Origin of the sequence: Peribacillus saganii, from assembly GCF_003429095.1 — a bacterium.
Taxonomy (GTDB): Bacteria; Bacillota; Bacilli; order Bacillales; family DSM-1321; genus Peribacillus; species Peribacillus saganii.
Genome location: NZ_QVTE01000035.1, coordinates 1 through 57,671, shown reverse-complemented (window position 1 = coordinate 57,671; position 57,671 = coordinate 1). Strand labels below are relative to the sequence as shown.

Sequence of the window (57,671 nt, the reverse complement as noted above, 5' to 3'; positions counted from 1 at the left end):
AATAATCACACCCCGTTCTCCCGCTTCATTCAGGCTGTTTTGAGCCATTTTGACCGCTGCAAGGCGAATAACATTAAAGGTGCCTATTAAATTAACTGAAATTACCCTTGAAAACAGCCCTAGGTTATGAACCCCTTTTTTTCCAAGAAGCTTTGAGGCCGGAGCAATTCCCGCACAATTTACCAAAGCATTGATCATGCCAAAGGCCTCTGCCGCCCTGTCCAATGCTTTTTGCACATCCTCTTCATTCGTTACATCAGTTTTTAAGAATAAGGCCCTTTCGCCAAGCTCATCTGCCAGGCACCGCCCCTTTTTCTCATCCATATCAAAAATTGCAGCATTCCCCCCCTTGTTAATTATATTTCTAACCGTAGCCTCACCAAGGCCTGAAGCACCGCCGGTAATAACCGCCCTACACTCTGAGATTCGCATATATTTCCTCCCTAAAACTATTTCAGCTAATAATTATTTTAATTTTTAGAACTTACAATTAATTATATCATGCAAGATTTCTTTCTTGCGTGTCTAAAGAATTAAATTACATTAAACATTAGAAAGCCAAGACCGGTTGTCTGCCTAAAAGCATACTCCTTTTTTAAGACGAAAAAACCCTCCAACCGCAAATTTCCGGATGGAGGGTTTTGTAAATTTATTTTTTAAACATTTCTGCCAGACTGTTGCTAAATGGAGGATACGCGATTCCTTTTTCAGTAACAATTCCCGTAATTAATTCATGGTCGGTCACATCAAATGCCGGATTGTAGGTTTTAACATCCTTCGGTGCCATCGGTTTTTCATACCAAGCGGAAGTAATTTCGGAAGATGGGCGCAGTTCAATGTGAATGTCATCCCCTGTTTTACACTCCAGATCCACCGTGGACAGCGGAGCGCATACATAGAACGGTATATTATAATGCTTCGCAAGAATTGCAACACCAGAAGTCCCTATTTTATTTGCGGAATCTCCGTTGGAGGCAACACGATCACAGCCGACCAATACAGCCTGGACTTTTCCCTCTTTCATAATAATAGAAGCCATGTTATCACAGATAAGAGTAACATCTACTCCTGCTTCCTGAAGCTCCCATGCTGTTAAGCGGGCACCCTGCAATAATGGCCGAGTTTCATCTGCAAATACTTTGAAGTTATATCCCTTTTCCTGCCCCAAATAAATTGGTGCAAGGGCCGTTCCATATTTAGCTGTTGCAATGGTACCTGCATTGCAATGCGTAAGGATACCCCAGCCAGGCTCCAGTAACGATAAAGCGTATTCCCCGATAGACTTACAAACCTGCTCATCTTCATCCCTGATCAGCTCTGACTCCTCTTTAAGCGCAGCCTTCACTTCTTCAGGGCTTTTGCCTGCCTCTAGTTTAAAGCGTGCTTCCATTCGTGCAAGGGCCCAGAATAAATTTACCGCAGTAGGCCTTGAAGTTGCTAGATAATCTTTCACCTTTGTGAAATCGGCAAATAAATCATCATAGTTGTCTGCTTCCGATTGTTTTGTGCCGAGGTAAACACCATATGCAGCCGTGATCCCAATTGCCGGAGCACCGCGAACCTTCAAAAAATAAATTGCGTCCCATATATCCTTGATTTCCTTAAGCTCCAGGAAACGCTTTTCATTTGGCAATAATGTCTGATCCAATAAGATAAGCATATCGTTCTCATCATCAAGTCTTACTGACTGTATTACATCAACTGGTGATCCCATCATGGTGCCCCCTAAACATTCGTTTATAAAAAAAATTGCATATTCTAATTTAAAATCTTTCTTTTTGACATCTTATTTAAATCTTTTAACGCCAAACAAGACAGTGTAAGTATCTCTATTATAAAACTATATTAAAAGTTTATTTGATTCAAAAGTCTATTCTGAAAAAGGAAATAAGTTCTAACAAAATTTCAACTTATTATATCACAAAAAACGCAGAAGATAATTTTCAGAATATCTCCAGGCTCAGTCCCGATAATAAAAGCAGCTTTTACTTCTGAAGCTAAATGTCACTATTTATTCGTGTGCCCTTTTGACATTCTGCTAAATTAATTGACCATTTGGCTAAATAAATCTGAGTTTGGATAGATTAATTTTATAATTGAATAAATTATTTAAGAACGAAATTTTCCAGCTCTCTCATTCAGGAGAGACATTGCCCTAGGATAGAGATTTCTTATTTATTTTATTCCTGGATTTTATTAGAAATCCCAAAAAAAACCTTAGTTCCTTTTAATGTTTTTTCAGGCTTGCAACTTCTGTATCTGATAGAACCCTTTATTGATAGCTGTCCAGATAAAGGAAAGATTCTCAAATTCCATTCTAAGGTCCAGTGTTTAAGTACGGCCCACAATAGATGGTATAAACAAAATGATACCCTCAATCTTTGTTTTGGAAATAAAAAATAATATTTCACCTTTAACTCTTTAGAAGTGTCAAGAAAATTGTACGAAAAAAAGTAAAAAAGTTTTGACAAATTTGTGAACTAGAGGAATAATATATATAAGGAGGAGGATTTAAATGGGATCTAAAGTGAACATGTTAAATGCTACTAAGTATGTCGGTGGTGCCGTGTTTTTATTGGGAATTGCCATTTTTTTATACGGTTTCTTTGTAAGCGATTACAGCGCAGTGACAGGAATTGGTATTGGCACAATAATGGGTTCTGTTTTTATTTTTCTAATGGGAATGTTCTTCATTGCAACGGAAGAGATGCTTGAAAAAAGATATAAAGGAATTAAACTCAGTCCAATAAATAATAGAAAACTCACGGAGTAATGAGTTTTCTAAATAGAAAAAGGAGTGCCGCTTCGGCACTCCTTTTCTTTGTTTGGTTAAATATAACCCCAGATCATACATAGCAGTGTACCCAATATGGTAATTAACGCCATGGCAACTCCGTAGTATATGTTCGTATAGATTGCCCCTTTATCTTCCGTTTCACCGGCATGCATAAACACAACCAGCTGAAGGCCTGCCTGAATAAATGCTGTTACAAGCAGGATGGTCATGCCAGCAGCAAATGACATGTCCATGAAATAAACGATGAGAGCAACGGCCGTAAGGATTAGGGAGAATACAAATCCCATTACTTGTTTAGCTGGAAATAATTCTTTCATTTTTTACATCATTCCTTTCAGGTAGACGAAGCTGAAGATAAAGATCCAAACTACGTCTAGGAAATGCCAGTAAAGTGAGAAAATGAATGATTTATTAGCTGTTTCAGGAGTCAAGCCGCGTTTCTTAATCTGCAGCATGATGAACAATCCCCAGAATAAACCTAATGTAACGTGCGCTCCGTGTGTTCCTAATGTTGTTAATAGGATAGAGGTAAATGCGCTCGTTTGAAGGCCTGCTCCAATATGGACATAGTGAATGAACTCGTAAATTTCAACGCTCAAGAACCCTAAGCCAAGAAGGAGTGTGATGCCAAAGAATATCATCATTGCTTTTTGTTTGCCCAGGCGCATGGCATGGATGCCAAGGCCTATGGTAAAACTGCTTGTTAGAAGTACGATGGTTTCAATCAGTACTGGAGTAATCTCAAAGATTTCTGCTCCCGTAGGCCCGCCAGCCGTACGGTCAACCAAGGTGAAATATGATGCAAAAAGCGTTCCGAAAAGCATAATTTCGGCACCAAGGAAAATCCAGAAACCCAAGATTTTTAAGCGATTTTCTTCAGTACTATATTCAAGTGGAAGCGAGTTATCTATTTTCATTATTTAGCACCTCGCAATTTTGTTTCAGTCTCTTCTATTTTTTCAACGGAAATGTAGTGCCCGTGGTCTTTTTCAAATGAACGAAGGGCCATAGTAACAAAAATACCTATAGTAGTGATAATCAAAGGAACCCAAAGTCCAAATACAAATGAGAAGCCCCAGGCAAAGAAAATGCAGCCAATAATAAACGGCATTCCGCTGTTATTTGGCATGTGAATCTTTTCAAATTTGTCTTTGAAAAGTACGTGGCCTTTCTTTTTAGCATCCCATAAAGGTTCAATAGAATCTGCTTGCGGTACAGCGGCAAAGTTATATTCCGGTACCGGAGTGTGAGTTGCCCACTCAAGGGTGCGTGCGTCCCAAGGATCTGCACTGATATCTCTTGAAGCGTAACGGGTGCTATAATAAATGTTATAAACGATCAATATAAATCCGATTCCCATAATAGCTGCTCCGATAAATGAAACCATATTCAAGGGACCGAATCCAGTTGATTCAGAATAGGTGTACATCCTTCGTGCCTGGCCATCAAGCCCAGTAATATACATTGGCATAAATGCCAGGATAAAGCCGATTGAAAGCAGCCAAGCTGTCCATTTGCCGATTTTCTCATTTAGCATGAAACCAAACATTTTTGGCCAATAATAAGTGAGACCTGCAAGCATTGCAAATACTACACCCGGAATGATTACGTTATGGAAGTGAGCGACTAAGAACATTGTATTATGATACTGATAGTCGGCCGCTGACATCGCAAGCATAACCCCGGTAACTCCGCCCAGTGTGAAAAGCGGAATGAATAGTATTGCATAAAGCATTGGAGTAGTAAATTCAATTTTTCCTTTATAAAGCGTGAACAGCCAGTTAAAGATCTTAACCCCTGTCGGTACGGCAATTGCCATTGTCGTAATAGAGAAAATGCTATTGGTTAATGCTCCCTGGCCCATAGTAAAGAAATGGTGAGCCCATACTAAGAAGGAGTATGCTGCAATAACAACCATTGAATACACCATGGACTTATAGCCATACAGGTTACGGCGAGCAAAGGTTGAGATAATTTCACTGTAAATACCAAATGCAGGCAGGATTAAGATATAAACCTCAGGATGGCCCCAAACCCAGAACAGGTTGGCCCAAAGCATATCCATACCGCCATTATCTGTTGTAAAGAAGTTTGTTCCAAAGAGCCGGTCCATTGTTCCCATCGCAAGTGCCACTGTTAATACAGGGAATGCAAAAACGATGATAAGGTTTGCAACAAGTGAAGACCAAGTGAACATAGGCATCTTCATCATTGTCATGCCAGGTGCTCTCATTTTAAGAATGGTAGTCATAAAGTTGATACCGGTCATCAATGTACCAATACCCGCTATCTGAATAGCAATCATATAATAATTTGTTCCAACTGATGTACTAAAGTCATTTCCTGCAAGCGGGAAGTAAGAAGTCCATCCTGCATCAGGAGATCCCCCGACTACGAAAGAGATATTGAATAGCATCGCTCCCATAAAGAACAGCCAGAAGCTTAATGCGTTTAAGCGCGGGAATGCTACATCACGTGCCCCGATTTGCAATGGAACAACAAAGTTCATCAAGGCCATGATAAATGGCATTGCCATAAAGAGGATCATAACGACCCCGTGAGTTGTGAAAATTTCATTATAGTGCTGTGCATCCAGCAGCTTAGCATCAGGAGTAGCAAGCTGGGCGCGCAGCATAATAGCGTCGACCCCACCGCGGAATAACATTAGCAAAGCAGATATTAAATACATAATACCGATACGTTTGTGGTCAACAGTTGTCAGCCATTCACGCCATAAATATCCCCATTTTTTAAAATGGGTTAACCCTGCAATTACAGCTAAAGCAGTAAGACTGATAGCAACCATTGATGCGTAAATCGCAGGGCTGGGATGCGGAACCGCAAATCGATCAAAGAATTCCATGCATTTGTGACTCCTTTCAGGAATTATATTATTTCGTTCAAAGATAAAACTAGTTGGTTAGCAATCTCGTAAAGTATTAATGGTTATCGTGTTCAGAATGCTTCTCAGATGATTTATCATGGTCAGCATGCTCTTCATCTTCAGCTTGAGACTTGTTTGATCCATGGTCATGTCCGCCATTTTCCGATGATGGTGGCGGGCTGAATTCTAGATGAGTTCCAGTGTAAGTCGATCTTCCAAGATGGCCTGGTTCCAATAACTCTTCAAATTTATCTTCAGTCAATGGTTTGGCAGTGGCTTTAACTTCATCCACCCATTCTTCAAATTCAGCTGGAGGCATTGCTTTAACGTCAAATACGTTTTCCGCGGTGCCTTTACCGCTGAAGTTAGCATTTCGGCCCATGTATTCCCCTGGAACGTCAGCTGCTAAGTGTAATGTAGTAACCATGTCACTCATTGCATATTTTTGTCCGCCAAGCTGCGGAATCCAGAAGCTTGTGATTGGCCCATATGAATAAAGCTTAAATTCAAGCGCGCGGTCTGTTGGAATGTACAAGTAGTTAACAGTTTCAATATTTTCTTCCGGATAACTAAAATGCCATTTCCAATCAGATGAAGAAGCATAAACAACTAATGGCTCTTTATCTTCATATCCCTTAGGTGTTGCTTCAACTTCATAGTTGGATTTGACAGACATAATAGAAAGAAAAACAACAATAATAACCGGAATCCCTATACAGAGAGCTTCAACAATAAAACTTCCTTCGATATGAGGAGGTTCATAGTCTTTATCTTGTTTTGATGCACGGTATTTAATTAACATAAAAGCAAGCATGGCAAAAACCACAATAACAATAAATAACATAATCCAAATAGATAACATAATATCATCAGCTTGGATCTGGGCTTGAGGTCCTTTTGGATCTAAAACCAGCAAAGGTTCGCAACCTGTTAGTACTGTGGCAATAGTTAAAATTATTGAAAGAAAAACCCATTTAATTTTCATAAAGTACCCCTTTCTAAAAAAGTAAAAGATAATGTTAAATACTTCACAAACTCTGTGTTAACTGGAAATGTTAAACACTTCACAAGACCCTTCTTATATATCATATGAAGTTCAGGAATAAGAATCAATCGTTAAAACTAGATTTCACAAAAAGTTCAATTATCCCCTAGTAAAATGGTGGAAACCAGGATAAATCGCTGGACTATCTGCATTTCTTTGAATATATAGCATCTCCTTGTTATGGTACTTTAATAAAAAAATGGAGGGTGGGAATTCATTTGATTTAGCGAATCCCCTGAAATAAGACGGGTAAACAAAGGAACACACCCTCTGAATTAATCCTCGTCCTTTACATCTATATCTTCAGGCAGCGGTTCATTTCTCCACTCTTCAAATAATTTCTTATACTTCTCCATTTGTTCTTTATGATTATTAAATTGTTCTTTATTGATGAGGTATTGTTCACCATCGTGTACAGCGCGAATTCGTTGTTGCTGGATAAGGCTTAATATGCTGGATTCCGGGAGTGATAAGAACTCGGCTGTTTCTTTTATTGATAGGTACATCGTTTCACCACTTTTTTCATTAGGAGTTCCTATCATAATATCATTTTGCGTAAACACCTGGCTATTTCTGCGTTAATAACTAATATTCCATTTTCCGGGTTTTTATCTGCACTTTCAGGCATCACTTGTATATTGTACGATAATCTCTTACTCGGTTAAAAACAGTCTTCTATCACTTTATTCCTCGAACGCGTTCCCTCTAAACTTTTGTTATGGTGTGCAGTCAATAATTTATTTACATTTTTTCTAAGGTTTTGATCGTTCCGAGGACAAAGTGTAAGCGCCCTGCAAGAGGAAGAACGGCTAAAATCGCCACATCCTGTGGCAACCTCGTTCTGACCCACATCGTGACGAAGGAACGTCGACTAACTTTCTGATACGTCCTGTGCGTCGGGACTGGGCGCTGGAGCTAGAGATAGACAAACTTACTTTCGTTATCCACAACTTTTACCACTTTACAATTTCCCATCAAAAATAAAAAGAGCTCGCTGTTGGCTTCAGCAAGCTCCCAATTTTAGTTTCCAAGACGTTCGATCTGGTTAATTAAAGTATTCAGTTCATTAATGGTCGTCAGAATTTGAGAATCCTGCAGGAAGGCAGGGTCAATTTTCCCGTTTTCAACATTATTTAAATACGAATCGATCCCTGCCTCCAGCTTCTTGTTTGCACCTATGATTTGGTTATGAATATCCTCTGCAATAGCAGGAGCATCAGTTTTATTAAAGGCTTCTATTTCTTGTTTCATTGCCAGCAATTCATTTTCTAAATTCTGGGCTGCTTCTGTGCTTGTTACTGCTTTTTCTGCCAGCTGTGGAATTTCCTCGGCAAAACTCTGGGCTGTGGCTATATAACCTGTTGCATTGTTTGCATATTCGAGGGTATTGTTAACTTCACCCAAAATGGAACAGCCGCTCAAAAAGACCATAATGACCGTACTCAAAAAGATAATAATTTTTTTCATTTTATTTTTCCTCCATTCTGACTTCAACCTGTGTGAAGAATGTTAACACGGCACATTTTCAGCGTCCCCAATTAATGAGCTTTTCCTTTATGCGCATGCCGGGAATAAGATTTTTTTTATAAAGGGCTGCAATGGTATTGAGCAACATTTCAGGAATCCGTTTTGGAAAGTACGGTTTCATATAATACTTATAAAACGCCATTTTCAGGTCATTCCACTGGCTGCAGGTCTTCGTTTGCCTAAAACGGGCCACATCAATAAGCTTGACTTGGCCTTCTGCGGTAATGAAAATATTCCGCAAATGTATATCTGACGGATTCAGCCCTTTTTTTCTTGCTGAATTTAAGGCTTTATCTATTTCACGTATTTTTTCTGGGGTTACAGGGATTCCCCTCGCAATGCATTGAAACAATGTGAGTCCCCGAATATAGTCTATGACTAAATAATTTGTCCCTGAATCATATAAAACTGGATAGTAAGGATCTCCCTGAAGTGCTTTATAAATCTCAGATTCCTCTTGTGCAATATGTGTGAATGCAGGAAAGAATACCTTTATTGCCTTGTCTGTCCCCTTAATTCTAAAAACAAAAGCACTTCTTCCTTCTCCGGCTAATTCCAATAAATCATCATAATCCATTAATATGTTTTTCCGGCTGTCAATGATTACACTGTTGGCAAGTTCCCGATAACTCTTCAACTAAATGAACCCCCTCCTGATTCTACTCATTTCCTTTCAGTCTTCATAATTGTAAAAAGGCGTTATAACCGAATACTTGGTTATAACGCCTTCATCAGAAAAGACCTCACCAAATAATCGGTAAGGTCTCGCAAGCAACCAAAGTTGCCCAACAAAGCCGAGGACCAGATCCCGTGCTGACGACTTTGCTGTATAGCTACTCCCCTTATAGGAAGATGGATATTAAGTATGTATCTTTATTATATGTGTTAGGAGAAAAATGGTCAAATATTGAATTTAAATTTTAAATGGCCTTCCCTTTCTGCTTATGGATTTCCATCATAGAGACCCTATTCGAAAAATCCTTAAAAAAGAACATAACTTACCCTGTTAGACTTACCTGTTGATTTCCGCTCTAGTGGCGGTTCGGGAGCCTCCTCGGCGTTTGCGCCTGTTTTTAACCAAGCAGGCTTAAGATCCTTTGACACTTAACAGCTTTTGCCGCAAATCGTTTTCCATGGCAGCCAGTTCATTCTCAGCCTGGCGCCTTTTGTGGCGTCCTTCCTCTTGAATCCTTAGCGTTTCTTCAAGAGTTGAAATTAAGCTCTCCTGAGTTTTCTTCAATGTTTCAATGTCAACAATGCCGCGTTCGTTTTCTCTCGCGGTTTCAATCGTACTGGTTTTAAGCATTTCTGCATTTTTCAACAGCAAATCATTCGTGGTCTTTGACACCTGCTTTTGAGCCTCTACAGCATGGCGCTGCCTAATAAGAGTTAGAGCAATGGCCACCTGGTTTTTCCAAAGAGGGATGGCCGTTGAAATGGATGATTGAATTTTCTCCACCAGCGCCTGGTTAGTGTTTTGAATAAGGCGAATCTGCGGGGCACTTTGAATCGTAATTTCCCGGCTTAATTTTAAATCGTGCAGGCGTTTATCCAATCGATCCGCAAATTGAGTCATGTCATTTACTTCCTGAAATTTCATCTGGTCATTGGTTTCTTCTGCAGCCTTCTTCAGCTCAGGGATTGTCTTATGGTACAATTCCTCGAGTTTTATTTCACCCGCTGCAATGTACACATTCAGTGCGTGGAAATATTCTTTATTATTTTCATAGAGCTTTTCAAGCATATCGATATCTGATAACAGTACATTCTTTCCACGTTCAAGCTTTACACTGATCCGCTCGATTTGGGCTCCTGTTTTTTGGTATTTGGATAACACCTCTTGTACAGATCCCGATAACTTGCCAAACACCCTTGAAAAAAGAGATGGCCGGTCAGGCTTCAGGTCATCGGGGTTCACTTCATTTAACCTCTTCATTAAGTCGCTAATGATTTCCCCCACTTCGCCAATATCCTTTTTTTGAACATGCTCAAGCATCGTATTGGAAAAGGCCAAAAGCTTAGACTGGGCAGGTGTGCCATATGTGATCATTGCCTGGTGATTTCTCGGATCAATTTGTTCGGCAAGCTGATAGGCCTTTGCCCTGTTTTCTTCGGGTATGACATCAATGAGTTTAGTCGGTTTATCTTCCTTCACGGCCAGGTTAGGCATTGGCCGGCTTTCCCCGAAAGGGTTGGCAAGCAAGTCATCCATTAAATTGGCTGTACCCGTGTCTTTGATTAAAGACGTTTTATCTTCGCTCATTTATATTTCCCGCTTTCATCAATTAATTGTGATTCCTCAATCATTTTAAATGAATGCTTGGCTACATCGATTTCAAAATTAAGATGGTCGATATCATCCGACAAAACCTGGTACAGATCCTTTTCAACCGTATTCGTAAGCTCTTCCAATGTCCTGCGAGTCTCGCTCAGTGATTGCTCAAGTTCATATGTCTTTTTGGGCTGTGCTGATAAAAAAACATATTTCTCAGTCAGCTCGACAGCCGAATCTAAATGGGAAAAGAAAAATCGTTCTGCTTTATAGAACCGTTTCGGTTCTTTTTTAGCCAAACTGTGAATCCTTCTTGAAACCCTTAACAATTCAATTCCCTTTTTCAATGACGGTATTTGCCGGATTGAAAAAAGCGCTTTTTGTAATCGGGAAATTTTTTGCTTCGCTTCATTCAAGTTTTTCTTTATATACTGATATTCTTTTCTGCTAAGTCCATGCTTTTTTAAAAAGCGGAAACTAAGAAAAGCAGAAACTGCCCAATAAATAAAGATTCCCCCACCAACAGAGTAGGCTGTCGATAAAAGAAAGTTCTGATTAAAGGCAAACATACTTACAAGCCAGATCACTGCAGCAGTTGGGATGGCAAAAAACATACGGGTAACAAATACTAAAAACGGGTTCATCGTATTCGACTCCTCCTGACATTAATTGCATGTTTCTCCTACATACGAATTTCACTTAATAAGGTTTCATTTGTTTAAACCATTTTCTTAATGATACAAGATTGTTGAAATTTCTTCCATAGTCCGCAAAATGTAAAAAATGCTAAGCCTTGAGGCGTATTTTAATTTTAATCTATGGTAGCTAAGCAGCTAATTTGTAAAATTCAATGTTTATATTATCGTTTTTTTCCAATTTTATTATTAACAGGTAGCTGCAACACATTTAGAATACTGAATAATTTTTGCATTATTATAACTTTGATTCGCATTTTCTTGTTTAGCGTGATTAAGTGATTAATAGATAGTAAAAAGGCATGAAGATCACTTTCGATCCTCATGCCTTTTTACTCAAGCGGACTGAATCCCTCCTTTGAAACGAAAAGCTCTGAATGATTCAGTTCATCCTGCAGCATTTTGAGGACAACCTTATACGCTGTTGGATTGTACCACTTTTCCAGCCCTAATTGTTTGTAAACCTCATATATACCTAATTTATCTGTTCTCTTTCCACCACTGCCATCACCCATCCAGAAATCATCCAGAGTTACTCGATTGGAAATTTCCTTTAACTTTTTCGGAAATTCCCGTGAGCAAGGCAGCAGCGGTGCAATAGTAGCCTGCGTCGGTATTCCAGCTTCTTTTATCTCCTTCAGCGCTTCCATTCTTGCCGGAATGGGAGGCGCTGATGGTGAAAATGCCTTTCGAACTTCTTCTTTGTCTGTCTCTATCGTCATTGAGATCCTAATCTTATTCCCGAATTGTTTAAACAAATCAATATCTCTTTTTGCGAATGGTGAACGTGTTTGTACATGCAGAAAATCCGGCTGCTCCTCGGCCATTACTTTTAACAAGCTGCGAGTCAGCTTTGTTTTATACTCAATTGGCTGATAGGGATCAGTAGAAGATGACATAAACAAGGTAACGGGGCCTTTCTTTTTTGCTTTGATCAATTCCTTTTTCAATAAATCGGCTGCATTCGTTTTAATATCAATCCATGTTCCCCACTCTTCGTCCCGATAAAGTGATGGCGGAAGCTGCCTGACATAACAATACTTGCACCCGAAAGCACAGCCGGCATACGGATTTAAAGAGTGGGAAAAATCATCTAATTGACCTTTTCCAGGAGTCAAGATGCTTTTAGAAACTATATCCTTTATTTTCATTTTCAACCTGTGTCACCTTCTTTTTGTTTATGTTTCCTGGGAAGCTAAGATCCCAGGGAATTAAAAAATGAATCCTTGAAAAATTCAGGTGAAAAAAGTCGAAATTACTAAGAATTGGGCCTATCGCAAATATACCTTGCGACTATAAATACCATGGCCGAATCTTGGGTTATATTATATTAGAATAATATATTAAAAGCGTTTTATCCAACTTAAGCACTATCATTTACAAATTATAAACAGGCACTATCCGAATTGGACAGTACCTGGAATCTAATCTATCCCGCATACCTCTGCTAATATCTCAACAATATGCATGCTCTTCATTTCTCCGGAACAGCCTTTCCTTTGAATTCCAAGACTCATTTGCATTTGGCATCCCGGATTGGCGGTGATAATGGCGGCTGCATTTGTTTGGTCAGCCTTTTCCATTTTTTCGTCAAGAATTTTCATTGATTCGTCAAAATGAAGAAGATTGTAGATTCCACCTGAGGCACAGCAGGTGTCCGCCCCTTCCATTTCGATAAAAGACGCACCTGGGATGGAGTTGAGCAGTATTCGCGGTTCATTTTGCACTTTTTGGACATTTCTCAGGTGGCAGGAATCTTGGTATGTGATGATACCGTTCCATTCCTTCTTAAAGGGAAGAGGTCCAAATTGCACTAGGATTTGACTAACATCTTTTGATCTTTGTACAAATTCTTTTGCAGAATCTGCCCAATCCGTTTCATTTCTTAGTAAATGGTCATACTCAGCCAATGCCGCCCCACAACCGCCGGCATTGTTTATATAATAGTCAGCACCTGATTCCAAGAATGCAGAAATGTTAGCTATCGCCAGCTCTTTTGCCTTTTCTGTATCTCCCTGATGGGCATGCAGAGCCCCGCAGCAATTCTGCCTTTTTGGAATCACCACTTCACAGCCGACTGATGTTAGAAGTTCAATCGTTAGACGATTAATTCTCCCCATGACGGCATCCATTATGCATCCGCTAAAGAAAGCGACCCGAGTTTTTGTTTCTCCTTTTGCTGGATAGACTGTCCCTTCCTTTATCCTTTCGGACGGGGATTCAACGGCAGGAACGATTTTTTCCAATTGGGCAAGCGGTTCAGAAATTTTTTGAATGATATTTGTTTTTTGCGCTACCTTGTTCATTCCTGTTTTTTGATACATCCAAACGAAACTTCCGATCGTTTTCATTCGTTTTGGATAAGGGAAGAGATGGCGTAACGCAAGGTTTTTGACCATAGCAGCCGGTTGTTTTTTATTCCGCTGGGTGTCTGCAATCACTTCTTTTGCCGCTTCTAATATATGCCCGTAAGGAACATCAACCGGACAGGCGACTTCGCAGGCGCGGCATCCTAAGCATAAGTCAATTGGCTCCGCAAGATCTTTTGCAATATCGATCTTTCCTTCAGCTGCCATTTTCACAAGGTTAATCCGGCCCCTTGGCGATGCGGTTTCTTTTCCCATTGAGGCATATGTAGGGCAGGACGGCAAGCAATAGCCGCATTGCACACATTGATTGGTCCAGTCGTACGTTGTGTTAAACAGCTTCTCCTGATACTCTTTTTCTTGAGTAAGAGTTCCCATTTACGTAAGCACCACCTTTTTTTGGCCGGCCTTTGGAAAAATCTTGCCTGGATTCAAAATGCCATTTGGATCCCATGCCTCTTTGATTTTTTTCATCATGGAAAGTCCATCCACCCCGAGCTCCATTTCCATGTACGGAGCTTTCAGCATGCCAATTCCATGTTCACCTGAAAGGGTACCGCCTAGCTGAACCGCTGCTTCAAAGATTTCACTTACCGCATCTTCCACTCGCTTCATTTCTTCTTTATTTCGTTTATCCGTGATGATATTAGGATGGAGATTTCCGTCACCCGCATGGCCAAAAACAACAAGGTTGAGCCGGTATTTGTCCCTGATTTCATTGAGCCGCTCCATCATCTTCGGTATCTCGCTGCGCGGAACAGTTGCATCCTCAGAAATTTTGGTCGGTCCCATTTGGGTAATAGCAGGTGAAACCATCTTACGGGCCTTCCAAATGCTTAACCGTTCATCTTCATTTTGGGCAACTCGGACAGAAGCGGCCCCAGCCTTCATACATAATTCCTCACATTTTAAAATTTCTTCTGCGATAGCGGCAGGATGGCCATCCACCTCTACGATGATAATAGCTTCCGCATTCAACGGTAATCCGGATGGGCTAAAATTCTCCACAGCCCGAATACAGGCATTGTCCATCAGCTCCATGGCGCTCGGCAGGATTCCCGCCGATAAAATCCCAGTAATAGCATGACCGGATTGAACCAGGGAATCAAAACTTGCCAGCAATGTCTTCCGCTCCTGTGGCTTCGGAATGAGGCGCAATACCGCTTCTGTAATAATGCCTAGTGTGCCTTCAGAACCGACAATCAGCCTGGTCAGGTCATACCCGGTAACATTTTTCACAGTTTTTCCGCCAGTCCTTATGATTTCCCCTGTAGGGGTAACTACTTCCAGGCCAATAACATATTCCTTCGTTGTTCCATATTTTAAGCCTTTTGGACCACTTGAGTTTTCCAAAAGGTTTCCTCCGATCGTTGAAACATGAGAACTGCTCGGATCGGGCGGATAAAACAAGCCGACCGCCTCTGCTTGTTTATGGATATCTCCCGTGATCACTCCCGGGGACACAATGGCCAATAAATTTTCTCGGTCAATGATCAGCTTGTCCTTTAGCCTTGACATATCCAAAACCATACCCCCATTGACAGGAAGCGGCCCTCCGCTCAATGAAGTTGAGGCTCCTCTTGGGTAGACAGGAATGGAGTGGATATTTGCCAGTTTCACCAGTTCACTGATTTCTTCTGTATTTTTTGGCTGAATAACGATATCAGGCAAATATTCACCAAATGAAGCATCGAAACTGTAAGAATAACGGTCTGACAAATTCAGAAAAATTCGTTCTTCAGGTATGATGCTTTTAATGGCTGCAAGCACCGATTGTTCCATGCTAACACATCCTTTTATGTCTTAATTATTAAAAAAGGCAGCAATTTAACTTTCCCAATGTGTAAAATGACCTCCCATTAAAAGGAGGTCAACAATATTAACTAACACTCGAATAAGAATTGAGCGATCCAACGACTTGTTTTCCTATTTCGATTGAAGCGGTTGCAGCCGGAGAAGGTGCATTGCAAACATGGATTGAACGCTTTCCATTAACGATGTAAAAATCATCGACCAACGACCCATCCGAACGCAGAGCCTGAGCCCGAACTCCTGCCGGCCCTGGTGCCAAATCCTGTTCCGTTATGCCCGGCATAAGTTTTTGTACACCCTCGACAAATTTCTTTTTGGAGAAGGAACGGTACATTTCATCCATGCCTTCTTTCATATATTGAGAGGCGAGCTTCCAAAATCCCGGGTATGTCAATACTTCCTGGGCATCTTTCAGGTTAAATGAAGTCTTTTTGTAGCCCTCCCGTTTAAAGCTGAGTACGGCATTCGGGCCAACATCTACAGTGCCGTCTATCATTCTTGTAAAATGAACGCCCAAAAACGGAAAATCAGGGTTAGGAACGGGATAGATCAGGTTTTTTACAAGATCCCTTTTTTCAGGAACCAATTGATAGTACTCCCCGCGAAAAGGCACGATTTTCATATCAACATGGTAGCCTGTTAAGTTTGCAACACGGTCGCTGTGAAGCCCGGCACAATTGATTAACATTTTACCGTGAAGTGTTTGAAGACTGGTCTCAACAACCACTTCCTGAGAGGTTTCTTTAATCTGTTTCGCTTCGGTATTCAGAAAAATATCTCCGCCTCTTTCCTTTATAAGCGTCCCTATTTTTTCACAGACTTGTTTATAATCCACGATACCTGCCATAGGGACATGGATTGCTTCCAGTCCGTTCACATGCGGCTCCAGGTCCAGCAGCTTTTCCTGATTAATTTTTGTAATTGCCAATCCATTTTGAATTCCCCGCTGGTACAGGTTTTCAAGAAGCGGGAGTTCCTTTTGGTCAGCGGCCACAATTACTTTACCGCATTGGTCATATTTCACTTCATGCTGTTCGCAAAAAGCAACCATTGTTTCGTTTCCTTTTTTTGCGAGCTTGGCCTTTAAACTGCCTGGTTTATAATAGATTCCAGAATGAATGACACCGCTGTTATGGCCAGTTTGGTGGGCGGCCAGCTGCTTTTCCTTTTCTATAACAGCAACTTTAATTGCTGGATATTTTTCATATAATGCATATGCTACAGAGAGTCCAACAATTCCCCCGCCAACGATGATATAATCATACATTTTGTTTACCTTCTTCCTGATGATTAACATTATTGTTACCCAATTTAAGACGAACGTTTTTGATATGATTCTCCATATGGGATGCGGCTGCGTTTCCGTCGCATCTTTCAATAGCTTCATATATAAGGAGGTGTTCATTATATACTTGCTCACGTTTCCTCGGAGCACCCACATTTTTCATCAGGGAAAAAAGCAGCGCTTGTCTGTATAGTTCCTCCAGGTTTTCCATCGACTGAAGAAGGAATGGGTTAGCAGCAGCTTTGACAATTTCCCTGTGATATGCAAAATCCAATTCGTGGCCGATAATATTCTGGTCGCTTATAGTTGTTTTAAACGCTTGCAATGCTTGATAAATAGATTCCAGATCTTCTTCTGTACGCCGTATGGCTGCTAAGGCAGCGGCCTCTTTCTCAATAATTGAACGCATCTCAAGCAGCTGGTGAACTTGCACGATATCCACTAGTTCAAAGGACATCGAATCAAGTTTATTCACAAGTCTTATTTCCTTCACGATACTTCCGCCACCCTGCCTTGATTCAATAAGTCCCCCGGCTTCCAGCACGCGCAGTGCTTCACGCACCGGGACCCGGCTCACTTTAAACATCTTGGCCAATTCATTTTCTGAAGGAAGCTTGGAATGCGGCGGAAAAACGTTCTGTTTTATCATATCTTTCAGCTGCTCGAATACTTGATCTGAAATCTTTTTTCTAGCAATCGGTTCTACCATAGGAACCTCCTAAACTACGACATATTTGCCTCCATGCTCACCGCACTTTTTCTATATCTTGTAATGTGAAGCCCAAGGAATAGCACTACGATGGATATTCCTATTATATCTGTGAGCAAGCCTGGTTTTATTAAGCACATGGCCCCAATGAAGAATGCCGCCCTTTCCAGTATTGTTAATTTTTGAGAGTAGAAGTTGCTAAGGGCAATTGCCAGGGCAAAGATACCAATAAAAGTAGAGACAAGTAATGTGATAATAGATACTGCTGAAATCGCTTCACCGGCTCCTTCAGGCTGCAATAAAATTAAGGGATTATAAGCAATCATAAACGGAATAATGAATCCTGGCAATGAGATTCGAAGTGCTTCCCATGATGTTTTCATTGCATCCGAGCCCGCCAATCCTGCCGCTGTATAAGAGGCTAGAGCAACCGGTGGAGTAATGTTTGATAACACTCCAAACCAGAAAACAAAGAAGTGTGCCGCAAGCGGATTCACTCCCGCTTCAATTAACGCTGGAGCTGCTGTAACCGCAACCACGATGTAAAGCGCTGTTGATGGAAGCCCCATGCTGAGCACGATGCAAGTCAGCATTACAACAATCAGAATTAGCCATAAAGCCCCGCCCGTCATGGATACGATGTTAAACGCGAGTGTTGAGCCAATACCTGTCATCGTTACAACTGCGATAATAATCCCTATGGAAGCACAGGCAATCCCGACTTGAATTGTTCCTTTTGCAGCATCAGCTAATGCAAAGAATGCTTTTTTAGGTGTCACTCTATTTTCTTTATCCTTTGTAAGCCAGCTTGTTACAATGACAGCTCCAATTCCAAAGAATCCCGCGAATAGTGGTGTTTTGCCCATTAAGAGGGTAGAAATAACGACTACAATCGGCAAAAGCAGAATCCCGCGTTCTTTTAGAACCGTTAACGCATGAGGGATATTTTCCTTGCTAATCCCTTTTAACCCATGTTTTTTTGCTTCAAGGTCAATTGCAATGATCAATGCACCATAGTACATCAGACTCGGAATGATAGCTGCTAATACGATTGTGGTGTAGGATACACCCAAAAATCCTGCCATGATAAATGCTGCAGCTCCCATTATAGGAGGCATGATCATTCCGCCTGTTGATGCAGCTGCCTCAACAGCACCTGCAAATTGCGGCTTAAGGCCGATTGACTTCATTAATGGAATCGTAAAAGTTCCTGTTGTGGCAACATTCGCAACGGCACTTCCGCTTAACGAACCTGTTAAGGCACTGGAGATGACTGCTACTTGCGCAGGCCCTCCTCTTTTGCGTCCAGCCAAAGCTAATGCTAAATCATTAAACAGCTGGGAGGCCCCGCTCACATTCAGGAACGCTCCAAATAAAATAAAAATAACGATAAATGTGGAAGCCGTCGAAAGCGTAATCCCCAAGATTCCCTCAGTTGTCATATAGAGGCGATACAGCAATCGTTCTAACGAGAAACCGGCATGGCCGAAAACTCCGAGAAAGAATGGGCCAAATAAGGCATAGACTATCGCACCGATCGACAGTAAGGGAATGAAAGCTCCAATACATCTTCTGGCCGCTTCCAATAAAACAACAATGGTAATTCCCGCAAAAATATAATCGGTTGTGATTGGCTGGGATCCTCTGACAACATGAATATTTGTATAGTTGAAGAATAAATACCCTAGCCCTGCAAGCGTCAGAATTGCAAATAAAATGTCCACAACTGTAAATCTTTGATTATTGCTTTTGGCTGTGGATGGATATAAGAAAAAAGTCAAAATAAGGATGAACGCTAAAAAGATTAAATTCCGATAAATTTCCTGTGTTGTGGAAAGAGCATTCGTATAGATTGCAAACAGAGAGAAGGCAACAGAAAGAACAGCTGCGATTGTTTTATAGTGTCCTTGTAGAGCGCGTATTCCCCCGCCAGCTTCTTTATCTAGAGATACAGGGGTTTCTTGTGTCGGTTTCAATCAAATTCCTCCTTTTTTCCTGTCATTATTTTGCTTCCGGAGGGATTAGTTCCTCAGGGACATCCACTCCAGCCTCCGTGAAGTATTTATAAGCGCCAATATGTAATGGAACAGATATCCCATCCAAAGCCGTTTCCAACGTCATATTTTTTGCGGAACTATGCACCGCGTACATTTCATCTAAGTTTTCATAAAGTGTTTTTGTTAAAAGATAGACAGTTTTTTCATCTAATTGCTTTGATACGGCCAGAAGATTTGGCTGTGCAATCGTCTGAATGTCTTTGTCCACTTTCGGATATGTCCCGGCTGGAATCGTAAAGCGGTACCAAGAATTAGATTCTTGATTAATTGTGTTCAATTGTTCATCTGTCACTTCCAGCACTGAAGCCTTTACACCGCTGGCATACATATCCGTAATAGCTGAAGTAGGAATTCCCGCAGGCAGTGAGCCGCCATCCAGGCGACCATCGCGCATGGCCGAAATCGTATCATCATATCCTAAATACTCAGGCCGGATATCTTTTTTGGTTAAGTCGAGTCCCTGCATCATAACGACCGTCGATTGTTCCGTGCCGCTGGCCTGTGGTCCTACTGAAAATCGATTTCCTTCAATATCTTCGATGGTGCCTGTATTAATCTTGTTATTCATAAGCACAAAATGTTCTACATTGGGCCATAGCATAGAAATTGTACGCAAATCCTTATACCGATTTTCCTCAAAGTTTCTTACTCCTGTATAAGCATCAGTGGCAATCAGACCTTGAAGGATCGCCAACTGGGCCTCACCTTTACGTAAAAGGTCAATATTTTCAATCGAGCCAGCCGAGGATTGTCCGCTTGCCCGAATGCCTTCTTCCTTTAGATGGGTGCTCCAGATGTTGGCCATGCCGACACCGATCGGATAGTAAGTCCCTCCGGTAGATGCAGTTGCAACTGAAACAAACTGCTTGTCCTTATTGATGGCAGCCGCCCGGAAACCAACAACCATTGTGAGCAATAAACCAATAACAGTAAAGATGACTTTCGTTTTCTTGGTGATCATTTTTCCACTTCCTTCCTCCTAAGTGATGTAAGCGCTGTCTTTAAGTTGTATTACAAGTATACAATAATACAATTTAAAATCAAATGAATTTTCTAAAAAAATAAAAAATGTAACTTCTTGTAACTTTTTGTCAGAAGAAGAACGGATTAGTTCATCCTCACAATGACTGCTTTGTTTCCTGCGGTGAATCTGCGAAACACTCTTGTCCTGCAGCAGTACAGTTCTGATCCGTTTCTGATATGTTTATAACAATTGCATCTGGAACCTTTGGTAATTCAAAATTTTACTTGTATAACAAAAAGACTGACTCAAAAGAGCCAGCCTAAGAGTGCTATTATTTAAGAGATTTCCTTGTAAGCAGCCAATAGACAGGAAAGCCTGCGACCGCTATTCCCAATGAGAATAATGAATCAAGCGGACTATCAATGATAGTATTTACAAGGATATATACGGAACCAATTATCGCTACAATCGGAGTTAGCGGATATAAGGGAACCTTATAGGTTTTGGCATCAGGATTCCGTTTGCGCAAAATAAATACAGCGAAAAAGGCTAATCCATAAAACAAGAAAACTGAAAAAACTGCTATATTTGTGAGCTTATCGGGATCTGTTAAAACCATCATGACAATCGCAATCGCAAGCTGTAAAATGGTTGCATTTGCAGGTGTTTTAAACTTAGGATGCACTTTCGCAAATGTATTCGCTCCCGGTAACAGCCCGTCTTCAGCCATAGCAAATGATATCCGCGGAAAAGTAAGGACTTTACCATTCAGGCATCCGAAAATAGAAATCATAATACCAATGGCTATTAATTTCGCCCCAAAATCTCCAAAAAGTATTGATGCTGCTTCACTAGCAGCGTTAGGCCCCAATTCCACAATCTTATCGGCAGGAAGTACATGTAGGATAGCCACATTTACCGACAGGTAAGCAGCCATAACAATTAAAATACCGGTAATGATTGCTCTCGGCAATGTTTTAGCGGGGTTCTTCATTTCACCGGCCATAAAGCCGACATTCATCCATCCGTCATAGGCCCAAAGTGTAGCAAGAACAGCAGCTCCCAAGCTGATGGACTGCTGTGAAGATCCGCTATCTATATTAAATACAGGCGTGTCCCCCATAGTAATACCAAATATCGCAATAGCAAATATCGGAATCAGCTTGGCAACAGTAGACACATTTTGTATGAGTCCGCCATAGCTAGTTCCTAAAATATTCAAACCTCCCAGCAGCACAACTGTTAATACTCCAATAATGGTAGTATAAGATTCTGAAAGATTAAAAAATCCAGCTACCAATACACCAAAGTATAAACCCAGTGCTCCCATAACGGCAGGACCATAAATTAAGGTCTGTACCCATCCGGATAAAAAGCCCCAAACCTTCCCATACACCTCTTCTAAATAAGCATAAAGCCCGCCTGTTTTTGGAATCTGTGTACTGACTTCAGCAATGGTTAAGCCGCTTGCCAGGGTAATGATTCCTCCAAGAAGCCAAGCAAAAAGCGCCATTGTGGAGTTTCCGCTGGCCTCTAGGACAATTCCGGGTTTCATGAAAATTCCAGAGCCAATAACAGTTCCAACTACTAGAGATGTTCCAACAAAAAAGCCAATGTTTTTTCTTAGCTGTTCGTTTCCCATGATGTCCTCCCTTGGCAATGAATAAAATCATCTACATTATAACACCAATATTATCTTAGTATAATATTCTATTTATTTGGACTAAAAAACCCCAAATTTTTGGGGTTCTTATAGTAACTTAATTTAATTTAGATTGCTATTTTTCTTTGAATAACCAAAATAAACTACCAAACCTGCACAAATCCAGATAACAAAAGCAATCCAGGTGATCGCAGGAAGGCTCGAAGCTAAATAAAGGCACAAAAATGCACTAATTGCAGGCAGTATCGGCACAAAAGGAACACGGAATGACGCCTTCAGATCTGGAAAATTCCTCCTAAGGACAATGATGGCAATTGAAATCAGAGTAAATGCTACAAGCGTCCCCATATTTACCAAGTGGGCAAGTGTTGTCAGATCAACAAATCCGGCAATCCCTGCAGCAATGAATCCTGTTAGCCACGTATTGGAAAATGGTGTTTTATACACCTGGTGTACCACAGAGAGTTTTTTAGGCAGAAGCCCATCTCGGCTCATCGCGAAAGACAATCGCACCTGAGCATAGATAAGCGCAAGCAGGACAGTCGTTATCCCAGCTACCGCTCCAACGGATATAATCCCAGCCATGCCGTTTTGGCCTACCATTTTTAACGCGAAAGATACAGGATCAGCAACATTCAGCTTTTCGTAAGAAACCATCCCTGTAAGAATACCGGAAACGGCAATATATAAAACTGTACAGATTAATAGAGAAGAAATGATTCCAATCGGCATGTTTCTCTTTGGATTCTTTACTTCTTCAGAAGCAGTGGCAATTACATCAAAACCAATGTATGCAAAGAAAACGGTCGCCGCACTTGTAATAATACCTTCAAAGCCAAATGGAGCAAATGGAGTCCAATTTTCCGGTTGCACATAGCCAATTCCGGCAGCGATAAATGCGAGAATAACCGCCAGCTTAAGGAATACCATTACATTATTGAAAGAGATGCTCTCTTTTACACCCCTGCTCACCAGTGCAGTTATCAATAATATGATCAGCACCGCTGGTAGATCAATAAGGCCGCCCTTTTCCATTCCAGGTGCAGAGCCCAGGCTGGCAGGGACATGAAAGCCAAATCCTGAAATCAGGGACTGGAAGTAAGCCGACCAACCGGTGGCTACAGCTGATATGGCAAGCACATATTCCAGCATTAAATCCCATCCTATTAAAAAAGCGGCAAGTTCACCAAGGGTAGCATAGCTATATGTGTATACGCTGCCTGAGACGGGTACCGCTGATGAAAATTCCGCATAGCAAAACGCTGCAAGAGCGCAGGCAATCCCTGCAATGATAAATGAGAGTGTAATCGCAGGACCGCCGCTTGTAGCAGCGACTACACCCGTAATAACAAAAATCCCCGTTCCGATTACACAGCCGACTCCAAGGAATATTAAGTCCCACAGTCCCATTGAACGGCTAAGCTCTTTGTTGTGGCTGGCAGCCACTAAGTCACTGATCGGCTTTTTCCGAAACAATTTATTCATACTAAATCCCCCTAAAAATTCGAAACAAAAAGAACTATCGAAAAATAGCACATAACTTGCAGTATATTGTCGTATTTTGTCGATGTCAACCCTCTATGCCCTTTAAAAATGTCTTTTGAGGAAGAAGATTGGAAAGCTGCATAACATAGATTCCCAACGCAGGCAGCACAAAGTGGATTTCAATCATCAGTTCATTAGTAATTTTATTTTCTATAGTAAATAAAATTACTAGAAATTGTCGAAGAAAATTGTTTGAAATTTCAAATAATTATCTCTACTATGAAGATATCTTGTGTCCAAAGATGACATAAAAAAATGGTCTTCTCTTAATCATCTGTAAGTTTCTCTTATGCACGCACAGGGAAATTCCTGCCGGCAAGGTCTGTTTAAAATGTCGACTTTTCCCTGAAAAACATATTTTTCCAACTTCTGAAACCTATGTCCTTTCTTCGCAATAAATACTGAAAAAGTCTTCTCACTGGCACTTTCTTTTTCATTAATTCCAAAAATCCTGTAGAGATAATAATTGATAAATACTCACTTTCAAAAACCCTAAAACTTTTTTAAAGGGGGTGGTATAAGTTTGTACATAGTTTTTATATATATTTTTATAGTTTTCTGAATGTTAAATGCTTTAAAAACTTTTTAAGGAGTGGACCATTATGGGATTATTCAAAAAAAATTTTTTCACAATCTTTTTAATCGCTCTTCTTTTATCAATGACAGCATGCGGCAGTAAATCTTCCGAGAATACAGCAAGCAGCAGTTCCAGCGGCAGCAATGATATCCAGGAATTGACGATTAAGCTGGCACATGAAGTAGCCGAAAATACTTCTCAGCACACAGGATCAATGGCATTTAAAGAATATATTGAAAAAGCATCTGAAGGGAAAATTAAAGTTCAAGTCTATCCGAATGGACAGCTATTCGGAGACAAAGATGTTCATCAGCAGTTAATAGCCAATAATATTCAATTTACTCAGATAGATATGGCTAAACTTGTTGGGAACGACCCCCGCTTTAATATTCCTTCATTACCGTTTTTATTCAAGGGCGATGATGAGGCGATAAAATTTTGGGATAGTGATAAGGGTATGGAAATTATTCAGAGCTTAGAAAAGGATGGCATGTATGGCCTTGCTATGTGGCCGAATGGACCGAAACACCTTACAAACGATAAAAGACCTATTAAGAGCCCGAAAGATTTAAAAGGATTAAAATTCCGTACTCAAGGCGGACAAGTACTGGAAAAATTATTTTCTGCGGCTGAAGCAGGCTCAGTTTCAATGCCCTTCACTGAGCTGTACACTGCACTTCAGCAAGGAACAGTCGACGGCCAAACGAATACCTTTGTAAATATTGAATCAAAAAACTTTGACGAGGTTCAAAAATACTTAACCGTTTCTGGAGAAGCTCGCGTAGACTTGGTATTTTTTGCGAATAAAAAGTTTATGGATGATTTAAATGAACCTACACGCAAAATCATTGACGAAGGTATTAAAGCTGGGACTGAGAAAGCACGTCAGGCTTCAAAAGATATGAACATCGAAGCTCGTAAAAAATTGGAGGAAAGAGGAGAAATAGAAATATATGAACTTTCCAATGAAGAAAAAGAAGAATTCCGTAAGGTTTGGTCTCCTATTTATGATGAATTTACCCCGATAATCGGCGAAGAATATATCGAAGCAGCAAAACAAACAAACCAATAATGATAGATGGCAGGAAATGTGGAAAGGTGCGATAAGAAGTGAAAACGACGCAAAAAGAATTATTAACCTTTAGCATAGCAAGATTATCAGAATTAATTAAAAAGAAGAAAATATCGCCGACGGAAGTTGCCATACAGCTCTTAAAACGTATAAATGAAATCGATCCTAAAATTAATTCATTTATCACAATTGATAAAGAAGAAGTATTAGAACAGGCAAAAAGAGCAGATCAAGAAATTGAAAACGGCAATTATAAAGGCCCTCTTCACGGTGTACCTATTGGATTAAAAGACTTAATATACACTCAATCTCTTAAAACGACTATGGGCTCAGAAATTTATCAAAACTATGTACCTGATTATAATGCCACAGTAGTTGAAAAGCTGAAGGAAGCTGGGGCCATAATAGTTGGAAAATTAAACACACATCAGTTTGCTTATGGACCGACCGGAGATCGCTCCTTTTTTGGCCCGGTTCGAAATCCCCACAATACGCAAAAGATGACAGGAGGTTCCAGCAGCGGATCTGCAGCTGCTGTATCTGCTTGTCTCGCCTATGGCTCACTAGGTACAGACACAGGCGCATCGATAAGAGTTCCTGCTTCTTTTTGCGGAATTGTCGGAATGAAACCAACGTATGGGCTCGTAAGTAAACATGGAGTCTTCCCGCTTTCCATGACGCTTGATCATGTCGGCCCATTAACCAGAACAGTCACAGATAATGCAATTCTGTTAAATGTGATTGCTGGCTTCGATCAAAACGATCCGAATTCTATTCAAAAGGAGAGCCAGGATTTTTCCAGAGACATTGGAAAAGGTATTGAAGGCATGAAAATTGGAATACCAACCTCCTTTTATTTTGATGATATAGACGAAGAGGTTAGGCATGCAGTTGAAAAGGCGATTGAAGTAATGCGAGAATTGGGTGCAGTTATTCAATCTATTAATTTGCCTAATATAGAAAAAATATCGGAGTCCCATAAAGTGATTCTAAAAAGTGAAGCATATGCTGTTCATGAACAGCACTTAAAAGATTATCCAGATAATTGGGATGATGAAGTAAAGGAACGTTTATTAACAGCTCTTGATACAAAAGGGTATGAGTACGTTCAGGCACTGCAAATTCGTAAACTCGCTAAAAATGAGTTTAATCACGTGCTGGAAGATGTAGACGTGATTCTTACGCCAACATTGCCGATTTTGCCTCCTAAGATTAATGAACGCCATGTTAATATCGAAAAATATATAGGTCAGCATATTCGCTGGTCAATCACAAAATTAACAGCCCCTACCAATCTTAACGGTTTACCAAGCTTATCAGTACCGTGCGGCTTTTCCGCTGATGATATGCCAATTGGCATCCAGCTGATTGGCCGGGAATTTGATGAAGCCACACTATATCGTTTTGGTTATGCTTTGGAGCAAAAACTTGCCATTAATACAGCAAAATATGCAATAAACGAACGGAGTTAAACTTTGCTGCCCTCTATGTTTGCTATGTAGAGGGCTTATTTTTATTATGTTAGAATTCCAAAATTTGAAATCCATTAACGCACCTACATGTCTCAAAACAAGTACTTTCCGATCTCCGATCCAATTAAAGCTAGCAGTATCCCGCCACCGTAACTAATTAAATTATAAATAAAAAATTCTTTTTTTCTTTTATTTAAATAAAGTTGTACTCCTTCTAATTTAAACGTTGAGAATGTGGTAAAGGCTCCCATAAAACCTGTCCCCAAGAAAAGTATGGAGTTATTATTTAATCCGCTGCTTATTAACAATCCCAGTAAAAATGATCCAAGTAAGTTTATGGTTGCCGTTGCGATTGGTATACGAAAAGTGAACTTTTTATTGATGAACCGGCTAAATGAAAAACGTGCTATCGCTCCCAAGAAACCTCCAATACCAACTACCCATAATTCAAAAAATGTCATAAGCTTTTTTCCTCTTTTCCCACAATAAACCCTAAACGGCTCATAATTAATCCCCCAGACAAACTAACCATGACATATAAAACACCTAATTGCGGATCACTACTTTTTAACAAATGGACTGTCTCAACGCTCAAAGTTGAAAACGTAGTAAATGAACCGACAAATCCTGTAGCTATGGCAGTTTTAAAATGTGCAGGAAATGAAATTTTTTTAAAAACCACTGTAGTAAACCAACTCAAAAGAAAACATCCTAAGAGGTTAACAATCAGAGTAGAAATCGGAAAAACTGTACTTTTTTCAGAAAATACTATTCCTATGAAATTCCTTAATACAGCACCAATAAAACCAGCTAAACCTACCAAAACATAAACCATTTACTGTCTTTCCTCCTCAAAAACAAATGACCCCTGCCAGCATCGTTACCAGCAGGAGCCATTAGCCATAAACCATTAAGGGTGAACTTTCTTCATCACCTATTATTGCCATTATTATATTGAAATTTTCTATAAAAAGAAAGAATATTTATGAAACTTATCCTTTTTCGGGGTTAGCGGAAAACTGCTTCGGCTATTACTAAGCTTTTCATCCTGATCCCAGCAAATCAACATTAATCCAGTGGAATGAGCATAAATCCACGTTCAAACAGTTGCTGTCAGGATATCACAGTGAAGTGTAATCGCTGCTTCAGCCCTGTTAAAAAAGAAAGCATGCTATGGACAGCCGTTTTTGTGGTCATCTCTCCTCTGTCTTTGTATGGATCCAGACAAACGATGTCCATCGCTTTAACTTTTGTGCATTTACCAGTGTGATAAACAGCCTCAAACAATTCATCGCTCCGCATGCCGCCTGGAGTTGAAGCTGGCACACCCGGTCCGTAGCTACAATCGAGAACATCCATATCTAATGTGAAATAGATCGTATCGACTTTTTGACTTAGCTCCTCCAACACCTGATTAATTGTCGTTTCAATTCCGTTTTTACGGAATTCCCGCATCGTTATATAATTTAAACCGATTTCATCGGCATACATTTTTAATGAACGCGCATTGAAAAAACCGTGAAGCCCTAAATTATAGACATCCTCTCCTTTTATAACCCCACTTTCGATCAAATTACGGATTGGTGTGCCATTGGTAGGGCCATTATCCGATAAATTCCTCAAATCAAAATGAGTGTCGAGCTGAAGGATCCCAATTCGTTCACTGGAATGAACAGTTTGCATCCCCTTTACAAGCATTGCAGTAATCGAGTGATCTCCGCCCATAACGACTGGAACAACTTGCGGGTGAACGGTTCGTATACTGATCATTGCTTCTTTAATATTTCTGTGGCACACTTCAATATTTGTTACATGCTGACGCACATCTCCAAGGTCGACCACGTTTAAATCCGATAAATCTTCATCATGGTCCAAATTATATGTGGTAAAGTATTTCCAGGCTCTTCGTAAGGCATCTGGATTTTCACTGGCAGCCGACGCTGAAATGGATGAACGGGATAATGGAACACCAAGGATCGCCGCATGAAAGTGTGACCAATCAACTTTGTCTAAATTACGAGGGTCAAGGGTCTGAATCCACTCATTTACTTTCGGTTCTTCAATTGTCATACTTCTGTCCCAACTAAACGCTGGAGGCTTTAGCTGCGGGTACGGGTATTGTTGCAAACCAATCTCCCCCTATTAACAACTACTTCACCGTTTTTAATTACACTGTGTACATGATTTACGCCATAGCGATATTGAAGGTCCATATAATTATTCACATCAAAAATGGTCACATCGGCTTTTTTCCCTTTTTCAAGACTGCCAATTTCATTTGCCCTGTTAATCGCATGTGCGGCATTTATTGTGCAAGCTGTAAGGACTTCCGCGGGGGTCATTCCCATTCTCAAACAGCCAAGGTTCATGACAAGAGGCATGGAAACGGTCGGAGAAGATCCCGGATTACAATCGGTAGATAGTGCCACAGGTACACCGGCGTCAATCATTTTTCGTCCATTCGCAGATTCGGCCATCAAAAAGAAAGCTGTTCCTGGAAGAAGTACAGCAATAACTCCTTTCTCTGCCAATGCCTTTATTCCTTTATCGGACGCCTTTAAAAGATGTTCAGCAGAGATGGCTCCAATGGAGGCTGCCAGTTCAGCACCTTCAAATGGCTCAATTTCATCAGCGTGAACTTTTGGTGTTAGGCCGTGTTTTAATCCGGCTTCTAATATCCGTTTTGACTGCTCCGGTGTAAATACGCCCCGCTCACAAAATACATCATTAAATTCAGCAAGCTTTAATCGGGCCACTTCCGGAATCATCTCATTGATCACATAATCTACGAAATCGTCCGGGTTCTTTTTATATTCAGAAGGAACAGCATGGGCACCCATAAATGTACTAATGATATCGATTGGATGTTTTTCATCAAGCTTTCTTGCTACTTCCAGCTGTTTTATTTCATGTTCAAGAGAAAGACCGTATCCACTTTTTGCTTCGATTGTTGTAACGCCGTGCAGCAAGAATTGATCGAGGCGTTTTCTGCTTTCCTTAAAAAGCGTTTGATGGCTGGCCTCTCTTGTCGCTGAAGTGGTAGCATGGATACCTCCTCCATTATTCATGATTTCCATATACGTAGCACCCTGCAAACGCATGCCGAACTCTTTCTCACGGCTTCCGGCAAAAACTAGATGTGTATGCGGATCGACAAGACCAGGTGTAACAAGCTTTCCCGTCGCATCGAAAATATCCGCTTCTTGCAGACGGTTTATATAAAGTTCTGCCGCTTCTTCATCGCTGCCGACAAACTGGATAACACCATCTTCAATCCATATGCTGCCGTTTGCGAGAATTTGAATCTGATCCATTTCCTTTCCGGCAAGAGGCTTGCTGCTGCTTCCTTCAAGCGTAACAATCTGGTTTGCATTCCGGATAAATATTGGTTTTTTAATAATAGGTCTCTCCTTTTCGGTACATTCGGCTTGAACTGTAGTTGATAAAAGCAAGAAGATCAATGATTTGATTGGTTAACAGGGCATCTGTAATACACCTGTTGAAGCAATAACTTTAAACAGCCTTCTCCTTGCTTTTATTGTCTTCCTCTCAATCTTTCAGCATTGGGATTTGAATGCCATTGTCTTTTGCTGTTTGAATTGCGAGGCTATAGCCCGCATCGGCATGGCGAACAATCCCCATTCCAGGATCAGTTGTAAGCACGCGCTCCAGTCGTTTTTCAGCTTCCTTGGTACCATCCGCTACAATTACCATCCCAGCGTGAATCGAATAGCCCATACCGACACCACCTCCATGGTGCAGAGACACCCAGCTTGCTCCTCCAATGCTGTTAATAAGCGCGTTCAATATTGGCCAGTCTGCCACCGCATCACTTCCGTCCTTCATAGCTTCCGTTTCACGGTTTGGAGAAGCTACAGAGCCGGAGTCCAAGTGGTCACGTCCAATAACAATTGGCGCTTTAAGTTCACCGTTTGCAACCATGTCATTAATAATTTTCCCAAACCTTGCGCGCTCTCCGTAGCCAAGCCAGCAAATTCTGGCTGGCAGGCCTTGAAACTCTATCCGTTCTTGAGCCATTTTAATCCAGTTGCAAAGATGTTTATTGTAGCTAAATTCCCGCAAAATCACTTCATCTGTTTTTCTTATGTCTTCAGGATCGCCAGACAGCGCTGCCCAGCGAAACGGTCCTTTTCCCTCACAAAATTGCGGACGAATATACTCTGAAACAAAACCAGGGAAGTTAAAGGCATTTTCGACCCCTTCATCTTTGGCAATCTGACGGATATTATTGCCGTAGTCAAAGGTAATGGCTCCTTGTTCTTGCATCTTCAACATTGCACGCACATGCTCCGCAATGCTATTTTTTGATTTCACTTCATATACTTTCGGATCGATGTTACGGAGCTTATCAGCTTCCTCTATACTCATCCCAATGGGAATATAACCATTAATTGGATCATGCGAAGATGTTTGGTCTGTAAGTATGTCAGGAATAAATCCTTTCTCAATCATTGAGTTTAATACTTCCGGGGCATTGCCGAGAAGTCCGATTGAAATAGCCCTTTTATCGCGTTTTGCATCAAGGGCCATGTTGATCGCTTCAACCAGATCCACAGTCATGACATCAAGGTATTTCGTGTCCAAACGGCGCTGAATCCGGCTCTTGTCTACTTCAATGTTAATGCTGACACCCCCGTTTAAGGATACAGCGAGCGGCTGGGCGCCCCCCATCCCCCCAAGTCCGGCAGTCACTGTAACCGTTCCTGCCAATGAGCCGTTAAAATGCTTTCGTGCACATTCGGCAAATGTTTCATACGTTCCTTGGACTATTCCCTGGCTGCCTATATAAATCCAGCTTCCAGCAGTCATTTGCCCGTACATCATTAATCCCTTTTTATCTAATTCGTGAAAATGATCCCAGTTTGCCCATGCAGGCACTAAATTAGAATTTGCAATTAATACTCTAGGAGCGTCAGTATGTGTACGGAATACCGCAACCGGCTTCCCGGATTGAATGAGCATCGTCTCATCATTTTCTAAGTTTTTGAGAGTCTCAACAATAGCATCAAAACTCTCCCAGTTACGGGCCGCCTTGCCTAACCCACCGTACACGACAAGATCTTCCGGCCGTTCCGCAACATTAGGATCTAAGTTATTGTACAGCATCCGTAACGCCGCTTCCTGTATCCAACCCTTTGTGTGGAGATCGGTTCCATTATAGTTTTGAATAATCCTTTTTCCTTTTTGATTAACCGCCATAGTTACACCCGCTTTTAGATTTTTTGAATGTTAAACCCCATACAAACTGGAATACTTATTTCTCTATCTAAAGTGTAGAAAAGAAATGCAAATAAGAATAGATGACGTTTTTTCGAATTTTCGCACTTATTTTAGAATTAAATTTTTATAGAAAGCGTTCACAATAAAAAAAGCAAATAATTTTAGGTTTATGTTTTTTTTTTAGATTTCGAAAAGAATTTCTCTTTTTCTACCAAAGACTCTGTTAAAATTGCCTGTGGATTTCCGCCTAGTTATGGTTCGGGAGCCTCCTCAGCGCTTGCGGGGTCTCCCTTGAGCCGCTTTTCCCGAAGGAGTCCGCGCCTTCCACTCCATTCAACAAAGTGTCAAAAACAATGAGCTTTCACATAGCCTTACCAAAAAAAATAGATGTGCGCTAACACATCAACAATTTAACCCTTATGATTACGGTAAGATCGAGGGGTGATTCCCATTTTCCCCTTAAACACCTTGCTAAAATAATTGGCATTAATAAAACCTGTTTTTTCAGCTATTTCCTGTACCGATATTTTTGTATCAAGCAGGAGCCGCTGTGCCTCTTTGATACGGATAGCTGTTAATAGCTGGCGAAATGAACTTCCCTGTCTTTTTGTCACAAGTGAGCTAAAATATGCCGGACTCCGGCCAACATGGCTCGCGACATCCTCGAGCCTTAAGTCGGGATTGTGATAATGTCCTTCAATGTAAAGGATCGCCTGCTCAATAATGTCTTTGCGGGAAACATCTTTATGCCTTTTTGCCTGTTCAAAGACTTCGAACAAATACAGTAAAAACTCTTGGACAATTCGGTAGAGAATTGGATTATATAAGATCGTTTCAAATACTTGATGATATCGGACTTCAATTGTCCCTTCATCAAGATTATGGGATTTCATAAACCGGCGCACTTGTGCTAATATGCTCGTCAATCGTGTACGCAGCAAACCCGGCTCTGGATATGGTTCTGTCAAGTTTAAGAATTCCTGGTACATCCAATGCTTTAGTTTATCCCTATCAGCATCATTCAACATATTAATCCATTCCCTTTGTTCAGAAGGCGTTAAAAAGGGGTCGATTATTACCCAATTGACCTTTTCTTCAATAACCGAAAGCTGCCGATATCCTTTAAAAAAGCGAATTTCTAATGCCTGCCTTGCATGGAGGTATTTTTCATTAAGCGAAAGGGATGGGTTATTTGTATCATATAAAACGAGAGACAGCGGTTCGGAATACCGTTCTTCCCACTCTGTTAAAATTCGGTTTCCAATATGCTTTAAATGCTTCAGGGGGTACCTTAAGTCAAATATAAAAACACAAACAATCATATTGCTTAACGGCAGCAAAACAGGCGGGTTATGGAAAGGATACTCCTGCAGGAAAGAAAGGAGAAGCGTTTGTTTTTTTGGATTTTCCAGCTGCATAAGTAGAAGCCGGCTGTGGGTGCTGGCGGTTTCATGAGGCAGAAATAATGATCGGTAGGAGACCGCGCTTTGTGTATTCAATATATTATCCGGGTAATGTTTCTCTTTGGTTTTAATAAGGCTCTTATAGCACTTGTTTAATACTTGCTTCATGTAGTCAGGTGATTTATGTTTTACCCAGAGGTCATAAGCATGGAGTTCAATTCCCTGAATCGCTCTTTCAAAAGTTGCTTCTGCTGTCATTACAATCACCTTTTGAATGTAACGTTTAGTCAATTCCCTAAAGTTATCCCACTGATCCTTTGGAATCATATCAATTTCAATACAAACGACATCCGGAATCTCCGTTTCCATAATTTGAAAAAGAGCAGCAACCGACCCCGCAAGCAAAACTTTATCAAATGGAATAGCATACGAAGAAACAAGCCAAGAAATTCCTGCACGTTCATTATGATCCCTATCCGCAATTAATAGCTTTGTCACGCCAATGCTCCTTTCGAGTTTTGTTTTCTCAACCGGTATCTTCAACAGATAGCTAAGTCATCAATTCCTTTAAAAAGAAAAAACCCGCGTTTATTTTTCCGTGGGTTTTGAGATAAAATTTTTCTAGCAGTTTCATGATTAAGTAACTTTTGTAAACGCCAGCCCCTTCTCCTTCATTAAAAATTGAAGAGCAGTTTTAAAGGATGAGAATGCATTCAATTCTTTTACAAAAGGTAATTCGGACCTGACCAGCTCCTGGGCAAAAAGAGGAGTAAAGCCAACAATAAGAACTTGAATACCCATTAACTTTAAAGATGAAGTTAAACTCTCAATGTACCTTACAAGAATGACCAGGTTTTCAACCTCTTTAAGGGTAATAGCAGAAAAATCAAGAATAACAGAGTCTATATTTACGTTATTTACATAATTTAATATCTTTGGAATAACTAAATCAAACCGGCTTACAGAAACTTCGCCTGAAACTGGTATTAAAATTGTGTCTGGTATTATGGAAGGTATTATCGGAACCGAAACATTTTGAACTAAAGTTTCTAATTCATTTACTTGCTGAGTTAATTCCTTAATTTTTTCTTGCAGTAATTCTTCCTCGTTTTTATCCATATAAACCTCACTCATATGACATATACCGTAAGTATATACCCTTTTTTATAACTAGTGTACAGTTTATGGAAAAAACACTTTTTCTAAGCAACCTTAATAGGCAATGGATAATCGTGGTCAATCCACAGTCCATTGCCCGATAACATTTTATAACAGCTTAATTTCGTTATACATTCAACATTTCTGACTCTTATCCCCTATATTTTAGAGCTAATCCTTTTAAGAAATTCCTGGCGTATTTATCACCGCATTCTTTATAATTCTTATGGCCTTTTTTCCTTAATAAAGCACTTAGTTCTCCTTTTGTAATAACGACTCCTGCTTTTTCCAATATATCAATCATATCCTCACTCGTTAGTGCTAGTGCTATTTTCAATTTCTTTAGAACCATATTATTAATACTTTCATTACTCTTTAAAGGTAGTTCCTGGCTAATAGGCTGTTCTGGTTTTTGATCTTGTTTTCCTCTTTTAAAAATAATAAAGCCATTGAAAAATGACTCTAACATACTATTATTGCATTTTATATTTTCTGTAGTTTCGGCCCTCTCACCATCATTATCATTTGATTTTGTGAGTATCTGCAGCACTTCTGTTTTTGTTAATTCAATGCCCCCAAGTTTAAATATCTCTACCATATCTGTATTTTTTATATCTAGAGCATACCTCAATCTAATTAATATATCATTATTTTCCATATAGACCTCCTAAAGCATTGCCTTGTTCATTTCAATTCTTTTAAACCAAGATTTTAAGTCCGAGTATCCAGGACAGATATTCGGACTCGTCATACCTTCTATTTTTTTTCAAGCGAAACACAGCACTCAATATGGGAAGTCTGCGGGAACATATCAACAGGCTGAATATACTCCACTTTATACAGTTTGCTCAATGTCTGCAAATCCCTGGCCAGTGTGGATGGATTGCAGGATACATAAACAACTTTTTTTGGTTTTGCTTTAAGGATTGTCTGCAGCAGTCCGTCGTCACACCCTGTCCTTGGGGGGTCAATTACAATTACGTGCGGTTTCCAGCCTTCTTTTATCCATTTCGGTACAATCTGTTCTGCTTTACCTACTTCGTATGAAACGTTGCTGCGGTTATGGCGGGCAGCGTTTTTCCGTGCGTCAGTAATGGATTCCTTAATGATATCCATACCTCGGACTTCTTTTGCCTCACCAGATAGCCAAAGTCCAATTGTTCCAACACCGCAATAGGCGTCCACTACCTTTTCCTTTCCCGTTAGTGCGGCTGCCTTTTTTACCTCATCATACAGCTTTACTGTTTGTATAGGGTTCAGCTGGAAGAAAGTACGGGCAGACAGCTCGTACGACAGGTCGCCAAGCGTTTCATTAATTACCTGCTCTCCGGCTAGATGGACTGTTTTCTCACCAAATATCAATGATGTATGTTTGTCGTTTACATTTTGGACGAGTGATTTTACTTCTGGCAGCTGCTCTTTGATAGCCTGGATCAGTCTTTCTTTCTTAGGTAGCTCCTCTGTGCTTGTTACAATTACAACCTGAACCTCTCCTGTCTGGAAACCAACTCTGGTAATTACTGTCCGGACAACGCCCTTTTTCTTTTTCTCATTATAGATGGAAATGTTTAGATCCTTTAATATTTTCTTTATGGCTGTTGTTGCCCTGTTACTGGAGGCATGCTGGACAGCACAGTTCGGAATATCAATCAGGTTATGGGAATTAAGTCCGTATAAGCCGGCAATAACATTGCCTTCTCTAAGGCCCACTTGGAACTGGCTTTTATTGCGATAGTTCCAGGGATCCTTCATTCCGATTGTTTCTCTGATATCAAGAGAATCAATTGGAAAATTAGTATGGCGTTCCATGGATTGAATGACAATATCACGCTTTTCCACAAGCTGCCTGCTGTAACGTAAATGCTGAAGCTGGCATCCGCCACATTCCTCAAAAACCGGGCATGGCGGCGCGACACGATCGGGTGATTGCTTGCGGATATTTTTAATTTTTGCCTCAGTAAATTTAGGGTTTACTTTAGTTGCTAGGGCGACAATTTCTTCTCCTGGCAGTGCACCGGGAACAAAGACGACCTTTCTTTTAAAATAGCCTACGCCTTCTCCATTAATACCAAGGCGCTTTATGGTCAATGGGAAGCTTTGGTTTACTTCCAAAGACGCTTCTTGCTGTTTGTTCATTTTCTCTCACTCCATTTTTCAATGCTTCTCCATAAATGGAGGAAGCATAGCTTAAGAATGGTGACCATTTTTTGTATAGACTTCCATTTCTGTGATAGTTGGCTTCTGCGGTAGGCCATATAATTGTTTTAACGCGTTTTGGAGGCCGGTATCTGCCGTAGGAAATAAGTTTGGCCTGCCCAATCCGAATGTCGAGAACCAGGTCAAAGCTATAGTCCTTGGACCTTCAGTGTATCAGCCCACATCTTGCTCCTTCCTCCCTGCGCTTCCCGTATTATAGCATGTTTTTTTTGAAAGTCGCAGGTTATGACAACGGTGAGTTTGATAAAATGCAAACCTTGCCATTATATATTAATGGCCAAAAAACCCCGTCTTCCGACAAGGTTTTACATTTATTGGTTTACCTTATTGTTAGGTTTTTTAGAGTTCATTAGATCATCAATGCTTTTAAAATGATAGCCCTGTTTTTTTAAATCAACGATGATCGATTCCAAGGCTTCGGCATTATCCTTAGAGATAGTATGAAGAAGCAGAATGGCGCCTGGATGGATTTGTTTCATCACCTGATCATGAGCAAATTGCGGACCTCTTTGTCGGTCTACATACCAATCAACATATGCAAGAGACCAGAAGACATGGGTGTAGCCGAGCCTTTTAGCTACTGCCATAGTCCGTTCGCTGAAAATACCGCGGGGCGGACGCAAATAAGCCATATTCTTTTGCCCGGTCAGGCGTTCGGTTTCCTCCTTGATCAATGCTAATTCCTTCTCGATCTGTGCATCCGATATCTGGGTCATGTCAGGGTGAGACCAAGAATGATTCCCGATACTATGTCCTTCTTTAACCATCTGTTTGGTGATGTCTGAAGCACTATCAAGATAATGCCCTGTAACAAAAAATGTGGCGGGTACGTTATGTTTTTTTAGGACTGCTAAAATTTGTTTTGTGTATCCATTTTCATATCCATTATCAAATGTAAGGTAAATATCCTTTTTTGATGGATCGCCTTTGTAAACCGCTCCATGCTTCTCTAGTATCCGTTCGTAGAAAGATCCCGCATCTGCAGGCTGCCCATTGCTGCTTTTTTTAAACCCCCAATGAAGCGAGGCATTGGAAGGCTCTGCTGCTGTATGAACAGATATCATCATGCATATGATAATCGATAATGGAATAAGTAATAATTTCTTCATTATGTTCCTCCTGCATATTGTATTAACAATAGTTTGTGGCGGCAGAAGAAAAATATCCTATCCATTGATAGCAGTTTCTGGATAGAACGGACAAGGACAGTGGCGAGCATAAAAAAAACGGCAGGCCTTTTATAAGCGGCCTGCCAAATTGCTGCTTTCCTGAATTACTTAACTTTAAGGAGAAAGAACAGCAGTTATTTAAATACCGGCTCTTTGAAGGCGGCCAGCTTTTCTAATGAAGATTGTGCAACATCCTTATGAAGGCTGTTTCCATGAGAATCCATTGTTACAACTGCGGTAAATTTCTCAACCTTAAGATGCCACATGGCTTCTGGAATTCCAAACTCCATAAAATTGACACCTTCAACCGATTTGATGCAGTCTGCATAATATTGCGCAGCTCCACCGATAGCGTTGAGGTAAACACCACCATGTTCGGCAAGGGCAGCTAATGTTTTTGGACCCATTCCGCCTTTACCGATAACAGCTCGGATTCCAAACTTTTTCATGATATCGCCTTGATATGGCTCTTCACGGATACTTGTTGTCGGCCCGGCAGCTTTTACATGCCATTTGCCTTCCTGATCCTTCAGCATAACAGGACCACAGTGGTAGATGACTTGTCCGTTAAGATCGATAGGTGCGTCATTCTCCGATAGATGTTTATGGATTGCGTCCCGGCCTGTATACATCATACCGTTAATATGGACAACATCTCCAACCTTCAGGCTGCGGATTTGCTCTTCAGTAATAGGTGCCTCCAGTGTTACCTCACGGCTTGCAGCTTCTGTTGCCGCAGCTGTTTCAGCGACTGCCGTTTCCAGCTCTTTTTCTGCTGCAAAATCAATTTTTTCCCCATCCTGGTATTGCCATTCCATAATTTCACCAGTTTCAGGGTTTATGTTTACTCCTAATCTGCGGAATGCCCAGCAATTGTAAGCTACAGAAACAAAGAAGCTTGCAGGGATACGGTGCATGACGCCTATTTTACAGCCAAGCAAAGTTGTTTCGCCTCCAAATCCCATCGTTCCAATTCCCAATTTATTTGCGTTTTCCATAATATATTCTTCAAGTTTACGAAGATCTTCATTCGGATTCACATCTTCAGCGCTGCGGAACAGCTGCTCCTTTGCTAAATCATACCCTGATGAACGGTCTCCTCCAATTCCCACACCGATGAAACCGGCACTGCAGCCCTGTCCCTGTGCCTGGTACACGGAATGAAGGATACATTTGCGGATGCCATCAAGATCGCGTCCTGCCTTGCCAAGACCTTCAAGCTCACATGGCAAGCTATATTGAATATTTTTATTTTCACAGCCTCCGCCTTTTAATATTAAGCGGATATCAATATAATCTTTTTCCCACTGGTCAAATTTCATAACGGGCAGGCCAAGACCCAAGTTATCCCCGCTGTTTTTTCCTGTTAAAGAATCCACAGAGTTAGGACGCATTTTGCCGTCTGTTGTTGCCTGAACCATTGCCTTTTTAATTGCTTCCTTAATTTCAAGCTGGTTCACGCCTACTGGAGTTTTGATTTTGAAAGTTGGCAGCCCTGTATCCTGACAAATCGGTGAAACATTGTCGTCCGCCATAGAAATATTGTTGGTTATAGTCGCAAGGCTCATCGCCGCCCTGGTCCCGGCATTCTCTTTTTCCTTCGCAGACTTAATAGCTCTGCGGACATCCTTTGGCAGATTAGTCGACGTTTCTACAATCAGCTTATACATGCTTTCTTGCAGTTTTTCCATGTTCATCCCTTTTGGTTCCCCCTATTGAAATAAAATGACAGGTTTTATAATTTTTTAAATATAAAGTCAATCAACATGTTTCATTATACTCCTTGTGGTCTATTTGGAAAAGGGCTGATTGCAAACGATTACAGCAGGATTGGTATTTCTTCTAATCTTTACTTTTAGCCAATATAATTAATAAGAAAGCGCAAGCGCTCTGGTAGCCCCAACAAGCATAAGACAAGCAATGACAGAAAGCGTTTTTTGCCTTCTGAAGTGATTAGGCTTAATGACCAGAGTTGTGACGGCACTTGGTCACAACATTCGATCCGACTAAAAACTCCACGTCCTGCGGCGACGTCGGCTAGCACATCGTGTGTCTTCAGGGCTTGGAGCTGGAGCTAGATATCACAGAAAAGCGCAAACGCCCTTGTAGAGGAACATCGACGCCAGCACATACTCATAAAGCTGCCTCTTTGTTTCGTGCGATATCTTGCTGCCTTAGAGTTCCTTGTCCTGTGCGACGTCGGAAAGTTATACTTTCTTAAAAGTAAAAAAAGAGCCCTATCCGGACTCCTATTGATCTGGCCTTTTCTTAAATTGTTCTACTTTCATTTCCATTTCATCAATGATAGCTAATAAACGGTCAATATCCTCTAGTTCCGCTTCATCGGGATCAATACTATCAAGAACTTCTGCAAACATAGTCAGACGTTCCTTCAAATACTTCATTTGATCGTCTTTGTTATAAATCGCTTTACCCAATACATTCACCACTTTCACTGTAATCTAAATATTAATTTTAGGCAGTATCCTTTATACAACTTACTTTATGGTACCTAATACCCCAAAAAACTGCAATCTTCCAGGCTGGTGGATGCTCTTATTCAATTAAAAATCATGTTCACTTTTATTGACAACAGCGAGACAGTTTCCCATAATTATTGAGTGCTTAGCACAGAAGGAGTTTTTTGATGACCATTCAAAAAGTTAAACCAAAAATTATTTCTCCCGATTTTGATCCTTGGGAAGCATATATGGATATTGAAGAACATGGCGAGCTTACCCTGTCAAATGTGGAATTTACAACAACTACGCTTTGCAATATGCGCTGTGAGCATTGTGCAGTAGGATATACACTGCAGCCAAAGGACCCATCGGCATTGCCGATTGAACTAATTCTTAAGCGGCTGGACGAGGTCTCCCATCTAAAAACTTTAAGTATTACAGGCGGGGAACCAATGCTTTCCAACAAGCAGGTACAAAATTATGTATTGCCGCTGCTTAAATATGCGAATGGGCGAGGAGTCCGCACACAAATCAATTCTAACCTAACGCTTGACTTGGAACGATATAAAGAAATCATTCCTTATCTTGATGTACTGCATATTTCTCACAATTGGGGAACGGAGGATGATTTTATTGATGGCGGTTTTGCGATGATGGACCGTAAGCCAACTCGTGAACAAAGGAAGCAGCTCTTTACCAGGATGATAGAAAATTCACGTGCATTGTCTGAATCAGGCGTGCTGGTATCTGCAGAAACGATGCTTAATAAAAGAACCGTGCCGCATCTGGAACATATCCACCGGCAAATTGTTGAAGAAATGGGCTGCAAACGGCATGAAATTCATCCTATGTACCCAAGTGATTTCGCGTCAGGCCTGGAGACACTTTCGCTAGATGAAATTCGGGAAGCTATTACGTACTTACTTGAAATACGCGATCCTGATACGTGGATGCTCTTTGGCACGCTGCCTTTTTATCCATGCAGCAGCAACCTTAATGATAGAACACTTTTGCAGAAACTTTATTCTGCCAAAAATGTGACCGTCCGCAATGATCCTGACGGCAGGTCACGCTTGAATGTAAACATTTTTACCGGTGATGTTATAGTAACGGACTTTGGGGATGCCCCTTCGCTTGGAAATATTATTGATCACCCGCTTTCTCAATCTTATGAAACATGGATGAACTCAAGTCTTGCAGGGCAATTAAATTGCCATTGCCCTTCTGTAAAATGCCTTGGACCAAATGTTCTTGTCAAAAACGCGTATTATCCAGCAGTAAACTTCCGGGAAAACAAATCCTATCTCTAAAGTATTAGCCATAATGATTAATAGCAAAGCTTTACCATTAATAGGGAGTAATCACTCTCTTTTTTTTCATATAAAAACCGAAGATAAAGCGAGAACATTTAAGCAACAGGATACCTGCTAAACACAAAAGCGCGGGCGCTTGGTTAGCACGACAGCACATCCTTAAAGGGGGAGGACAGCAAAATACGCCATCCTCACAAAGCTGTCGCTTAGTTTCATGCTATGTTTTGCGGCCGTATAAATTCCTTTTTTGTCGGGGCTTTATTTTTCTTCCAAAAAAAGCGGCTGGTCGCTGAGCTGGGAATGGAACCAATATATTTGGTACCCCACAACTAATTGCCTAAAGCAATAAATAACCCGTACCACTACGAATTGTGATTACGGGTTATATTGGGTTGCTGGGTTTACTTACTCGTGGACTTCTTTGTCAAGGTGATACAGTGATTCTTATTTAGGCTGTCCGGCAACCATAAAACTAAACGATAGATGGTCTTGAATTGGAATCCACGCCCCAATGCCCTGGGAAGTTACATTCTTGACCATTATGGAACGTTTTTTTCCCTTAAGCTTTAAGTAAACTTCCCCGTACGTAACCTTCCCTTTTTCGTTGACTGCAGGTGCGTGGGCATACAAGTAGCCCAGCCTGTTTGGGGGAATATTATATATTTGGTCCTTCTTTGTGCCTGCACCGATATGTGTCTCAAATGATAAAGGCAATCTCGACTTTTCTGCAGCCTTGGCTATCATCATTTTTTGCACATCGTCAGTAGCAGGTATTTTAGCAGTCAGACCCCCCCGGACAGTTTTCTGCGCTTCCTGAACAAATTTGATTTTTACTGGAGAATTTCCTCCCCTGTTATCAAAGTAATTCGTGTTGACCCGCTGGTATTCCCAATTAGATGTTGTTTCAGTTGACTCATAGCTTAGTGCCCAGTGCCCCAGGTAAATCGTAGCTCGATAGCCAAAAGAAAAGGGTGAGCTTGAAATGGCTGATTCATTGAGGATATGGATGAGCTTTGGGTTGTCGATTTTCACATTTGATGAATCAATTAGCTGCTGGGCCAGTTCGCCTGGCTGCAGATACGGCATATCCTGCATTGCATTTGGATACGTATTTTCCTTTGCAATGTTCGAAACCGACGGCGGAAGTGAAGCGGCAAATGCCCCCTTATTTCCTGAAGCTTTAACTGCCTGAGAATTGATATTGTTAGATGGAAAAACAAACATCAGTCCGGTTATTGCTAACAGCAATAGTTTCTTTCTCATGATGCGGCACTCCTTTATTTGATGTAGAATCTGCGTATCACAACCAAAACCAATTGTCTTTCCTAGCTTTTACGGAAGGAACCCAAACTATGCATTTCAACAGAAGCCCCGCCGATAGGCTGTTTTATTTAATCAATTTCTTATAAAATGCTTCAATTCCGGGAAAAAACCACTGTACTATCGGTCCGATTGAAAATGTTATGATAAGAGTACCAATACCAATCGGCCCTTTGACCATGAAAGCAAATATAAGTGCAGTTAATTCACCTGCTGTTTTGGCAAGCATCAAGCTTATATTGAACCTTTTATGGATCGCGATCATTAATTTGTCGATTGGATTTGCGGCAAATTGCGGCTGAAGATAAACACAAATCCCGAATGAAAGAATAATAATCCCCATTGCCAAAGTAGCTAGCCTAAAAACATTTCCCGCGGGTTCCCAATGTGAAAGAACAATAAGGAGCCAGAAATCAATGCTTAATCCTACAACTACAATAGTTCCGAGTGCTAAAAATTCGGGTGTCTTTTTTAACAAATAAGCATTAATGAACATTAACATAGTCCCTGTTACCATGATCCACGTGCCAATGGTCATCCCAAATAGCTTAGTTAGCCCTACATGTAGCGCATCCCAGGCACCCGTTCCAATACCGGCCTTAATTGTCAAACTCACTCCCAGTGTCAATATGAAAATGCCGATTAAAAAAAAGCTAATCCTAATAGTCTTCATTGTAATTTCCTCGATTTCTAATCAAATTCACAATAAAAATGTAACATTATTGTAATGTTCTGAATATTTACTTTTTTACCCTTTTCCTTTATACTGAAGGTACATTAACAAAAAGGAGGCGAAATCATCTCCACCATTACTGCATGATCGGGAGGAATGTATATCGGTTGAACTTCCAAAAAGATGAGAGCATTGGTCCGAATATACTTAAGGTTTCGCCCTATATACATTTGGAAAGGAAGGTGACAATTCAGAATAATTTTAATTCCTATAAGAATTATAATAATTTTGGACTCACGTATGTTATATAATTTTCATTTAGTAAAATAAAATGACTCTGCAAACAATTATGCAGAGTCATTTTTTAGTGGTTCAATTTAATACACCTAATTTTATCAGATTAAATAAAAGCCTATTCCCATAATAAAGTATGCGGCTAGGAGAGTTAACCCTTCAAACCAGTTCGTTTCTCCATCATTTGAAATAACGATGATCAATAATACCGACGAAACCATTGCAATCAGTTCTGGTAGTGTGAAGACGAGAGGCATGGCCGTTGGGAAGAGCAGAGAAACCAAAACTAGTACCGGAGCAACAAACATTGCAATCTGGAGCGTTGAGCCAATTGCAATTTCAACTGCAATATCCATTTTATTCTTAACAGCCATAATTATCGCTGAGGCATGCTCTGCTGCATTACCTACAATGGCGACTACAATTACCCCTATGAATAGTTCAGTCCACCCAAACGTTTCACCAACTTCATGAAAGGTATGAACTAAATTCTCAGATACATAAGCAACAGCTACCGTCGCGGCTGCCAGAATAGTAAGGGCAATCTTCTTGTTCCATTCGGGCTCTTCATGACGGCCTTCAGCGCCACCTTCATTAGATTGATACACACCGCGGTGGGAAACCAGCTTGAAAAACAATGCGGCCAGATATAACGCTATTAGAATAATGGAAATACCAACACTTAATGAAATAGTTTCCGATTCACTCATTGTCTGTGCAAATACTTCAGGTATAACGAAGGCTACTACAACTCCAAACATGAGCAGACCCGCATTGTGCCTCGCATCATATACATTAAACTTTTGCCTCTTGAATTTTAATCCTCCCATAAAAAAGGAAAGACCGCCTACAAGCAGCAGGTTACCAATAACAGATCCTGTTAATGAGGCTAGCACCACTTCAATAAGCCCCGCTTTTATGGCAAAGATTGAAATGATTAGCTCAACGGCATTTCCAAATGTTGCGTTCAATAGCCCGCCTATCCTTGGCCCTAATACAACCGCGAGGCTTTCAGTGGCACGGCCCATAAAACTGGCAAGTGCCACAATTGTCAGGCAGTATATAATAAACATGAGTACGCTGGGCCAGTGCATTAAGGAGCCTGCCACCGATAATGGCACACCTGCCAATACCAAAATTAAAAAAAGCTTATTTACCATAAACATCCCTCTCTGTTCTCTTTTCACTTATTGTTACCTTTTTTGAGGATATGATGACCTATACCTCATTTGTCTATTGCCTAATCCTCGCGATTAAAGGTATCATCAACTAGAATACTGGCCCGGTTGGTGGCTGATCCTTCTCCACCCTCCATATGTTGAAGAGGGCTCAACAGACGGCCCGGACAAGGAATGTTTCATGGTGGTAACTGTTTCAACAAAAAGCTTCTGCATTTAATGCACTCAGGTTGTATTGCTTCCATGTAACCTTGTCTTTGTTCGGGCCTCTTCAGAACAGGAAGAATGGAAATTGTATTTTAATTCAAATATTCCTCCCTTCCCGTCCGCAATAGAAAAACAGGAGAAACTACTATGAATTATTCTATTTTACGTTTTTGGATTTTAGTTACCATTGTCGGGATTTCAGGTTTTTCCCAGGGCATGCTGCTGCCCACAATTGCTATTATATTTGAAAATGACGGTTTAAGTTCTTCTTTGAACGGCCTTCATGCCACCGCTCTATATATAGGTATACTTTTCGCTTCCCCGTTTATGGAGGGTCCGTTACGGCGCTTTGGCTATAAACCGCTAATTCTGGCCGGCGGCTTGGCAGTCATCATTTCCCTCGCGTTATTTCCGGCTTGGAAGTCGTATTGGTTTTGGTTTGTTCTAAGGCTGGTCATCGGGATTGGCGACCATATGCTTCATTTTGCAACTCAGACTTGGATAACAGCGTCATCACCGCAGCATAAGCGCGGGCGAAACATATCAATCTACGGTCTTTTCTTTGGCCTTGGATTTGCATTCGGACCTTTAATGACACGGTTTTCGGAAACGAATGAATCATTGCCATTCATTATCTCATCCATTATATCCCTCACGGTTTGGCTTGCTATGTTTCTGATAAAGAATGAGCTTCCTGTCCCGGACCTTGAAACAGCTTCCTTTAAAGGTACTTTCCAAAGGTTTTCGAAGGTTTTTAAATTTGCCTGGGTCGCCTTCCTCCCGCCTTTCTGCTATGGATTTCTAGAAGCATCCCTAAATGGGAACTTTCCGGTCTACGCATTGCGTTCAGGTATTGATGTCAATACAGTTTCCATTCTTTTGCCGGCATTTGCTGGAGGCGGTATTTTTTCACAGCTTCCGCTAGGTGTTCTCAGCGATAAGTTCGGCAGGAGGAATATCCTGCTTATTATCATGCTGTCAGGTTTTGTTTTATTCACTGCCGCAGGAGTTTTTCAGGAATCCACGATTGGACTTTTTATTTGTTTCATTCTTGCAGGGATGATGGTTGGATCAACTTTTTCACTGGGCATCAGCTACATGGCGGACTTGGTACCGAACAGCCTTCTTCCAACTGGAAACCTTGCCTGTGGAATCTTCTTTAGCTTTGGCAGCATCTCAGGCCCTTTTATCGGAGGACTGGCCATTGAACTTTTATCTGGTGCAAGCTTTTTCTACGTAATCAGTATAATGATGCTGACTGTATTCCTGGCCCTGGCGGCCTTTAAAGAAAAGAAACCAGCTTTGCAAGCATAACAGAGATTTAAAGAGCAAATTACTTCCTTTATCATATGTTATATGATAGGATGTACCTAAAGAAAATAAAATTAGCACTAATCAGGTTGTAGAAACTTGGAATATGCTGTCATCGTTTATGCGATGGCAGCTTTCGTCTTTTATAAGGGTAATGATGTTGAATATCTTTCTCAATAAGACATCTAAATTCAGAAGTCTGCTTAACCGATTAGCAAGTTAGCTTTAGGGTATTAAAGAATTAAGGAGGGGCAAAAAATGAACGCAGATGCAAAGGCTTTTAGTAATACTAATCCTTCCGTAAACAATGAATCATTGGTTACAAGGATCCTTCCCCATATTGAATTGATTGCAGCCTTGTTTAGCGGACTACTGATTCTCGCAGGCTGGTTACTATCAAAGACCGGCTATGATTCTTTGTCCATTGCAGGGTATCTGCTAGCCTTTATCATTGGGGGATATGCAAAAGCGAAAGAGGGAATCGAAGAAACGATAGAAAATAAAGAGTTAAATGTAGAAATGCTGATGGTATTGGCAGCAATCGGGTCAGCTATTATAGGATATTGGACTGAAGGCGCCATTTTAATATTCATTTTTGCTGTAAGCGGTGCGTTAGAAACCTATACTATGAATAAAAGCCATAAGGAAATTTCAGCTCTGATGGAACTTCAGCCGGAAGAAGCTTTACGAATTAATATGGAGGGTACAGAAGAAAGAGTCGCTGTTTCGAGCCTGCAGATTGGAAATATAATCTTGGTAAAACCGGGAGAACGAGTCCCTTCTGACGGCAGGATTAAGGAAGGGCAGACAAATCTTGATGAAGCAGCTATAACCGGTGAATCGATACCGGTAAGTAAAAAGGAACAAGATGAAGTATTTGCTGGTACAGTAAATTTACGGGGCAGCATCACAGTAGAAATCACAAAGCCAAGCAGCGAAACTCTCTTCCAAAAGATTATTGCACTTGTTCAATCGGCTCAAAGCGAGAAATCTCCTTCACAGCAGTTTATCGAGCGTTTTGAAGGAACATATGTCAAAGTTGTACTTTCAGTAGTGTTCCTAATGATGTTCCTTCCCCATTTCCTTCTCGGATGGAGCTGGACAGAAACCTTTTATCGGGCCATGATTTTGCTTGTTGTAGCTTCCCCATGCGCACTTGTAGCATCCATTATGCCCGCCACGCTCTCTGCGATCTCAAACGGTGCCCGCAACGGGATATTGTTTAAAGGTGGAGTCCATCTTGAAAATCTTGGCCATTTAAAGGCAATTGCACTGGATAAAACTGGCACCCTGACAAAAGGAAAACCTGAAGTTACGAATATTACGGTGCGAGAAGGAATAAGCGAAGAAGATTTCCTTTTTCACGTTGCTTCAATAGAAAACCATTCAAACCACCCTTTAGCGCAGTCAATTGTCCGTTATGCTAAATCCCATGGTTCTGTAGCGCTTATTAAGCCGGAAAGCATGGAGGATATTCCAGGTTGGGGAGTTCAAGCCTTAATCAAAGGCGAAAAATGGAAGGTTGGAAAGGCTGGTTTTATCGGTGAGGAAGAAGCAGCCGGATTTAAAGGCGGAATTGCTGCATCCTTAGCCGCGGAGGGAAATACAATTATCTATGCCAAGGACGAACAAGGCATTGCTGGTATAATTGCCTTAAAAGATGTAGTTCGGGATGAAACGATCTCAGCTATTGAAGCGTTAAAAAGGGAAGGCGTGCACACTGTCATGCTGACTGGAGACAGTGAGAAAACGGCAAGTGTAATCGCAGCTGAAAGCCATATTGACTCTTATATCGCAGAGTGCCTTCCAGAAACAAAAGTTGCTGAGATAAAGAAACTAAACGAACAATTTGGCACAACTGCTATGGTGGGAGACGGTATTAACGACGCCCCAGCGCTCGCCACTGCCTCAGTGGGAATTGCAATGGGAGAGGGAAGCGATGTCGCTCTCGAAACTGCAGACGTTGTCTTAATGAAAAATGATTTGCCAAAAATAGCAGAGGCCATTAAACTGTCAAAAAAAATGAATACAATTATTAAGCAAAATGTTATTTTCTCCATATGTGTAATCATGCTCTTGATTGCGTCAAATTTTTTACGATTTTTAGATCTTCCTTATGGTGTAATCGGCCATGAAGGAAGCACCATTTTAGTTATTTTAAACAGCCTGCGCCTTCTAAAAAGTTAACCACTCTAGAGGTTGATAAAAAAACATACATTCCTTTTGATTCACCCGAAAGAAATATTACTCAAGTTAAATTAGCCGTAATGAAAATATTATTCATCTGCCAATTGTGAAAAAAGAGGGTTGCCAAAAGCTTTAGCTTTTGAGGCACCCTCTTTTTTATAAAAATTAACAATTTGGGTTCCTTCGCTCACTCGACATCGCGTTGATTTCCCCGCCGAAGATGATAATAATCCCAAGCAGATAAAACCAGATCATTAGGACAATAACCCCTCCGATGCTGCCATAAGTAGCAGAATAGTTCCCATAGCTTTCTACATAATACGCAAAAGCCAATGACACAACGTTCCAGCCAACTGATGCAAAAGCTGCCCCCGGAATAACATGAAGACACTTTTGCTTTACATTTGGCGCAATCCAATACAGCACTGTAAAAACCATAAACAGAAGCAGAAACGAAATAAGCCATCGCATAGCATTCCAAATGTAAAGGAATTCATCTGTAAATCCATAGGCTGAAGTAAAGAAAATGCCGATTTGCCGGCCGAACACGGGTAATATCAAAGCAACTACAAATACAAAGATCATCGCGAAGGTCAGCAAAATTGACATCGCCCTGGCCATAAGAAAGTGTCTGCTTTCCTTAACGTTATATGCCTTATTAAAAGCCTTAACAATTGATGCAAGCCCATTTGAGGCAGACCAGATGGTAGCGATGGCACCTATCGATAGCAACCTGCCATTTTGATTCATGATTTCCCCAAGGTTATGTTCAATCAGCTTCATGGATTCCTCTGGGGCGTACTCCCTGATTACTCCCAAAATATCTTCAGAAGAAATAGGCAGATATGGCAATAATGTCACTAAAAACAGCAGCAAAGGAAACAATGATAACAGGAAGAAATAGGCCAGCTGTGCTGCCATGCCCATCACATCGTCCTCCTGCACCCTTTTTATTAATTCAGTCACAAGCATCATATCATTACCTCTTGTACCGCCTCAATATTAATTCCGGGCTTGGTTTGGCAAGCATTCCTAATACATCTTTTTAATGATGAACCTGCGGATGGCCTTCTCCGGTAAATGCATCCGCTGTTTCCCTGACAACGGCAGCCATTTGTGGAGTTATATCTTTTACTTCGTTAATCTGTTCAGCAATAAAGGCCACATCATCGGTTACTTGTTGAATCGTGGTACGCAGTGTGCTTGTGGCTTCCCTCACCTGGTTTAACATACTGTTAGGGTGCTTAACTGCCGTTTGAATTCCTCTGGCAGCATTTCTGCCACTCTGCATTAATGACTGTCGTGTGTTCCTATCAAGCAAGCTGATTGCAGCTCCAGCCATTGCTCCATACAGCATCCATTGCATAAAACGGCTTTTGTTTCCTGTTTGATACTCTCCTCCGTAATAGACCATAATGTCCTCCCTTGGAATGTTTTTATCCTTTAGCGAACTCAGCTTACCCGTGGCCGGACTTAGGAAGGCAATTTCTAGCCTGATAGCCTCGAGCAGCAATAATGCGGCATAATTATCAGGTATAAAGGGCTTCCCCAAATGATAATACCTAAAACTTATGCCTTTCTTTACTATTCTCCTCTTAACGGAATAATAAAAAAGCAAGGAAGGTTTTTTTGTTTCCAACAGAGAATTTATTGACTTTTCACAGTCAAACATGAAAAGATTAAGTTATTGATAACCAGAAGGATCCCCGCAGGTAAAAACTGTCTCTCCAAAAGAAAGGATGAATAACTTGGATTTAACCAAAAATACACCGGAAAATGTTGAGTTTATGGTGGAAGCCATTAAGGAAAAATTAAGAATGATGAATATCGGTGCCATAAAACCGAGTTCATTCAACTCGGATATGTATGAAGAACTTCATGATATTTATAATATGGTTATGAAAAAAAATAATTTCAGTCCTAATGAAATGCAGGCGATTGCAGAAGAGCTGGGCAGGCTGCGAAACCTTTAATTTAACAGCAAAAAGATTTAATCTGGAAAAAATAACATCGGATTCGGTGTTATTTTTTTATATCTCAATGCTTACCAAAAAAGGATTCTATTTTGTGCGCTTTTATCCAATAAGGAATGTAATCAATCTTAATATGGTTACTTTTATTAGCCTCTCTCCAATTCAAGTTCTTCCATTTGCGGAACTTTATCAACAATCACTTTTGTGACCAGCATGGTTGGATGTTCGGCAAGGGACAGTTCTTCTTCAGTGGCCAAAAGTCTTATATACGGACGCTGAATATTATTTGTTATCTTTACAACAATCGCCTCTTGCCCTTTGTTGAGCATCAGCCTTGTTCCAGGTGGATAAAAAGGAATTTGCTGCACAAATAATGAAACGAGGTCCTCCCGGTATTTTATTCCGCTTCTTGTCATAATCATTTCCAATGCATAATGAGGTGTAAAACCTTCTATAGATACTAAATTTTCATAATCGTTGGCAATCGAGCAGATTTGTCCATACTCATGAATATTTTTCCCCGCCAGTTTCCTGGGAACCCCGCTGCCGTCAAATGCCTCGTGGTGCTGAAAAGCACAATGAGCAGCCAACAGGCTCATTTCATTGATTCTTTTCAGGATTTCAAAGCCTCGAGTTGGATGATCTGTTATATCACCGGATTCCGCCTTTCCAATATCATGGAGTGCTGCTCCCATCGCAAGGTCCTTTACCTGAAGGTTAGTGAACCCCTTTTTCTTTCCCAGAAAGATGGATAATAGAGAGACATTAACAGCATGTGCATACAACCTTAGCTCCTCTGACAGAAAAGTAGTCGGAGCCAGTACAATGGCAGACCGTTTATATACTTCATCTGTCAGTTGTTTAACAATCTTCTGCATTTCCTTAACCGGAATCGGCTTCTTCTCTCTAACCGCTTCAAAGCATTTTTTAATAACAGCAATGGCGTCCATCCAGGTTGGCATATCAACCATTTCTTCCATAGTAATGCCTTTTGATACAGCATCCTCAATAAAAATGTAACGTATATCAAGCTCTAATAATCTTTTCAGAAAAACCGGGTGGATCCTCCTCCCCTCTGCTAACAATACGCGATTCTGTTTATCAAAAACTGGCCTTGCCAGCTGCATCGTTTGATGACGGTATTCATCTAAACTAATTAGTCTCATAAGACTACTCCTTTATGCCTATGTATAATCAGTATATGTGCTAATTTACTTGAGAGCCAGGGATTTGGAAAAAAACCCTTGTAAAAAATTAAAAAAAAAAAAAAAAAGGAACCCAATCTTATTTTCTTAATTTTCTTTATTTGTCCTTTCATACAAAGTTTGTATATTATTTGTAGTAAGAAACCTGTAAAAACAATCTTTACACAGTAAATAGGGAGTGAAGGAAATGTTGGAACGACGGAAGCCTATAAGTATTTCGGATGCAGTAGAGAAAGTAATGAAAAAAAAGCTTCCAGGAGAATCGGAATTTGTCTCCATTGATGATTGCGACAATCGGTACTTAGCAGAAGATCTGACTGCCACTCATGATGTGCCGCATTTTAACAGGTCACCATATGACGGATTCGCGTTACGGTCAGAGGATACAAAAGATGCTTCGATAGCCAATCCATTAACTTTTGAGGTAATAGAGGAACTTGGGGCGGGCATGGTTCCGGGCCAGCAAGTAAAGCCATTTCAGGCGGTTAGAATAATGACTGGTACACAGATGCCAGAGGAATGCGATGCTGTCATAATGCTTGAGTTAACCACGGAATCAGAAGTGGATGGCAAAAAATATATCACTTTCAAGCGAGCTCTACATAAAGGTGAAAATGTCTCCTTTAAAGGCGAAGATGCAAGGGAAGGCGACATATTGGTGACCAAGGGAACGTTAATCAATCCTGGGGTTAAAGCGGTGCTTGCTACCTTTGGTTACAATTTAGTGCCTGTTGCTAAGAAGCCTGTAATAGGTGTATTTGCAACCGGTTCTGAGCTTCTTGAAGTCAATGAACCATTGCAGCCGGGGAAAATAAGGAACAGCAACTCTTATATGATCTCTTCTCAAATTATCCGTTCCGGAGCAGACTTTATCTACTACGGAAAGCTCAAGGACGAATTTGAGGCGAGCTTTTCCGCCATTCAGAAAGCATTAGAAAATGTTGATCTTTTAATTACGACCGGGGGGGTGTCCGTAGGAGATTATGATCTGATGCCGGATATTTATGCAAAGCTGGGAGCGGAGGTCCTTTTTAACAAAGTGGGAATGCGCCCGGGCAGTGTAACCACTGTTGCAGCACTTAATGGTAAGCTTTTATTCGGTTTATCAGGCAACCCTTCTGCTTGTTATGTGGGTTTTGAACTGTTTGTCCGTCCAATCGTTCGAACAATGCTATTTTGTAAAAATGCTCACCTCAGAAAGGAAACAGGTATACTAAAGGCCGATTTTCCAAAGGCTAACCCATTTACCCGTTTTGTCAGGACACGCCTGTCATTTGACGATGGGCGCCTCTGTGTAATACCAAGCGGAGTTGATAAATCAAACATTGTTATGAGTCTTGCCGGCTCTAATTCTCTTGCCGTGCTGCCAGGGGGGACGCGTGGATTTAAAGAGGGCGATACAGTGGAAATTCTACTTCTCGATGACCAAGATGGCAGCGAATGGCCATGGTAACTCCCTTTTTATTTCAAATAGCTGGATTTCAGAACACCGGAAAAACAACCCTGATTTCCAGAATGCTTCTAGAACTAGATTCCGCCGGACTTAAAGCTGCAGTCCTGAAGCACCATGGCCATGGCGGTGAACCGGACGTTGAAGAACAAAAGGACTCCGTAAAGCATTTCCGTTCCGGAGCAATTGCCTCAATCGCTGAAGGGGATGAAACAATTCATCTCCTCGGCAAACTCCATCACTTGGAAAAAATGGATGCCATGATTACCCTTCTCAGTTGTTTTAAACCAGATCTAATTTTGCTTGAAGGGTATAAACATCTTTCATACCCTAAAGCAGTTCTGCTGAAAAATCCAGATGATTTTATTTTATTGGACGAACTCAATAATATTAAGGCATTGCTTTGCTGGCCATCAATGATTGATGCAGTAAAAGAAAAACTTCCGGAGTTTCCTATTTTTGATATAAATGATAACAGCTTTCCTGAATGGTTTTTGCTGAATTATCGTAATGTATCTACACCTTATTCACGGTTAGATTGAATCCAAAATACCCGTGATTCTCCAGCCCCAGTGAAAAATTTTAATAAAAAGGAGAAACATAATTTTGTATATAAAATTTCCAAGAGACCATAAAGAACATATAGTCCGAAGTATCCAGGAATATTTTTATCGGCAAAACGGAGAAGAAATCGGTGAATTAGCAGCTGAAGAGTTTTTAGACTTTGCGATAAAAGAGATTGGCCCATTCATTTACAACGGGGCAGTGAAGGATGCCAAATCGATTATTGATGAAAAGATGATGAATTTAGAAGAAGACCTATCTTCCCTGGAACGGCCAATTAGAAGATAGGTCTGTGAGGAATGCCATTATTGCTGTGTAAGGATTAGCGGCCCATCCTTCATAATCGCAATTGTATGTTCATATTGGGCCGAATATTTCCCGTCTGCTGTTGATGCTGTCCAGCCATTCGCGTCCCGGACAGACTGATAAGTACCTGCGTTAATCATCGGTTCGATGGTAAAGACCATGCCCTCCTTTAAACGGAGACCCCTGTTTGGAAGCCCATAGTGCGGCACCTCAGGTTTTTCATGAATAACAGTACCAATGCCATGGCCAATGAAATCCCTGACAACCGAAAATCCGTTGCTTTCTGCATAAGTTTGGATAGCATGCCCGATATCCCCGATTCGATGGCCGGCAACCGCTTGCTCAATCCCTTTATATAAGCATTCCTCGGTAACCTTAAGAAGACGTTCAGTTTCCTCCGACACTTCCCCTACTTTATATGTCCAGGCCGAATCAGAAAGCGCGCCCTTAAAATTGACCACCATGTCGATTGTAACAATATCGCCTGATTTTAACGGTGTTTTTCTCGGGAAACCGTGGCAAATCTCCTCATTAATACTTGCGCAGGTTGCATATTCATAGCCCTTATATCCTTTTTGTTCAGGTGTTGCTCCATGTTCCTTCAGGTACTCGGTTACAAACTCTTCTATTTCCCAAGTTGTGGCACCTGGAATAATGAGCTTTGCCAGTTCTTTATGGCAGGAAGCCAGAATTTTTCCCGACTCTCGCATCGCCTTTATTTCCCTGTCCGATTTTAATACAATCATGCGAACACTTCCTCTTAGCTTTTCAGTTTATCTACTTATTCTACTCATCTTACTCACCAAAAACAACGAAAAGCCTTCGTCTAAAAAATATCTTATTCTATAAAATTGCATATCGTTCATTCTTTTTTAAACTTTCTATTGAAGATGGCATTTTAACATCGCCTCTATATACAAAAAGAATCCCCGCTGTCTGCAGGGATTCTTTTTGTGTATTAGATTAGTTTTCTGTGGCACTTACTCCAGCAGTCTTAATGCTTCACGGTTAAATGCGGGAATGTCATCAGGCTGGCGGCTGGTGACAAGCTGGTCGCCACATACAACAACTTCTTCATCCTTGAAATTTACTCCTGCATTTTCCATATCGACCTGGATTGATTTATAACCTGTGGCAGTACGCCCGTCCAATGTTTTAGCTGTGATAAGCAGCTGAGGGCCATGGCATATGGCGAATACAGGCTTTTTTGCATCCATAAAAGCTTTGGCAAATGTCACAAATCGATCATCTCCACGAAGCTGGTCTGGAGAAAAACCTCCCGGGATAAAGAGCGCGTCAAAATCATCAGGATTAACATTGTCAATGGATTCGTCAATCGTGACCGTTGCTTGTCCCTGCTTACCCTCCACTGTTTTCCCTTGTTCCTTTTCAATCGTTACTACTGTATGTCCGGCTTCCTTAAAGGCCTTTGCAGGTTCTGTATATTCTGAGTCCTCAAACATCGATGTTACCACTGTCGCAATTTTTTTGCTCACGAAATTCAGCTCCTCCATAGATTATTTGTTTACATTTATTTTGTTTCCCCTTTCGTAGATAATTAAACGTTTATTCAGACTAGGTGAATCTGAATACTTATGAATGACCAGTTGAACCTCGACATGGGGAGATAAATATACTATAGTAAATAAGTTGATCATTCTTAATTAAAGATATTCGACATTCGTATTACCTGGAAGTAACTGCACGAGGAGTGATCTTTTATGAATGAAAAACCGCTTTGGACGAAGGACTTCTTCAGTATTTCGCTATGCAGTTTTTTTCTTTTCTTAACTTTTTATATGCTGCTGACTGCCCTGCCGATTTACGTTACGGAGGATCTCAAAGGTGATGAAAAGCAAATCGGATTGATTATTACAGTATTCCTTATAGCTGCTGTAATATGCCGGCCCTTTACTGGCATTTGGGTTGAGGATTTTGGCCGGAAAAGGATATTGTATATTTCTTTGCTCATCTTTGGAGTAGCTTCGCTATTATATCCCTTCGCAGATAGCTTTCCCCTAATGATCGCCTTGCGATTTTTTCACGGAATTGGATTTGGAATGGCTACAACCGCCACAACTACAATCGTTGCCGACCTGGTTCCTGATGAACGCCGCGGAGAGGGAATGGGATATTTTGCAATGTCGATGAATCTCGCAATGGTTATCGGACCCTTTTTAGGGTTAACTCTTTCCGCAAATACAGGCTTCACAGTTATTTTTATAGTTTGTATTATTACAGCTCTTTTCGCAGTGATTCTAGGGCTTCTTGTGAAATTCCCAACAGACAGCCCAGGAAAGATAAAGCCTCAAAAAAGCAATCTTTCTTTTAACAACCTTTTTGAAAAGAGTGTAATCCCTATTTCAATAGTTGGCGGTATTTTAGCGATTACATATGCCAGCCTACTATCCTTTTTATCGGTATTTGCCAAGGAAACAGGACTTGAGGATACCGCTGGCTTATTCTTTGTGGTGTATGCAGTAGTTATAATTGCTTCAAGGCCTTTTACAGGAAAATGGTTAGATCAATATGGAGAAAATAAAATTATTTATCCAGGAATCATTATTTTCATCCTTGGAATGTACCTTCTCAGCCAGACGGAAACTACCTTTTCTCTGTTGTTATCAGGAGCAATAATTGGATTGGGTTTTGGCTCGCTGGTTCCTAGCTTTCAAACTGTAGCAGTGAGTATGGTTTCTCCTAAAAGAAGAGGAATCGCAACGGCCACCTTCTTTACCGTTTTTGATATAGGAGTAGGGGCAGGTTCATTTTTTATGGGAATGATTGCAGCTAAAACAAGTTATTCATTTATGTATCTTTCAGCTTCATTCATCATCTTAATTGGATTGGTATTATACTATCTCCTTCATGGCAGAAAACAAAATAAAAAGATGTCTGAATCTAATACTTTTTAAAAAGCCGGCTGACCCGTTTTCTTAACGGTTCACCGGCTCTTTTTTCATTAAACATTGAAAAAGGTTGAATAATAATTGTAAGTATTTAGTGATGACGATTATTTGTCTATCTTGTGAACTTTGACATATTATATCATCAGAATGGATCGAAACGATTTTATTGAGGAGGATTTCACATGACAATTCTTCATATTTTAAACTACGTTATACCGATCGGCTGTATGATTGGAATTGGTTTTTGGATGGGCTATTTATATAAACCATCCGTGAAATTAGCGGAAGATAAAAATAACAACTAAATTTGAAATAATCAAACACAAAAACCCCTTTAGGGGTTTTTGTCAGAGTGTCGAGAAACTCCCTAGAGATCAATATCCTTGGTC

52 protein-coding genes and 1 pseudogene (1 of these 53 running past the window's edge) are annotated in these 57,671 nt (G+C 40.7%); 12 read left to right on the top strand and 41 right to left on the bottom strand.

The features are described 5' to 3' along the window. Both D0469_RS12815 and mtnA read right to left on the bottom strand, forming a co-directional pair. Positions 1-432, bottom strand: partial view of a 3-hydroxyacyl-CoA dehydrogenase gene (locus D0469_RS12815; RefSeq protein ID WP_117327135.1) — the 5' portion only. It extends 336 nt beyond the left edge of the window; only the first 432 of its 768 coding nucleotides appear in the window; the start codon lies at positions 430-432; its stop codon lies off the left edge, out of view. A 217-nt stretch (positions 433-649) separates the two neighbouring features. Continuing rightward, entirely contained in the window at positions 650-1,717 is a 1,068-nt protein-coding gene (gene mtnA / locus D0469_RS12810; protein ID WP_117327134.1) for an S-methyl-5-thioribose-1-phosphate isomerase, read from the bottom strand. 798 nt (positions 1,718-2,515) lie between these two features. Here mtnA and D0469_RS12805 point away from each other — a divergent pair. Next, on the top strand, positions 2,516-2,773 hold the full coding sequence (locus D0469_RS12805; RefSeq protein ID WP_117327133.1) for a hypothetical protein: 258 nt from the start codon (positions 2,516-2,518) through the stop codon (positions 2,771-2,773). Positions 2,774-2,829: 56 nt separating this feature from the next. Here D0469_RS12805 and qoxD read toward each other — a convergent pair whose 3' ends face one another. The 18 genes from qoxD to D0469_RS12715 form a co-directional block, all read right to left on the bottom strand. After that, positions 2,830-3,114 (bottom strand): cytochrome aa3 quinol oxidase subunit IV, encoded by a 285-nt coding sequence (gene qoxD, locus D0469_RS12800; RefSeq protein ID WP_117327132.1) that lies wholly within the window; start codon positions 3,112-3,114, stop codon positions 2,830-2,832. Between the two features lie 3 nt (positions 3,115-3,117). Then, entirely contained in the window at positions 3,118-3,714 is a 597-nt protein-coding gene (gene qoxC, locus D0469_RS12795; protein ID WP_117327131.1) for a cytochrome aa3 quinol oxidase subunit III, read from the bottom strand. Further along, positions 3,714-5,660, bottom strand: a complete 1,947-nt coding sequence (gene qoxB, locus D0469_RS12790) for a cytochrome aa3 quinol oxidase subunit I (RefSeq protein ID WP_117327130.1) — start codon at positions 5,658-5,660, stop codon at positions 3,714-3,716. The genes qoxC and qoxB overlap by 1 nt, the downstream gene beginning before the upstream one ends. A gap of 76 nt (positions 5,661-5,736) precedes the next feature. Continuing rightward, positions 5,737-6,666 (bottom strand): cytochrome aa3 quinol oxidase subunit II, encoded by a 930-nt coding sequence (gene qoxA, locus D0469_RS12785; RefSeq protein ID WP_117327129.1) that lies wholly within the window; start codon positions 6,664-6,666, stop codon positions 5,737-5,739. A 335-nt stretch (positions 6,667-7,001) separates the two neighbouring features. Next, positions 7,002-7,232 carry an excisionase family DNA-binding protein gene (locus tag D0469_RS12780; protein WP_117327128.1) on the bottom strand — a complete coding sequence of 77 codons (231 nt, stop codon included), beginning with the start codon at positions 7,230-7,232 and terminating at the stop codon, positions 7,002-7,004. A 514-nt stretch (positions 7,233-7,746) separates the two neighbouring features. Continuing rightward, positions 7,747-8,193: a DUF6376 family protein gene (locus D0469_RS12775; RefSeq protein WP_117327127.1), complete on the bottom strand. Its 447-nt coding sequence runs from the start codon at positions 8,191-8,193 to the stop codon at positions 7,747-7,749. A gap of 58 nt (positions 8,194-8,251) precedes the next feature. Next, entirely contained in the window at positions 8,252-8,890 is a 639-nt protein-coding gene (locus tag D0469_RS12770) for a serine/threonine-protein kinase (RefSeq protein WP_117327126.1), read from the bottom strand. 450 nt (positions 8,891-9,340) lie between these two features. Next, positions 9,341-10,516 carry a toxic anion resistance protein gene (locus tag D0469_RS12765; protein ID WP_117327125.1) on the bottom strand — a complete coding sequence of 392 codons (1,176 nt, stop codon included), beginning with the start codon at positions 10,514-10,516 and terminating at the stop codon, positions 9,341-9,343. After that, positions 10,513-11,169, bottom strand: coding sequence for a 5-bromo-4-chloroindolyl phosphate hydrolysis family protein (locus D0469_RS12760; RefSeq protein ID WP_117327124.1), 657 nt, complete (start codon positions 11,167-11,169; stop codon positions 10,513-10,515). Before D0469_RS12760 ends, D0469_RS12765 begins: the two co-directional genes overlap by 4 nt. A gap of 383 nt (positions 11,170-11,552) precedes the next feature. Next, positions 11,553-12,371, bottom strand: coding sequence for an SPL family radical SAM protein (locus tag D0469_RS12755; protein WP_117327166.1), 819 nt, complete (start codon positions 12,369-12,371; stop codon positions 11,553-11,555). Positions 12,372-12,644: 273 nt separating this feature from the next. Then, on the bottom strand, positions 12,645-13,964 hold the full coding sequence (locus tag D0469_RS12750) for a (Fe-S)-binding protein (protein WP_117327123.1): 1,320 nt from the start codon (positions 13,962-13,964) through the stop codon (positions 12,645-12,647). Further along, the gene (locus D0469_RS12745) at positions 13,965-15,368 is read right to left on the bottom strand and encodes an FAD-binding oxidoreductase (protein ID WP_117327122.1); all 1,404 of its coding nucleotides are present in this window, start codon (positions 15,366-15,368) and stop codon (positions 13,965-13,967) included. It lies immediately after the preceding gene. A 97-nt stretch (positions 15,369-15,465) separates the two neighbouring features. Then, complete coding sequence (gene lhgO, locus D0469_RS12740; protein WP_117327121.1) at positions 15,466-16,665, bottom strand: L-2-hydroxyglutarate oxidase; 1,200 nt, start codon at positions 16,663-16,665, stop codon at positions 15,466-15,468. Further along, on the bottom strand, positions 16,658-17,392 hold the full coding sequence (locus D0469_RS12735) for a FadR/GntR family transcriptional regulator (RefSeq protein ID WP_117327120.1): 735 nt from the start codon (positions 17,390-17,392) through the stop codon (positions 16,658-16,660). Before D0469_RS12735 ends, lhgO begins: the two co-directional genes overlap by 8 nt. 14 nt (positions 17,393-17,406) lie before the next feature. After that, positions 17,407-19,368 carry a TRAP transporter permease gene (locus D0469_RS12730; protein ID WP_117327119.1) on the bottom strand — a complete coding sequence of 654 codons (1,962 nt, stop codon included), beginning with the start codon at positions 19,366-19,368 and terminating at the stop codon, positions 17,407-17,409. A gap of 25 nt (positions 19,369-19,393) precedes the next feature. After that, entirely contained in the window at positions 19,394-20,410 is a 1,017-nt protein-coding gene (locus tag D0469_RS12725; RefSeq protein ID WP_117327118.1) for a TAXI family TRAP transporter solute-binding subunit, read from the bottom strand. A 334-nt stretch (positions 20,411-20,744) separates the two neighbouring features. Beyond that, positions 20,745-22,055, bottom strand: a complete 1,311-nt coding sequence (locus D0469_RS12720) for an APC family permease (protein WP_117327117.1) — start codon at positions 22,053-22,055, stop codon at positions 20,745-20,747. A 123-nt stretch (positions 22,056-22,178) separates the two neighbouring features. Next, positions 22,179-23,561 carry an amino acid permease gene (locus D0469_RS12715; protein WP_117327116.1) on the bottom strand — a complete coding sequence of 461 codons (1,383 nt, stop codon included), beginning with the start codon at positions 23,559-23,561 and terminating at the stop codon, positions 22,179-22,181. Positions 23,562-24,223: 662 nt separating this feature from the next. Here D0469_RS12715 and D0469_RS12710 point away from each other — a divergent pair. After that, on the top strand, positions 24,224-25,270 hold the full coding sequence (locus tag D0469_RS12710) for a TRAP transporter substrate-binding protein (RefSeq protein ID WP_117327115.1): 1,047 nt from the start codon (positions 24,224-24,226) through the stop codon (positions 25,268-25,270). Between the two features lie 38 nt (positions 25,271-25,308). Then, positions 25,309-26,742 (top strand): amidase, encoded by a 1,434-nt coding sequence (locus tag D0469_RS12705; protein ID WP_117327114.1) that lies wholly within the window; start codon positions 25,309-25,311, stop codon positions 26,740-26,742. A 92-nt stretch (positions 26,743-26,834) separates the two neighbouring features. Here D0469_RS12705 and crcB (D0469_RS12700) read toward each other — a convergent pair whose 3' ends face one another. The 13 genes and pseudogenes from crcB (D0469_RS12700) to D0469_RS12640 all read right to left on the bottom strand — a co-directional run bounded on the left by crcB (D0469_RS12700) (position 26,835) and on the right by D0469_RS12640 (position 40,368). Next, on the bottom strand, positions 26,835-27,203 hold the full coding sequence (crcB, locus tag D0469_RS12700) for a fluoride efflux transporter CrcB (protein ID WP_117327113.1): 369 nt from the start codon (positions 27,201-27,203) through the stop codon (positions 26,835-26,837). Beyond that, a complete protein-coding gene (gene crcB / locus D0469_RS12695) occupies positions 27,200-27,577 on the bottom strand; it encodes a fluoride efflux transporter CrcB (protein WP_117327112.1) in 378 nt (125 codons plus the stop codon). The genes crcB (D0469_RS12700) and crcB (D0469_RS12695) overlap by 4 nt, the downstream gene beginning before the upstream one ends. A 278-nt stretch (positions 27,578-27,855) precedes the next feature. Then, positions 27,856-28,869 carry an agmatinase family protein gene (locus D0469_RS12690; protein WP_233523047.1) on the bottom strand — a complete coding sequence of 338 codons (1,014 nt, stop codon included), beginning with the start codon at positions 28,867-28,869 and terminating at the stop codon, positions 27,856-27,858. Beyond that, complete coding sequence (gene hutI, locus D0469_RS12685) at positions 28,842-30,140, bottom strand: imidazolonepropionase (protein WP_117327164.1); 1,299 nt, start codon at positions 30,138-30,140, stop codon at positions 28,842-28,844. Before hutI ends, D0469_RS12690 begins: the two co-directional genes overlap by 28 nt. A gap of 151 nt (positions 30,141-30,291) precedes the next feature. Then, complete coding sequence (hutU, locus tag D0469_RS12680; protein ID WP_117327111.1) at positions 30,292-31,962, bottom strand: urocanate hydratase; 1,671 nt, start codon at positions 31,960-31,962, stop codon at positions 30,292-30,294. Positions 31,963-32,393: 431 nt separating this feature from the next. Next, complete coding sequence (locus D0469_RS12675) at positions 32,394-33,884, bottom strand: helix-turn-helix domain-containing protein (protein ID WP_117327110.1); 1,491 nt, start codon at positions 33,882-33,884, stop codon at positions 32,394-32,396. A 138-nt stretch (positions 33,885-34,022) separates the two neighbouring features. Beyond that, positions 34,023-34,505, bottom strand: a complete 483-nt coding sequence (locus tag D0469_RS12670) for an STAS domain-containing protein (RefSeq protein WP_117327109.1) — start codon at positions 34,503-34,505, stop codon at positions 34,023-34,025. Positions 34,506-34,695: 190 nt separating this feature from the next. After that, the gene (locus D0469_RS12665; RefSeq protein WP_117327108.1) at positions 34,696-35,202 is read right to left on the bottom strand and encodes a YehS family protein; all 507 of its coding nucleotides are present in this window, start codon (positions 35,200-35,202) and stop codon (positions 34,696-34,698) included. A gap of 98 nt (positions 35,203-35,300) precedes the next feature. Continuing rightward, entirely contained in the window at positions 35,301-36,680 is a 1,380-nt protein-coding gene (gene rlmD / locus D0469_RS12660) for a 23S rRNA (uracil(1939)-C(5))-methyltransferase RlmD (RefSeq protein WP_117327107.1), read from the bottom strand. Next, positions 36,677-36,905, bottom strand: a pseudogene (locus tag D0469_RS21680) (hypothetical protein); the annotation flags it as partial. The pseudogene D0469_RS21680 and the gene rlmD, both read right to left, overlap by 4 nt. Before the next feature lie 167 nt (positions 36,906-37,072). Further along, the gene (pdaA, locus tag D0469_RS12650; protein ID WP_117327106.1) at positions 37,073-37,870 is read right to left on the bottom strand and encodes a delta-lactam-biosynthetic de-N-acetylase; all 798 of its coding nucleotides are present in this window, start codon (positions 37,868-37,870) and stop codon (positions 37,073-37,075) included. A gap of 194 nt (positions 37,871-38,064) precedes the next feature. After that, on the bottom strand, positions 38,065-39,627 hold the full coding sequence (locus tag D0469_RS12645; protein WP_117327105.1) for a fumarate hydratase: 1,563 nt from the start codon (positions 39,625-39,627) through the stop codon (positions 38,065-38,067). Between the two features lie 552 nt (positions 39,628-40,179). Further along, the gene (locus D0469_RS12640) at positions 40,180-40,368 is read right to left on the bottom strand and encodes an SE1561 family protein (RefSeq protein ID WP_117327104.1); all 189 of its coding nucleotides are present in this window, start codon (positions 40,366-40,368) and stop codon (positions 40,180-40,182) included. A 209-nt stretch (positions 40,369-40,577) separates the two neighbouring features. On the opposite strand from D0469_RS12640, the gene yfkAB reads away from it, so the two are divergent. Continuing rightward, a complete protein-coding gene (gene yfkAB / locus D0469_RS12635) occupies positions 40,578-41,702 on the top strand; it encodes a radical SAM/CxCxxxxC motif protein YfkAB (RefSeq protein WP_117327103.1) in 1,125 nt (374 codons plus the stop codon). 447 nt (positions 41,703-42,149) lie between these two features. Here yfkAB and D0469_RS12630 read toward each other — a convergent pair whose 3' ends face one another. The 3 genes from D0469_RS12630 to cax all read right to left on the bottom strand — a co-directional run bounded on the left by D0469_RS12630 (position 42,150) and on the right by cax (position 45,152). Continuing rightward, positions 42,150-42,968, bottom strand: a complete 819-nt coding sequence (locus D0469_RS12630) for a YfkD famly protein (RefSeq protein WP_117327102.1) — start codon at positions 42,966-42,968, stop codon at positions 42,150-42,152. A gap of 124 nt (positions 42,969-43,092) precedes the next feature. Then, positions 43,093-43,698 (bottom strand): YczE/YyaS/YitT family protein, encoded by a 606-nt coding sequence (locus D0469_RS12625; protein WP_117327101.1) that lies wholly within the window; start codon positions 43,696-43,698, stop codon positions 43,093-43,095. 395 nt (positions 43,699-44,093) lie between these two features. Continuing rightward, positions 44,094-45,152: a calcium/proton exchanger gene (cax, locus tag D0469_RS12620; protein ID WP_117327100.1), complete on the bottom strand. Its 1,059-nt coding sequence runs from the start codon at positions 45,150-45,152 to the stop codon at positions 44,094-44,096. Positions 45,153-45,524: 372 nt separating this feature from the next. Here cax and D0469_RS12615 point away from each other — a divergent pair, with 372 nt between their 5' ends. Beyond that, positions 45,525-46,691, top strand: coding sequence for an MFS transporter (locus D0469_RS12615; protein ID WP_117327099.1), 1,167 nt, complete (start codon positions 45,525-45,527; stop codon positions 46,689-46,691). 255 nt (positions 46,692-46,946) lie between these two features. Further along, a complete protein-coding gene (locus tag D0469_RS12610; RefSeq protein ID WP_117327098.1) occupies positions 46,947-48,875 on the top strand; it encodes a heavy metal translocating P-type ATPase in 1,929 nt (642 codons plus the stop codon). 165 nt (positions 48,876-49,040) lie between these two features. On the opposite strand, the gene D0469_RS12605 is transcribed toward D0469_RS12610, so the two are convergent. Next, a complete protein-coding gene (locus D0469_RS12605) occupies positions 49,041-49,850 on the bottom strand; it encodes a YihY/virulence factor BrkB family protein (RefSeq protein WP_117327097.1) in 810 nt (269 codons plus the stop codon). A gap of 70 nt (positions 49,851-49,920) precedes the next feature. Then, complete coding sequence (locus D0469_RS12600; RefSeq protein WP_142919187.1) at positions 49,921-50,427, bottom strand: hypothetical protein; 507 nt, start codon at positions 50,425-50,427, stop codon at positions 49,921-49,923. 187 nt (positions 50,428-50,614) lie between these two features. Between D0469_RS12600 and D0469_RS12595 the strand changes: the two genes are divergently transcribed. After that, positions 50,615-50,848, top strand: coding sequence for a DUF1128 domain-containing protein (locus D0469_RS12595; RefSeq protein ID WP_407675741.1), 234 nt, complete (start codon positions 50,615-50,617; stop codon positions 50,846-50,848). 146 nt (positions 50,849-50,994) lie between these two features. On the opposite strand, the gene D0469_RS12590 is transcribed toward D0469_RS12595, so the two are convergent. Then, positions 50,995-52,014 (bottom strand): HD-GYP domain-containing protein, encoded by a 1,020-nt coding sequence (locus D0469_RS12590; protein ID WP_117327094.1) that lies wholly within the window; start codon positions 52,012-52,014, stop codon positions 50,995-50,997. A gap of 226 nt (positions 52,015-52,240) precedes the next feature. Between D0469_RS12590 and D0469_RS12585 the strand changes: the two genes are divergently transcribed. From D0469_RS12585 to D0469_RS12575, 3 genes are all read left to right on the top strand, one after another. After that, positions 52,241-53,506, top strand: coding sequence for a molybdopterin molybdotransferase MoeA (locus tag D0469_RS12585; protein WP_117327093.1), 1,266 nt, complete (start codon positions 52,241-52,243; stop codon positions 53,504-53,506). Further along, entirely contained in the window at positions 53,494-54,045 is a 552-nt protein-coding gene (gene mobB, locus D0469_RS12580; protein ID WP_117327092.1) for a molybdopterin-guanine dinucleotide biosynthesis protein B, read from the top strand. The genes D0469_RS12585 and mobB overlap by 13 nt, the downstream gene beginning before the upstream one ends. A 64-nt stretch (positions 54,046-54,109) precedes the next feature. Beyond that, positions 54,110-54,355 (top strand): DUF2164 domain-containing protein, encoded by a 246-nt coding sequence (locus tag D0469_RS12575; protein WP_233523046.1) that lies wholly within the window; start codon positions 54,110-54,112, stop codon positions 54,353-54,355. 17 nt (positions 54,356-54,372) lie between these two features. Here the strand turns inward: D0469_RS12575 and map are convergent, their stop codons facing one another. Together map and D0469_RS12565 are read right to left on the bottom strand one after the other, a co-directional pair. Continuing rightward, positions 54,373-55,119, bottom strand: a complete 747-nt coding sequence (gene map / locus D0469_RS12570) for a type I methionyl aminopeptidase (protein ID WP_117327090.1) — start codon at positions 55,117-55,119, stop codon at positions 54,373-54,375. 234 nt (positions 55,120-55,353) lie between these two features. Further along, positions 55,354-55,869, bottom strand: coding sequence for a type 1 glutamine amidotransferase domain-containing protein (locus tag D0469_RS12565; RefSeq protein ID WP_117327089.1), 516 nt, complete (start codon positions 55,867-55,869; stop codon positions 55,354-55,356). Positions 55,870-56,094: 225 nt separating this feature from the next. Between D0469_RS12565 and D0469_RS12560 the strand changes: the two genes are divergently transcribed. Next, positions 56,095-57,288, top strand: a complete 1,194-nt coding sequence (locus D0469_RS12560) for an MFS transporter (RefSeq protein ID WP_117327088.1) — start codon at positions 56,095-56,097, stop codon at positions 57,286-57,288. Between the two features lie 176 nt (positions 57,289-57,464). Next, entirely contained in the window at positions 57,465-57,587 is a 123-nt protein-coding gene (locus D0469_RS21885) for a hypothetical protein (RefSeq protein ID WP_267897309.1), read from the top strand. The last annotated feature ends 84 nt before the right edge of the window (positions 57,588-57,671 follow it).

What these genes read in the sequence shown, in the direction of transcription:
- mtnA (WP_117327134.1), bottom strand. Translation starts at nt 1,717, where the DNA reads ATGATGGGATCACCAGTTGATGTAATACAGTCAGTAAGACTTGATGAT.
- D0469_RS12805 (WP_117327133.1), top strand. Translation starts at nt 2,516, where the DNA reads ATGGGATCTAAAGTGAACATGTTAAATGCTACTAAGTATGTCGGTGGT.
- qoxD (WP_117327132.1), bottom strand. Translation starts at nt 3,114, where the DNA reads ATGAAAGAATTATTTCCAGCTAAACAAGTAATGGGATTTGTATTCTCC.
- qoxC (WP_117327131.1), bottom strand. Translation starts at nt 3,714, where the DNA reads ATGAAAATAGATAACTCGCTTCCACTTGAATATAGTACTGAAGAAAAT.
- qoxB (WP_117327130.1), bottom strand. Translation starts at nt 5,660, where the DNA reads ATGGAATTCTTTGATCGATTTGCGGTTCCGCATCCCAGCCCTGCGATT.
- qoxA (WP_117327129.1), bottom strand. Translation starts at nt 6,666, where the DNA reads ATGAAAATTAAATGGGTTTTTCTTTCAATAATTTTAACTATTGCCACA.
- D0469_RS12780 (WP_117327128.1), bottom strand. Translation starts at nt 7,232, where the DNA reads ATGTACCTATCAATAAAAGAAACAGCCGAGTTCTTATCACTCCCGGAA.
- D0469_RS12775 (WP_117327127.1), bottom strand. Translation starts at nt 8,193, where the DNA reads ATGAAAAAAATTATTATCTTTTTGAGTACGGTCATTATGGTCTTTTTG.
- D0469_RS12765 (WP_117327125.1), bottom strand. Translation starts at nt 10,516, where the DNA reads ATGAGCGAAGATAAAACGTCTTTAATCAAAGACACGGGTACAGCCAAT.
- D0469_RS12760 (WP_117327124.1), bottom strand. Translation starts at nt 11,169, where the DNA reads ATGAACCCGTTTTTAGTATTTGTTACCCGTATGTTTTTTGCCATCCCA.
- D0469_RS12755 (WP_117327166.1), bottom strand. Translation starts at nt 12,371, where the DNA reads ATGAAAATAAAGGATATAGTTTCTAAAAGCATCTTGACTCCTGGAAAA.
- D0469_RS12750 (WP_117327123.1), bottom strand. Translation starts at nt 13,964, where the DNA reads ATGGGAACTCTTACTCAAGAAAAAGAGTATCAGGAGAAGCTGTTTAAC.
- D0469_RS12745 (WP_117327122.1), bottom strand. Translation starts at nt 15,368, where the DNA reads ATGGAACAATCGGTGCTTGCAGCCATTAAAAGCATCATACCTGAAGAA.
- lhgO (WP_117327121.1), bottom strand. Translation starts at nt 16,665, where the DNA reads ATGTATGATTATATCATCGTTGGCGGGGGAATTGTTGGACTCTCTGTA.
- D0469_RS12735 (WP_117327120.1), bottom strand. Translation starts at nt 17,392, where the DNA reads ATGGTAGAACCGATTGCTAGAAAAAAGATTTCAGATCAAGTATTCGAG.
- D0469_RS12725 (WP_117327118.1), bottom strand. Translation starts at nt 20,410, where the DNA reads ATGATCACCAAGAAAACGAAAGTCATCTTTACTGTTATTGGTTTATTG.
- D0469_RS12720 (WP_117327117.1), bottom strand. Translation starts at nt 22,055, where the DNA reads ATGGGAAACGAACAGCTAAGAAAAAACATTGGCTTTTTTGTTGGAACA.
- D0469_RS12715 (WP_117327116.1), bottom strand. Translation starts at nt 23,561, where the DNA reads ATGAATAAATTGTTTCGGAAAAAGCCGATCAGTGACTTAGTGGCTGCC.
- D0469_RS12710 (WP_117327115.1), top strand. Translation starts at nt 24,224, where the DNA reads ATGGGATTATTCAAAAAAAATTTTTTCACAATCTTTTTAATCGCTCTT.
- crcB (WP_117327113.1), bottom strand. Translation starts at nt 27,203, where the DNA reads ATGACATTTTTTGAATTATGGGTAGTTGGTATTGGAGGTTTCTTGGGA.
- crcB (WP_117327112.1), bottom strand. Translation starts at nt 27,577, where the DNA reads ATGGTTTATGTTTTGGTAGGTTTAGCTGGTTTTATTGGTGCTGTATTA.
- hutU (WP_117327111.1), bottom strand. Translation starts at nt 31,962, where the DNA reads ATGGCGGTTAATCAAAAAGGAAAAAGGATTATTCAAAACTATAATGGA.
- D0469_RS12670 (WP_117327109.1), bottom strand. Translation starts at nt 34,505, where the DNA reads ATGGATAAAAACGAGGAAGAATTACTGCAAGAAAAAATTAAGGAATTA.
- D0469_RS12665 (WP_117327108.1), bottom strand. Translation starts at nt 35,202, where the DNA reads ATGGAAAATAATGATATATTAATTAGATTGAGGTATGCTCTAGATATA.
- rlmD (WP_117327107.1), bottom strand. Translation starts at nt 36,680, where the DNA reads ATGAACAAACAGCAAGAAGCGTCTTTGGAAGTAAACCAAAGCTTCCCA.
- pdaA (WP_117327106.1), bottom strand. Translation starts at nt 37,870, where the DNA reads ATGAAGAAATTATTACTTATTCCATTATCGATTATCATATGCATGATG.
- D0469_RS12645 (WP_117327105.1), bottom strand. Translation starts at nt 39,627, where the DNA reads ATGAACATGGAAAAACTGCAAGAAAGCATGTATAAGCTGATTGTAGAA.
- yfkAB (WP_117327103.1), top strand. Translation starts at nt 40,578, where the DNA reads ATGACCATTCAAAAAGTTAAACCAAAAATTATTTCTCCCGATTTTGAT.
- D0469_RS12630 (WP_117327102.1), bottom strand. Translation starts at nt 42,968, where the DNA reads ATGAGAAAGAAACTATTGCTGTTAGCAATAACCGGACTGATGTTTGTT.
- D0469_RS12625 (WP_117327101.1), bottom strand. Translation starts at nt 43,698, where the DNA reads ATGAAGACTATTAGGATTAGCTTTTTTTTAATCGGCATTTTCATATTG.
- cax (WP_117327100.1), bottom strand. Translation starts at nt 45,152, where the DNA reads ATGGTAAATAAGCTTTTTTTAATTTTGGTATTGGCAGGTGTGCCATTA.
- D0469_RS12615 (WP_117327099.1), top strand. Translation starts at nt 45,525, where the DNA reads ATGAATTATTCTATTTTACGTTTTTGGATTTTAGTTACCATTGTCGGG.
- D0469_RS12610 (WP_117327098.1), top strand. Translation starts at nt 46,947, where the DNA reads ATGAACGCAGATGCAAAGGCTTTTAGTAATACTAATCCTTCCGTAAAC.
- D0469_RS12605 (WP_117327097.1), bottom strand. Translation starts at nt 49,850, where the DNA reads ATGATGCTTGTGACTGAATTAATAAAAAGGGTGCAGGAGGACGATGTG.
- D0469_RS12595 (WP_407675741.1), top strand. Translation starts at nt 50,615, where the DNA reads ATGAATAACTTGGATTTAACCAAAAATACACCGGAAAATGTTGAGTTT.
- D0469_RS12590 (WP_117327094.1), bottom strand. Translation starts at nt 52,014, where the DNA reads ATGAGACTAATTAGTTTAGATGAATACCGTCATCAAACGATGCAGCTG.
- D0469_RS12585 (WP_117327093.1), top strand. Translation starts at nt 52,241, where the DNA reads ATGTTGGAACGACGGAAGCCTATAAGTATTTCGGATGCAGTAGAGAAA.
- mobB (WP_117327092.1), top strand. Translation starts at nt 53,494, where the DNA reads ATGGCCATGGTAACTCCCTTTTTATTTCAAATAGCTGGATTTCAGAAC.
- map (WP_117327090.1), bottom strand. Translation starts at nt 55,119, where the DNA reads ATGATTGTATTAAAATCGGACAGGGAAATAAAGGCGATGCGAGAGTCG.
- D0469_RS12560 (WP_117327088.1), top strand. Translation starts at nt 56,095, where the DNA reads ATGAATGAAAAACCGCTTTGGACGAAGGACTTCTTCAGTATTTCGCTA.
- D0469_RS21885 (WP_267897309.1), top strand. Translation starts at nt 57,465, where the DNA reads ATGACAATTCTTCATATTTTAAACTACGTTATACCGATCGGCTGTATG.